Annotated in this window: 52 protein-coding genes, 1 tRNA gene and 2 pseudogenes (2 of these 55 running past the window's edge); 16 read left to right on the top strand and 39 right to left on the bottom strand. The window is 49.9% G+C overall.

Translation table 11 applies throughout. From position 1 onward, the window contains the following. On the bottom strand, positions 1 to 737 hold the 5' end (the start) of the coding sequence (locus AC8GE9_RS00825) for an NAD+ synthase (RefSeq protein ID WP_506675222.1). Its footprint begins 913 nt before the window's first position; 737 of the gene's 1,650 nt are visible here — the first part of the coding sequence; its start codon is at positions 735 to 737; the stop codon falls past the left edge of the window. An 85-nt stretch (positions 738 to 822) separates the two neighbouring features. Here AC8GE9_RS00825 and argH point away from each other — a divergent pair, with 85 nt between their 5' ends. Then, positions 823 to 2,250 (top strand): argininosuccinate lyase, encoded by a 1,428-nt coding sequence (gene argH, locus AC8GE9_RS00820; protein WP_506675221.1) that lies wholly within the window; start codon positions 823 to 825, stop codon positions 2,248 to 2,250. Here the strand turns inward: argH and rlmD are convergent. The 5 genes from rlmD to surE form a co-directional block, all read right to left on the bottom strand. After that, entirely contained in the window at positions 2,227 to 3,537 is a 1,311-nt protein-coding gene (gene rlmD, locus AC8GE9_RS00815) for a 23S rRNA (uracil(1939)-C(5))-methyltransferase RlmD (protein ID WP_506675220.1), read from the bottom strand. The two genes, argH and rlmD, sit on opposite strands and share 24 nt — an antisense overlap. A 2-nt stretch (positions 3,538 to 3,539) precedes the next feature. After that, complete coding sequence (locus tag AC8GE9_RS00810) at positions 3,540 to 4,316, bottom strand: 3'-5' exonuclease (RefSeq protein WP_506675219.1); 777 nt, start codon at positions 4,314 to 4,316, stop codon at positions 3,540 to 3,542. 9 nt (positions 4,317 to 4,325) lie between these two features. Continuing rightward, on the bottom strand, positions 4,326 to 5,093 hold the full coding sequence (locus tag AC8GE9_RS00805) for a peptidoglycan DD-metalloendopeptidase family protein (protein ID WP_506675218.1): 768 nt from the start codon (positions 5,091 to 5,093) through the stop codon (positions 4,326 to 4,328). 65 nt (positions 5,094 to 5,158) lie between these two features. Continuing rightward, the gene (locus tag AC8GE9_RS00800; RefSeq protein ID WP_506675217.1) at positions 5,159 to 5,971 is read right to left on the bottom strand and encodes a protein-L-isoaspartate(D-aspartate) O-methyltransferase; all 813 of its coding nucleotides are present in this window, start codon (positions 5,969 to 5,971) and stop codon (positions 5,159 to 5,161) included. Then, positions 5,959 to 6,714 carry a 5'/3'-nucleotidase SurE gene (gene surE, locus AC8GE9_RS00795; protein ID WP_506675216.1) on the bottom strand — a complete coding sequence of 252 codons (756 nt, stop codon included), beginning with the start codon at positions 6,712 to 6,714 and terminating at the stop codon, positions 5,959 to 5,961. Before surE ends, AC8GE9_RS00800 begins: the two co-directional genes overlap by 13 nt. A 142-nt stretch (positions 6,715 to 6,856) precedes the next feature. Between surE and plsY the strand changes: the two genes are divergently transcribed. After that, a complete protein-coding gene (gene plsY / locus AC8GE9_RS00790) occupies positions 6,857 to 7,489 on the top strand; it encodes a glycerol-3-phosphate 1-O-acyltransferase PlsY (protein WP_506675215.1) in 633 nt (210 codons plus the stop codon). 21 nt (positions 7,490 to 7,510) lie between these two features. Here the strand turns inward: plsY and tsaD are convergent, their stop codons facing one another. Continuing rightward, the gene (gene tsaD, locus AC8GE9_RS00785; RefSeq protein ID WP_506675214.1) at positions 7,511 to 8,539 is read right to left on the bottom strand and encodes a tRNA (adenosine(37)-N6)-threonylcarbamoyltransferase complex transferase subunit TsaD; all 1,029 of its coding nucleotides are present in this window, start codon (positions 8,537 to 8,539) and stop codon (positions 7,511 to 7,513) included. A gap of 7 nt (positions 8,540 to 8,546) precedes the next feature. Further along, positions 8,547 to 10,151 (bottom strand): ABC-F family ATPase, encoded by a 1,605-nt coding sequence (locus AC8GE9_RS00780; RefSeq protein ID WP_506675213.1) that lies wholly within the window; start codon positions 10,149 to 10,151, stop codon positions 8,547 to 8,549. Between the two features lie 157 nt (positions 10,152 to 10,308). On the opposite strand from AC8GE9_RS00780, the gene AC8GE9_RS00775 reads away from it, so the two are divergent. Further along, positions 10,309 to 11,658 (top strand): alanine/glycine:cation symporter family protein, encoded by a 1,350-nt coding sequence (locus tag AC8GE9_RS00775; RefSeq protein WP_506675212.1) that lies wholly within the window; start codon positions 10,309 to 10,311, stop codon positions 11,656 to 11,658. Here the strand turns inward: AC8GE9_RS00775 and AC8GE9_RS00770 are convergent. The 4 genes from AC8GE9_RS00770 to AC8GE9_RS00755 form a co-directional block, all read right to left on the bottom strand. After that, positions 11,655 to 12,608 carry an LD-carboxypeptidase gene (locus AC8GE9_RS00770; RefSeq protein WP_506675210.1) on the bottom strand — a complete coding sequence of 318 codons (954 nt, stop codon included), beginning with the start codon at positions 12,606 to 12,608 and terminating at the stop codon, positions 11,655 to 11,657. The two genes, AC8GE9_RS00775 and AC8GE9_RS00770, sit on opposite strands and share 4 nt — an antisense overlap. Further along, complete coding sequence (tadA, locus tag AC8GE9_RS00765) at positions 12,598 to 13,053, bottom strand: tRNA adenosine(34) deaminase TadA (RefSeq protein ID WP_506676286.1); 456 nt, start codon at positions 13,051 to 13,053, stop codon at positions 12,598 to 12,600. The genes AC8GE9_RS00770 and tadA overlap by 11 nt, the downstream gene beginning before the upstream one ends. A 7-nt stretch (positions 13,054 to 13,060) precedes the next feature. Continuing rightward, complete coding sequence (locus AC8GE9_RS00760; protein WP_506675209.1) at positions 13,061 to 13,906, bottom strand: HAD family hydrolase; 846 nt, start codon at positions 13,904 to 13,906, stop codon at positions 13,061 to 13,063. Between the two features lie 75 nt (positions 13,907 to 13,981). Next, on the bottom strand, positions 13,982 to 15,127 hold the full coding sequence (locus tag AC8GE9_RS00755; protein WP_506675208.1) for a TGL-type protein-glutamine gamma-glutamyltransferase: 1,146 nt from the start codon (positions 15,125 to 15,127) through the stop codon (positions 13,982 to 13,984). A gap of 62 nt (positions 15,128 to 15,189) precedes the next feature. On the opposite strand from AC8GE9_RS00755, the gene AC8GE9_RS00750 reads away from it, so the two are divergent. Continuing rightward, complete coding sequence (locus AC8GE9_RS00750; RefSeq protein WP_506675207.1) at positions 15,190 to 16,074, top strand: class I SAM-dependent methyltransferase; 885 nt, start codon at positions 15,190 to 15,192, stop codon at positions 16,072 to 16,074. Continuing rightward, positions 16,071 to 16,937, top strand: coding sequence for an SDR family oxidoreductase (locus tag AC8GE9_RS00745; RefSeq protein WP_506675206.1), 867 nt, complete (start codon positions 16,071 to 16,073; stop codon positions 16,935 to 16,937). The genes AC8GE9_RS00750 and AC8GE9_RS00745 overlap by 4 nt, the downstream gene beginning before the upstream one ends. Here the strand turns inward: AC8GE9_RS00745 and greB are convergent. From greB to AC8GE9_RS00705, 8 genes are all read right to left on the bottom strand, one after another. After that, entirely contained in the window at positions 16,925 to 17,476 is a 552-nt protein-coding gene (gene greB, locus AC8GE9_RS00740; RefSeq protein ID WP_506675205.1) for a transcription elongation factor GreB, read from the bottom strand. The two genes, AC8GE9_RS00745 and greB, sit on opposite strands and share 13 nt — an antisense overlap. 5 nt (positions 17,477 to 17,481) lie before the next feature. Next, a complete protein-coding gene (locus AC8GE9_RS00735; RefSeq protein ID WP_506675204.1) occupies positions 17,482 to 18,333 on the bottom strand; it encodes a PHP domain-containing protein in 852 nt (283 codons plus the stop codon). 4 nt (positions 18,334 to 18,337) lie between these two features. Beyond that, the gene (locus tag AC8GE9_RS00730; RefSeq protein WP_506675203.1) at positions 18,338 to 19,300 is read right to left on the bottom strand and encodes an alpha/beta fold hydrolase; all 963 of its coding nucleotides are present in this window, start codon (positions 19,298 to 19,300) and stop codon (positions 18,338 to 18,340) included. A gap of 141 nt (positions 19,301 to 19,441) precedes the next feature. Further along, the gene (locus AC8GE9_RS00725) at positions 19,442 to 20,404 is read right to left on the bottom strand and encodes a Bug family tripartite tricarboxylate transporter substrate binding protein (RefSeq protein WP_506675202.1); all 963 of its coding nucleotides are present in this window, start codon (positions 20,402 to 20,404) and stop codon (positions 19,442 to 19,444) included. 143 nt (positions 20,405 to 20,547) lie between these two features. After that, a complete protein-coding gene (locus AC8GE9_RS00720; RefSeq protein WP_506675201.1) occupies positions 20,548 to 23,097 on the bottom strand; it encodes a DNA internalization-related competence protein ComEC/Rec2 in 2,550 nt (849 codons plus the stop codon). A gap of 69 nt (positions 23,098 to 23,166) precedes the next feature. Further along, the gene (locus AC8GE9_RS00715; RefSeq protein WP_506676285.1) at positions 23,167 to 24,003 is read right to left on the bottom strand and encodes a TatD family hydrolase; all 837 of its coding nucleotides are present in this window, start codon (positions 24,001 to 24,003) and stop codon (positions 23,167 to 23,169) included. After that, the gene (locus AC8GE9_RS00710; RefSeq protein WP_506675200.1) at positions 23,993 to 24,676 is read right to left on the bottom strand and encodes an ABC transporter ATP-binding protein; all 684 of its coding nucleotides are present in this window, start codon (positions 24,674 to 24,676) and stop codon (positions 23,993 to 23,995) included. The genes AC8GE9_RS00715 and AC8GE9_RS00710 overlap by 11 nt, the downstream gene beginning before the upstream one ends. After that, positions 24,669 to 25,901, bottom strand: a complete 1,233-nt coding sequence (locus tag AC8GE9_RS00705) for a lipoprotein-releasing ABC transporter permease subunit (protein WP_506676284.1) — start codon at positions 25,899 to 25,901, stop codon at positions 24,669 to 24,671. The genes AC8GE9_RS00710 and AC8GE9_RS00705 overlap by 8 nt, the downstream gene beginning before the upstream one ends. A 105-nt stretch (positions 25,902 to 26,006) precedes the next feature. Between AC8GE9_RS00705 and AC8GE9_RS00700 the strand changes: the two genes are divergently transcribed. The 5 genes from AC8GE9_RS00700 to lysS all read left to right on the top strand — a co-directional run bounded on the left by AC8GE9_RS00700 (position 26,007) and on the right by lysS (position 32,086). After that, complete coding sequence (locus AC8GE9_RS00700) at positions 26,007 to 26,927, top strand: hypothetical protein (RefSeq protein ID WP_506675199.1); 921 nt, start codon at positions 26,007 to 26,009, stop codon at positions 26,925 to 26,927. Then, on the top strand, positions 26,906 to 28,618 hold the full coding sequence (recJ, locus tag AC8GE9_RS00695; RefSeq protein WP_506676283.1) for a single-stranded-DNA-specific exonuclease RecJ: 1,713 nt from the start codon (positions 26,906 to 26,908) through the stop codon (positions 28,616 to 28,618). Before AC8GE9_RS00700 ends, recJ begins: the two co-directional genes overlap by 22 nt. A gap of 96 nt (positions 28,619 to 28,714) precedes the next feature. Beyond that, positions 28,715 to 29,819 (top strand): peptide chain release factor 2 gene (gene prfB, locus AC8GE9_RS00690; RefSeq protein WP_506675198.1). Its coding sequence is split into 2 segments (ribosomal slippage): positions 28,715 to 28,795 and positions 28,797 to 29,819, totalling 1,104 coding nucleotides; the frame shifts between segments, so codons are not numbered across the junction. A gap of 3 nt (positions 29,820 to 29,822) precedes the next feature. Beyond that, on the top strand, positions 29,823 to 30,569 hold the full coding sequence (locus AC8GE9_RS00685; RefSeq protein ID WP_506675197.1) for an SDR family NAD(P)-dependent oxidoreductase: 747 nt from the start codon (positions 29,823 to 29,825) through the stop codon (positions 30,567 to 30,569). Positions 30,570 to 30,571: 2 nt separating this feature from the next. Next, positions 30,572 to 32,086, top strand: a complete 1,515-nt coding sequence (lysS, locus tag AC8GE9_RS00680; RefSeq protein WP_506675196.1) for a lysine--tRNA ligase — start codon at positions 30,572 to 30,574, stop codon at positions 32,084 to 32,086. A gap of 62 nt (positions 32,087 to 32,148) precedes the next feature. On the opposite strand, the gene AC8GE9_RS00675 is transcribed toward lysS, so the two are convergent. The 11 genes from AC8GE9_RS00675 to uvrB form a co-directional block, all read right to left on the bottom strand. Next, complete coding sequence (locus tag AC8GE9_RS00675) at positions 32,149 to 32,925, bottom strand: hydroxypyruvate isomerase family protein (RefSeq protein WP_506675195.1); 777 nt, start codon at positions 32,923 to 32,925, stop codon at positions 32,149 to 32,151. A gap of 28 nt (positions 32,926 to 32,953) precedes the next feature. Further along, positions 32,954 to 33,745 (bottom strand): HpcH/HpaI aldolase family protein, encoded by a 792-nt coding sequence (locus tag AC8GE9_RS00670; RefSeq protein ID WP_506675194.1) that lies wholly within the window; start codon positions 33,743 to 33,745, stop codon positions 32,954 to 32,956. A gap of 58 nt (positions 33,746 to 33,803) precedes the next feature. Next, positions 33,804 to 34,145: an ISC system 2Fe-2S type ferredoxin gene (gene fdx, locus AC8GE9_RS00665; protein WP_506675193.1), complete on the bottom strand. Its 342-nt coding sequence runs from the start codon at positions 34,143 to 34,145 to the stop codon at positions 33,804 to 33,806. A gap of 8 nt (positions 34,146 to 34,153) precedes the next feature. After that, positions 34,154 to 36,010 carry a Fe-S protein assembly chaperone HscA gene (gene hscA, locus AC8GE9_RS00660; protein ID WP_506675192.1) on the bottom strand — a complete coding sequence of 619 codons (1,857 nt, stop codon included), beginning with the start codon at positions 36,008 to 36,010 and terminating at the stop codon, positions 34,154 to 34,156. 47 nt (positions 36,011 to 36,057) lie between these two features. After that, positions 36,058 to 36,579 (bottom strand): Fe-S protein assembly co-chaperone HscB, encoded by a 522-nt coding sequence (gene hscB / locus AC8GE9_RS00655; protein WP_506676282.1) that lies wholly within the window; start codon positions 36,577 to 36,579, stop codon positions 36,058 to 36,060. Between the two features lie 30 nt (positions 36,580 to 36,609). After that, on the bottom strand, positions 36,610 to 36,933 hold the full coding sequence (gene iscA / locus AC8GE9_RS00650; RefSeq protein ID WP_506675191.1) for an iron-sulfur cluster assembly protein IscA: 324 nt from the start codon (positions 36,931 to 36,933) through the stop codon (positions 36,610 to 36,612). Between the two features lie 2 nt (positions 36,934 to 36,935). Next, positions 36,936 to 37,319, bottom strand: a complete 384-nt coding sequence (gene iscU, locus AC8GE9_RS00645; RefSeq protein ID WP_506675190.1) for a Fe-S cluster assembly scaffold IscU — start codon at positions 37,317 to 37,319, stop codon at positions 36,936 to 36,938. Between the two features lie 21 nt (positions 37,320 to 37,340). Next, complete coding sequence (locus tag AC8GE9_RS00640; RefSeq protein ID WP_506675189.1) at positions 37,341 to 38,552, bottom strand: IscS subfamily cysteine desulfurase; 1,212 nt, start codon at positions 38,550 to 38,552, stop codon at positions 37,341 to 37,343. Positions 38,553 to 38,571: 19 nt separating this feature from the next. Next, on the bottom strand, positions 38,572 to 39,099 hold the full coding sequence (locus AC8GE9_RS00635; RefSeq protein ID WP_506675188.1) for a Fe-S cluster assembly transcription factor: 528 nt from the start codon (positions 39,097 to 39,099) through the stop codon (positions 38,572 to 38,574). 173 nt (positions 39,100 to 39,272) lie between these two features. Further along, on the bottom strand, positions 39,273 to 39,764 hold the full coding sequence (locus AC8GE9_RS00630; RefSeq protein WP_506676281.1) for a low molecular weight protein-tyrosine-phosphatase: 492 nt from the start codon (positions 39,762 to 39,764) through the stop codon (positions 39,273 to 39,275). A gap of 216 nt (positions 39,765 to 39,980) precedes the next feature. Further along, complete coding sequence (gene uvrB, locus AC8GE9_RS00625) at positions 39,981 to 42,137, bottom strand: excinuclease ABC subunit UvrB (RefSeq protein ID WP_506675187.1); 2,157 nt, start codon at positions 42,135 to 42,137, stop codon at positions 39,981 to 39,983. A gap of 153 nt (positions 42,138 to 42,290) precedes the next feature. Between uvrB and AC8GE9_RS00620 the strand changes: the two genes are divergently transcribed. Both AC8GE9_RS00620 and lexA read left to right on the top strand, forming a co-directional pair. Beyond that, the gene (locus AC8GE9_RS00620; protein ID WP_506675186.1) at positions 42,291 to 43,496 is read left to right on the top strand and encodes an amino acid aminotransferase; all 1,206 of its coding nucleotides are present in this window, start codon (positions 42,291 to 42,293) and stop codon (positions 43,494 to 43,496) included. A 151-nt stretch (positions 43,497 to 43,647) separates the two neighbouring features. Continuing rightward, positions 43,648 to 44,355 (top strand): transcriptional repressor LexA, encoded by a 708-nt coding sequence (gene lexA, locus AC8GE9_RS00615; RefSeq protein ID WP_506675185.1) that lies wholly within the window; start codon positions 43,648 to 43,650, stop codon positions 44,353 to 44,355. A 54-nt stretch (positions 44,356 to 44,409) separates the two neighbouring features. On the opposite strand, the gene AC8GE9_RS00610 is transcribed toward lexA, so the two are convergent. The 6 genes from AC8GE9_RS00610 to AC8GE9_RS00585 all read right to left on the bottom strand — a co-directional run bounded on the left by AC8GE9_RS00610 (position 44,410) and on the right by AC8GE9_RS00585 (position 50,887). Continuing rightward, complete coding sequence (locus AC8GE9_RS00610; RefSeq protein WP_506675184.1) at positions 44,410 to 44,799, bottom strand: RNA-binding S4 domain-containing protein; 390 nt, start codon at positions 44,797 to 44,799, stop codon at positions 44,410 to 44,412. A 10-nt stretch (positions 44,800 to 44,809) separates the two neighbouring features. Beyond that, a complete protein-coding gene (gene lon / locus AC8GE9_RS00605) occupies positions 44,810 to 47,260 on the bottom strand; it encodes an endopeptidase La (RefSeq protein ID WP_506675183.1) in 2,451 nt (816 codons plus the stop codon). A gap of 172 nt (positions 47,261 to 47,432) precedes the next feature. Next, positions 47,433 to 48,731: an ATP-dependent Clp protease ATP-binding subunit ClpX gene (gene clpX / locus AC8GE9_RS00600; RefSeq protein ID WP_506675182.1), complete on the bottom strand. Its 1,299-nt coding sequence runs from the start codon at positions 48,729 to 48,731 to the stop codon at positions 47,433 to 47,435. 34 nt (positions 48,732 to 48,765) lie between these two features. Further along, on the bottom strand, positions 48,766 to 49,422 hold the full coding sequence (gene clpP / locus AC8GE9_RS00595; RefSeq protein ID WP_506675181.1) for an ATP-dependent Clp endopeptidase proteolytic subunit ClpP: 657 nt from the start codon (positions 49,420 to 49,422) through the stop codon (positions 48,766 to 48,768). After that, the gene (tig, locus tag AC8GE9_RS00590) at positions 49,423 to 50,733 is read right to left on the bottom strand and encodes a trigger factor (RefSeq protein ID WP_506675180.1); all 1,311 of its coding nucleotides are present in this window, start codon (positions 50,731 to 50,733) and stop codon (positions 49,423 to 49,425) included. It lies immediately after the preceding gene. 67 nt (positions 50,734 to 50,800) lie between these two features. Continuing rightward, positions 50,801 to 50,887, bottom strand: a tRNA-Leu gene (locus AC8GE9_RS00585). A 75-nt stretch (positions 50,888 to 50,962) separates the two neighbouring features. Here AC8GE9_RS00585 and dapC point away from each other — a divergent pair. From dapC to AC8GE9_RS00565, 4 genes are read left to right on the top strand one after another with little or no spacing between them, the layout of a single operon-like run. Further along, entirely contained in the window at positions 50,963 to 52,174 is a 1,212-nt protein-coding gene (gene dapC, locus AC8GE9_RS00580) for a succinyldiaminopimelate transaminase (protein ID WP_506675179.1), read from the top strand. Between the two features lie 54 nt (positions 52,175 to 52,228). Continuing rightward, a complete protein-coding gene (gene dapD / locus AC8GE9_RS00575; RefSeq protein WP_506675178.1) occupies positions 52,229 to 53,050 on the top strand; it encodes a 2,3,4,5-tetrahydropyridine-2,6-dicarboxylate N-succinyltransferase in 822 nt (273 codons plus the stop codon). Further along, on the top strand, positions 53,050 to 53,958 hold the full coding sequence (prmB, locus tag AC8GE9_RS00570; RefSeq protein WP_506675177.1) for a 50S ribosomal protein L3 N(5)-glutamine methyltransferase: 909 nt from the start codon (positions 53,050 to 53,052) through the stop codon (positions 53,956 to 53,958). Before dapD ends, prmB begins: the two co-directional genes overlap by 1 nt. Continuing rightward, the gene (locus AC8GE9_RS00565) at positions 53,955 to 55,982 is read left to right on the top strand and encodes an ABC-F family ATP-binding cassette domain-containing protein (protein WP_506675176.1); all 2,028 of its coding nucleotides are present in this window, start codon (positions 53,955 to 53,957) and stop codon (positions 55,980 to 55,982) included. Before prmB ends, AC8GE9_RS00565 begins: the two co-directional genes overlap by 4 nt. Here the strand turns inward: AC8GE9_RS00565 and AC8GE9_RS00560 are convergent. Next, positions 55,979 to 56,170, bottom strand: a pseudogene (locus AC8GE9_RS00560) (hypothetical protein); the annotation flags it as partial. The gene AC8GE9_RS00565 and the pseudogene AC8GE9_RS00560 sit on opposite strands and share 4 nt — an antisense overlap. A gap of 99 nt (positions 56,171 to 56,269) precedes the next feature. Then, positions 56,270 to 57,671: pseudogene (locus tag AC8GE9_RS00555) on the bottom strand (UvrD-helicase domain-containing protein); its annotated part runs 572 nt beyond the window's last position; the annotation flags it as partial.

Below are 57,671 nucleotides of genomic sequence, written 5' to 3'. Positions count from 1 at the left end.
GAAGATACCTCAATATAACTTAGTGATGACTCGAAATCCGACGCACGCAAAACGAGCTTTCCCTCCCGCGACAAGACAAAAGACGCACCATCAAACACCAACTCATCCTGAGCACCCACGAGGTTGGCATAAACCAACGCGCAATGCGTCCGCTCAATGCAACGCAAAGCAATACGCACGCGTTGAGCTTGCTTTTCAAGACTATAAGGTGAGGCGTTCAGCACTAACAAAGCCTGTATGTCAAGCGCGGATGCGGCTTCTGGGGCTGTCTCACCCCAAATATCTTCGCAAATATTGATACCGAAGCGAACCCCTTCCACACTAAAAGCGAAAGCTTCGGTGCCAGAGGTGAAATAGCGTTTTTCGTCGAAAACTGAGTAATTAGGCAGTTCTTTTTTGAAATAAGTCCCCAACACAGCACCGTCAGCAAGGACAGTGGCCGCATTGCGCAAACCCTCCTGGGTGTTGCTGACATGCCCTAAAACAACGTGCATGCCTTTAAGCGTCGAGAGATCCTGGCAAAGCGCACGTAAAGTAGCTTCGCAGCGCTCGACAAAGTCAGGCCTGAGTAATAAGTCCTCGGGGGGATACCCCGTGAGCATGAGTTCGGGCGTGATCAACACACGAGCGCCCTGCCTATAAGCCTCCTGGGCGGCCTCAAACACCAGACGAGCGTTACCCGTCAAGTCACCCACGAGGGCGTTCAATTGTGCAATGCCGACCCTGACCGCAGACATAATGATTCCGGTTTAAACAAGTTGTCGTGAGTAAAAATTATCTCATGTCTACCAAGGCTGCGCTGCGTTCTATAATTTGCTCATCATGAAAAATACACCCAAACCAAATCAGAGCCAATTCGACAAAAAAGCCCAAGCGTGGTCCGCCCGCTTTTCGGAACCCGTTTCGGAGCTCGTCAAACGCTACACAGCCTCTGTTGACTTTGATAAACGCCTAGCACATTTCGATATCCAAGGCTCCTTGGCGCATGCCCAAATGCTCGAAGCCGTCAAAGTCATCACACCTCAAGATCGCAGCGATATCGAACGCGGCATGATGCAGATTTTGACTGAAATCGATGAAGGGCGCTTTCAGTGGCTATTAGACCTCGAAGATGTCCACCTAAATATTGAAAAGCGGCTCGTTGAGCTTGTGGGAGATGCTGGCAAGCGTCTTCATACTGGCCGCTCGCGCAATGATCAGGTCGCGACCGATATCCGCCTCTGGCTCCGCCATGAAATCGATGGGCTGATCATATTGCTCGGGCAACTTCGTCATGCACTTGCGCTTGTCGCCTTGGAGCATTCAAGCACGATTTTGCCTGGATTCACGCATATGCAGGTCGCGCAACCGGTCACCTTTGGTCATCATTTGCTGGCATATGCCGAAATGTTTGGACGCGACGCAGAACGCTTGGCGGACTGTCGCAAACGCGTCAATATTTTGCCCCTAGGCGCTGCTGCCTTAGCCGGCACCAGCTTTCCAATCGATCGTCCTTTAGTCGCCAAACTGCTGGACTTTGATGATGTCTGCCAAAACTCGCTCGATGCAGTATCCGACCGTGATTTTGCGATTGAGTTTTGTAGTGCGTGCGCCCTGATCATGACGCACATTTCAAGATTTTCAGAAGAAATCGTGATTTGGATGAGTCCAAGGGTGGGATTCATTGATCTGGCAGATCGTTTTTGCACAGGCAGTTCGATCATGCCGCAAAAGAAAAACCCGGATGTGCCTGAGCTTGCACGAGGCAAAACGGGACGTGTCAATGGTCACCTCGTCGCGTTGTTGACGCTCATGAAAGGCCAACCTCTCGCTTACAACAAGGATAATCAAGAAGACAAGGAAGGACTCTTCGATACAGCTGATACGGTCCGCGATACGCTCACGATTTTTGTTGATCTTGTCGCTGGCATTCGGGTTAAAGCAGACGCAATGCGTGCGGCTGCATTACAAGGTTTTGCAACAGCCACTGATTTAGCGGACTACCTTGTCAAGCGCGGTGTTCCCTTTCGCGATGCGCACGAGGCCGTCGCGCATGCAGTACGTGAATGTGAACAAAAAGGCTGTGATCTTGCAGATTTGAGTGTTGCTGAACTCAGGAAATTTCATCTCTCAATCGGTGACGATGTACACAGCGTACTGACCCTCGAAGGCTCTGTTGCAGCACGCAATCACATTGGAGGAACAGCGCCTGAGCGCGTGCGCCAGGCAGCACAAAAAATTATTGACTTAGGAATCAAAAACGGCAATTGATTCAACATGGCTGGTGTGGGGAAACATGTTCACCACACCAGCCGCTTTGAGCTTGTAGCCCCCTGCATGTAACAAAATAGCGGTGTCTCGCGCAAGAGTTGCAGGATTGCATGACACATACACAATGCGAACAGGTCGATACGATTTTGGTAGGTTGATCAGTGCCTGGGAAAGTGCTTGGGCGCCCTCACGAGGTGGGTCGATCAGCATCCTGTCAAAGTAACCAAGCTCTGCTAACCACTCTGCCGTCACATCGAACAAATTTAGAGTTTCAAATTTTGCGTGGCGAATCCCAGCACGTTTTGCTGCCTCCTGAGCGCGCGCAGTCAAAGTTTCGCTACCTTCGACACCTACCACCTCTCGACAACGTGTTGCCAGAGGAAGCGTGAAATTCCCAAGACCACAAAACATATCCACAATGCGATCTTGTGCCTGTGGTTCAAGCAGGGTCATCGCGCGAGAAACAAGCACTCTATTGATTTGATGGTTGACTTGAGTAAAGTCAGTCGGTTTGAATGGCATTTCCAAACCGAACTCTGGCAAGGTGTAATGCAAGAAGTGCGCTTGGTCTGGGTCTAAAGGGGCGACTGTTTCTGGACCATGCGGCTGAAGCCACCATTGAATGGCATGACGGGCAGCAAAGTCACGCAGCACAACGAGATCTTGCGCAGTCAGTGGAACGAGATGCCTCAACACCAGCGCAGTGGCGCCCTCTCCAACCGAGGCTTCGATTTGGGGAAAGCGATCAGGGGCAGACAAATTCCTCACGAGTTCGCGCAATGGCATCAATAAAGCAGCGACGTGGGGTGGTAAAACGTGACAAGTTTTAATGTCGGCAACAAAACGGCTTTTACGCTCATGAAAGCCAACTAAAACAGTCCCCTTTTTGGCGACCCAACGTACCGCGAATCTGGCACGATAGCGATAGCCCCAATAAGGGCCATGCAATGCCGGCAATACGTGCTCAGGGCGTGTTTTGCCGATATGGTGAAGTGCGTCTTCGAGGGCGCGCTGCTTGACAGCGACCTGGGCGCTCGGCTCAAGATGTTGCATCACGCAACCACCACAGACACCAAAATGTTCACAGCGCGGCTTGACGCGCACTGATGATTCTCGTCGAATCTGAATAACGTGACCTACATCATAGGAAGGCTTACGTCGAAACGTGTTGACGGTGACATGCTCGCTTGGAAGCGCGCCCTCAATAAATACAACTTTCCCATCACGGCGAGATATGCCGCGTGCTTCTAGGTCGAGAGACTCGACCTGCAATACATCAACAGACATGTTTAACGACCCCAGGCCTCTAAATACTGCTTCCAATGCGGTTCGGTGCTTTGCTCCAGCGTTTCGCGTACTAAAGCCACCTCTGCCTCATAAGAGGCCGCGTCAAGTTCACCACGCAAGAGACGAAAACGACAATACACAAGCCAAGTATTCACCACATCAGTTTCGCAGTAAGCCCGCACTTCTTGTGCCTGCCCCTGGGTCCATGCATGCCATACTTGGCTTCCATCCATGCCTAATTTTCCCGGGAAGCCACAGAGCTTGGCAAGATCATCGAGCGGCGCATTACCACGACCATTGTGCTTGGCCAAAACATCCATCAAATCGACATGTCGCGTATGGTAGCGACTGAGATAGTTGTTGTAGCGAAACTCTCGATCATCATCGCCAGTGTCCCAATACCTGGGCGCAACCACACCATGGATCAAACTCCGGTAGTGGAGCACTGGCAAATCAAAGCCATTACCATTCCAGCTCACGAGCTTAGGCGTGTAGCGTTCGATGGTTTTAAAAAAACCAGCGAGCAGAACATGTTCGGGATCATCCGCCTGGCCAAGGCAGCGAACACGAAAACCTTGATCATCACGAAAAACACAGCCTACAACAGCGACACGTTGTAAGTGCAAAGGCAAAAAATCACTGCCCGTCAGTTCCTTTCTCGCAGCAAAGGCGCGTTGAGCGACTTCGGTGTCAGGCACCTCGCTGCCCCAGCCATGAAGTCGTCGCAAGCCTTCGACATCAGGAATTGTTTCCAAATCAAAGACAAGTGTAGGCGTCATCGTAAGAGGCTATCGAGCAGGTAAATACTGGAGTGGATCAACCGGTGTGCCGCGCCGACGCACTTCGAAATGCAAACGGACTGAAGTCGTATCAGACTGTCCCATTTCAGCGATTTTAGTACCGCGCTTAACCGCCTGACCTTCTTTGACTAGCAGGGTTTTGTTGTGTGCATAAGCTGTAATAAAGCCATCGCTGTGCTCCACAATCACTAAATTGCCAAGGCCTCTGGGGCCATCACCAGCAAAAATGACTTTCCCATTTGCAGCAGATTCGATCGGATCACCTGAGTTGCCAGCAATATCAATACCCTTGGTTGCAGGCGTGAATCCTTGAATGATCTTGCCTTTGGCAGGCCAGCCCCAACTAATCAACGCCGCGTCAGAGGCCCGAGTGCTTTCAGAGTCTGTGTTGTTAGCAGCCGCTTCCGATTGGGCGGATAGAGAATTTTGTGTTGCTTGAGAAGCTGAAGGACTGCCTGGGCGCACGACTGGCGCAGCAGTATTTCCCTCTGCTAAGCGTAAGGTTTGACCCACAATCAATAGGTTAGGATTGCTGATTTTATTCATGCGAGCAAGGGTGCCTTCGGGCACACCTGTAGCACGCGAAATTTTATTCAGCGTATCGCCCGGTTTAACAACATACGTGGATGCACTGGGCGTGCCTGAAGACAAATTTGAGACAGGAGCGCTTTTATTCGACGTGCAGCCTCCTAAAGCGAGCGCAAACACAATAAAGGCTGTGCTAGAAAATGTTTTAAGCAGAGTATTTGATTTCACGCTGACCTCATTGTTTAGCTTGATGCATGTTTGGGCATCACCACGCATACTTTTCTCCTGAATGTTCAAGGTTGCAATCCAGACTTGAGCGGAACAAATCGAACCACTTCCAGTTCTTCTCTAGACCAATTCGTTTCACTTTTACGTTGAATTCGTATCAATTTTTGAGCACTTGCGCCTTCAGGCGCGATCAACACACCTCCAATACTGAGTTGCGTCATCAGGGCTTGTGGAATTTTCAAGCCGGCAGCCGCAACAATAATCGCATCAAAGGGTGCTGAACTCACTAATCCAGCCATCCCATCGCCATAACTTAATCTGACTTTTGTCAGTTGCAGAACACGAAGATTTTCCTTTGCCATATCGTACAACGCGCGGATACGCTCTACAGAATAGACCTGAGGAAAAACATAGGACATCACTGCAGCCTGATAGCCACAACCCGTCCCGACCTCGAGAACACGTGTTGGTAGCCCTGTCTCGCAAACCGCAGCAATCATTCTCGCAACAACCCAAGGCTGAGAAATAGTTTGTCCGTGTCCGATTGGAAGTGCAGCATCATCGTAGGCACGGCTCGCCAACGCTTCGTCTACAAAAGCATGCCTTGGCACGCGTTGCATCGCGCTCAAGACCCGCTCATCCGTGATGCCTTGTGTGTGCAAACGCTCAACCATCGCAATACGCAAGCGTTCAGAGTTCAGGCCAAGATTTTCAAAGGTTCTGAGAGATGCAATGGGTGTTGGATGTGCGCTCGACAAACGAGAGATCGAAATTTTTGTGTTGCTATTGGCTGGGGTAATACCCTGGAGGCCTCTCGCACCGAGAGATTTGATGTCCTTTGCCGAAGCAGACAAGCACGGATGCTTTAGCCATTGCATAGTGGTTCGACCCAAGTCGCGACATCGGCCAGTTGTGCATGTTGTGTCAGGTCAAGCCGCAAAGGCGTGATAGACACGAAACCTCGAGCAATCGCATCAAAATCAGTACCCTGCGTCGCATCGTTTGCCGCGCCAGCAGGCCCGATCCAATATACGGTCTCGCCGTAGGGCGTACTGGAACGAACGACCGGCTGCGAAGGATGACGTTTACCTAAACGGGTGGCGAGGATCCCTTTGGTTTGATGCAATGCTAAGTCGGGAAAATTGACGTTGAGCAGTGCAGCGCCACCCAGCGGATTTTTAAGCTGCCGGGCCACGATATTGCGCGCATGTGCAGCAGCAGCGTCAAGATTGGACCAGCCTTTGGCAACTAAAGAAAAAGCAACGGAAGGGATACCAAACAAATACCCTTCGGCGGCCGCTGCAACCGTCCCCGAATACAAGGTGTCATCACCCATGTTGGCGCCATTATTGATGCCAGAAACGACGAGGTCGGGAAGACGGTCGAGTAACCCCGTAAGCGCAACGTGCACACAATCTGAAGGCGTTCCGTTCACATAGGTAAAACCATTGGGCGCCTGCCGCACTGCTAAAGGTCGACTCAATGTCAGGGAGTTTGAGGCGCCGCTATGATTGACCTCGGGTGCGACAACGGTAATGTCAGCTAAATCACGTAGGGCAGAGACTAGAGCCTCAAGTCCCGGTGCGTTATAACCATCGTCATTTGAAACAAGAATATGCATAGATCGGCGCTAAATTATCTTTTATATAAATTGTTATACATTGTACTCGCTGCATGCCTCGTAAAAAAACAAGAAACCTCTTAAAAAGAACCTTCGCGCTAGAATGAGAGCTTGACTCCCCGCTACATACCGGAACTGCGTGATGGACTATTCGGATAACGTATTAACGTCTCTCGGTATGCTTGTCGCTGCATATCTTTTAGGCTCTGTTCCATTTGCAGTGATATTTAGCCGCTTATTTGGCCTACAAGACCCTAGAACCTATGGCTCGGGCAATCCAGGTGCGACGAATGTCCTGCGTTCAGGTAACAAAGCAGCTGCAGCACTCACCTTAATCGGTGATGCGGCCAAAGGTTGGCTCGCTGTATGGCTTGCCATTCACTTTAAGACAAGCCCTCTCTTGGTAGCAGGCGTTGCAATCGCAGTGTTTCTGGGCCACCTTTATCCCATTTTCTTAAAATTTAAGGGTGGTAAAGGTGTCGCGACAGCTTTTGGCATCATGGTTGCCATTGAACCCTTCCTCGCCTTAGCCACGATGGCAACTTGGATCATCATGGCCGTGTTCTTCAGGTTTTCGTCACTCGCTGCGCTGACGTGTGCGGTATTTGCGCCCGTTTACTATTTTTTCGGGGGCATGCTGGTTTGGAAATCCTATCTCCCAATTGGCACAGCATTAATTGTAATCGCACTCTTTTTACTCTACCGACACAAAGCAAATATTCAACGCCTGATCGCAGGGACTGAACCGCGCATTGGAAGTCGCAAAAAAAACTAGGGCCTTTCTACTGAGAATTTCTTAGATCGAGGCAAGATCCCAACGTGGACGGACATCAAAGCCATGCTGATGATCCGTCAAATCAACTAGTCCTCGAACAATGCGTTGTGCGGCAGCAAAGGCGATCATGGCTCCATTGTCCGTACACAACTCAAGGGGTGGAAAAAAGGCCTCCGCCTGGCGTTTAATCAATGCATGCGCAAGTTTCGCTCTGAGCAGTCGGTTCGCGCCGACGCCACCTGCGACAACGAGACGTTTTAAACCTGTTTGATCAAGTGCTTTGATGGATTTAGCCACCAAGACCTCGACGATCGCCTGCTGGGTGGCTGCAGCAAGATCAGCCGCTAAGGTGTCACTCACGACGGCTAGCGCCTGCGCGTCTTTTAATCGAGTCAGTACGGCTGTCTTGAGGCCACTAAAGCTAAAGTCTAAATTGCCGCTATGGAGCATCGGCCGAGGTAAGCTGATCGCGTCCGGATTCCCTTGCTCAGCAAGACGCGCCAAGGCGGGGCCACCCGGATAGCCTAAGCCAAGAAGTTTGGCAGTCTTGTCAAAGGCTTCTCCGGCTGCGTCATCCATGGTTTCACCCAACAAGGTGTAAAGACCGACATCATCGACCCGCATCAACTGGGTATGACCGCCCGACACAAGCAACGCCACAAAAGGAAATTCTGGGCAAGGATCCGCCAACCGTGGTGAAAGCAAGTGCCCTTCGAGGTGATGAATGGGAATCGCCGGAAGAGAGAGCGACCATGCGAGGGACTGCGCGACACTTGCCCCAACGAGTAAAGCACCCGCCAACCCAGGACCTGCTGTATAGGCTACGGCTGAAACTTCACTGAGAGACAAGCCAGCGTCCTGAAGCACCGTGCGCGTCAGAGGAATGATTCTACGCACATGGTCTCTCGAGGCCAGTTCGGGCACGACACCACCATAGGCGGCATGCATCGCGACCTGCGTATGTAGAGCGTGAGATAGCAGACCTTTCTCGGTGCAAACGAGCGCGACGCCGGTTTCATCGCACGAACTTTCAAAGCCGAGAACGATCATAAGTACCTCAGTCCTCAATGCCTTTTGAGGCCAAAAATTCCTCATAGGGACCGCGATAATCAAGGACATGGCCAGTGGGCTGAATTTCCCAAATACGTGTCGCGAGGGCAGAGACAAATTCGCGATCATGAGAAACAAAAAACAAGGTGCCTGGATACTTATCAAGCGCAAGCTGAAGTGATTCGATTGATTCCATATCAAGGTGGTTCGTGGGTTCGTCAAGCAACATGACATTGTGCTTCTTGAGCATCAAGCGACCAAAGGTCATGCGGTTTTTCTCACCCCCTGATAAAACATGAGGAGCTTTAGGAAGATCATCTGCCGAAAAAAGTAAACGACCTAACACTGAGCGAATGGACTGATCATCATCTGAAGGTTGACGATAGTGTGTCATCCATTCAAACAAGTTGCTATCTTTATCCATGAAAAGCTCAGAGACGTCTTGAGCCATATACCCAAGGTCCGCATTTTCTGACCATTTGACCGTACCGCGATCCGGGGCTAGATCGAGTGCGAGCATGCGCAGCAGCGTGGTTTTACCCGCGCCGTTCGCACCAATAATGGCGATCTTTTCACCCGCCTCGACCATCCCTGAAAAAGGGCGTATGACAGGCGCGTCAAAACTCTTTTCTGTCAATTCAAGTGTCACGGCCTGACGATGCAACATTTTTAATTGCTCAAACCGAATAAAGGGATTTTGACGCGATGAGGGTTTGACTTCGATTTGAGCAGACTTAATCCGATCAATTTGCTTGAGTCGGGAAGTGGCTTGTCTAGCCTTTGATTTGTTGGCGGAGAAGCGACGGACAAAATCCTGCAATTCGCTGACACGCTCTTTGGCTTTGGCATTGGCATTAGAGACACGTTCGCGCGCTTGAGTCGATGCCAACATATAGTCGTCGTAATTACCCGGATAAACCCGTAACTCACCAAAATCCAAGTCGGCCATATGTGTACATACTTGGTTGAGAAAGTGACGATCGTGACTGATGATGATCATCGTGCTTTGATAACCATTTAAAACATTTTCCAACCAGCGGATCGTATTGATATCCAAGTTGTTAGTGGGTTCATCCAAAAGCAAGACATCAGGATTGGAAAAGAGTGCTTGTGCCAACAAAACCCTTAGCTTCCAACCCGGGGCGATCTCACGCATGGGGAGTTGATGCTGTTCAACAGGAAACTCAAGCCCCAAGAGGAGTTCGCCAGCTCGCGCTTCAGCCGTGTAACCATCGTACTCGGCAAACTTGGCCTCGAGGTCGGCCGCTTGCATATAGTCTTCGTCAGTCGCCTCTGGATTGGCGTAAATGGCATCACGCTGTGACATCGCCTCCCACATCTCAGTGTGGCCCATTAATACGACATCCAGCACTCTGGAGTCTTCGAATGCAAATTGATCCTGTCTGAGCTTGCCCAATCGCAGACCTGGCTCGAGATGAACGTTGCCTGCGGTCGACTCAAGATCACCACCGATTATTTTGATCAGTGTGGACTTGCCTGAACCGTTGGCGCCAATCAAACCATAACGATTGCCCTCCCCGAATTTGACATTGACGTTTTCAAAGAGAGGTTTGGGTCCAAATTGAATGGCGAGGTTTGATGCTGTTATCACGGTAGGCTACTTTAGTAAATAATTGAGTTACATCTTGATAGATATGTTTTCAGTGTAACAAGACGGGCAAAACTGACCTTTTTAAATTCTCCATCCCTATCATGCGCAGGGTCAGCAAACCATGCTGAACTCATTGATACAAAACGAGGAGAAAAAATTGGATCAACTTACTATTTTATTTCACACCCTGGGTGGATACGTTTGGGGACCGGTCTTGTTGGTATTGCTCGTTGGAACGGGGCTTTATCTCACCCTACGTCTAGGCGCCTTACAGATTCGACTTTTGCCTGTCGCGCTCCATATGGCATTTTCCAAAGGCAAAAATCCAAACTTGCCTGGCGATATTTCACAATTTCAGTCATTGATGACGGCGCTGGCCGCTACGATCGGGACCGGCAATATCGCAGGCGTCGCAACGGCCGTGGTGCTTGGCGGTCCGGGCGCCTTGTTTTGGATGTGGGTCAGCGCCTTCTTTGGCATGGCGACGAAATATGCCGAAGGTCTGTTGGCAGTGAAATACAGAATAAAAGAAGCAGACGGATCGATGTCTGGCGGGCCGATGTATTACATCTCAATTGGACTCAAGATGAAATGGCTCGGCATGGCGTTTGCCGTATTCGGAATGATCGCCGCAATCGGTACAGGCGCCTCGGTGCAGTCCAACTCTATGGCGCAGTCCATTCAATCAAGCTTCGGTATCTCCGGATGGCTAACAGGAACGGTGCTGACTGCCATCACAGCGCTTGTCATCCTTGGAGGCATTAAAAGTATCGGCCGCGTCACGGCCGTGATCGTTCCCTTTATGGCCGCGGTCTATCTTTTAGGTGGCTTGGCGGTGATTGTCTCTAATATTGAGGGACTTTGGCCCGCCTTGCGCTTGATCATGACGGATGCCTTGTCGGGATCAGCCGTTGCAGGTGGTGCGATCGGCACCATGATCCGCTACGGAGTCGCGCGCGGCGTGTTCTCAAACGAGGCAGGACTCGGTACTGCTCCTATTGCCGCTGCGGCAGCCAAAACTGACCAGCCTGTCAAACAGGCACTTGTTTCGATGACCGGCACCTTTATCGACACCATTATCGTGTGCTCAATTACCGGTATCGTTCTTGTTATGGGTGGTCAATTCAAGTCGGGTGTAACCGGAGCCGCCCTCACCGCCCAAACGTTTGACACGATGTTGCCAGGGCCTGGGGGCTGGATCGTGACGATCGGTTTGATCTTTTTTGCCTTTTCAACCATTCTTGGCTGGAGTTATTACGGTGAAAAATGCGCGCAGTACGCATTGGGCAAACGGATTGTCTGGCCTTATCGCTGCCTCTATACCGCTTTTGTCATGATCGGTACGGTTGTTTCCCTAGATCTTGTTTGGGCCGTCTCAGACGTCGTGAATGGTCTCATGGCATTCCCCAACCTCATAGGCATCGTGTTACTTTCAGGCGTCGTCATCAAGGAAACACAAGTCTATCTGGCCGCCGAGCGCGCACTCAAACTAAACAATAAAGATTAAAAATCCTCAGGATGCTCCTCGAGGACCAAGTGGGCGATGCCATCCTCCGTCGCAACGCCCACTTTGGCTCCAATCGGCAAGGTCGCTTTCATCGGGGTATGTCCGAACGGTAAACCAGGAATCACTGGGATCTTGACCGACTGCCTAATGAACGCGACGGCCGCGTTTAGATCGTATCCGCGGTCGTGCTCTGCCAATCGATAATCAGTAAACCCACCAAGCAATAATGCTTTTTGTTTACCTAAAATACCTGCTTGCGCAAGCTGATTCAGCATACGTTCTATCCGATAAGGATGCTCGCCCACATCCTCAACGAACAGAATGCCGCCTTTAATTTTGGGCATAAAAGGGGTGCCCAGCAAAGACGTGATCATCGCAAGATTGCCACCCCACAAGACACCTCTGCAATCAACCGCATCGGCCTGTTCAGACTCAAAGCTTAGGATTTCAAGCTCACCGCGCATGACTTCGCCAAAAATCTCGGTGGTCAGTATTTCAGGCTTGGGTGCGCCAAAGTCATAGCAAGCGGTCGGGCCGGCATAACTGATTAAGCCAGTTTTGGCGAGTAGTGCCAAATTGAAAGCAGTGAAGTCACTTTGCCCTACAAATCTTTTACCAGACTGAGATAACGCAGACCAATTGAGATGGGGCAACAGTCTAGTGACACCATAGCCACCGCGTGAAGCCATCACAATAGGAAGTTTTTGTTTAACCGCTCGCTCAAACGCAGCGATACGTTGAGCATCCGAACCAGCAAAACGTTGATCACACGCTAACGCCGTAGGATCCAACGCAACCTTAAAGCCCATTTTCTCTAAACGCTTTACACCCCTGGCCAATATTTTTGCGTCGGCAACGGCGCTCGAGGGGCTCATAATATAAATGCCCTTGTGGGCAGCGGACGATATACGCGCGACAGGACTATTCACGGCGGCTTGACTACGACTCAATGTGGCTCTCCTTGGAGCGACGACGTTTGAAAAAATCACGCAATGTCTCGCCGCATTCATGCGCGAGTACGCCACCCTCCACGCGTGTGTGATGGTTTAAACGCGACTCTGACGGCAAGTTAATCACACTTCCACACGCACCTGTTTTGGGGTCTGAGGCACCAAACACTACACGCGCAAGACGTGCGTGCATGATGGCACCCATACACATGACACAAGGCTCAAGCGTGACGTAAAGCGTAGCGCCAGGCAATCTGTAATTACCGATGTTTCTTGCCGCGTTTCTTAAAGCAATGACTTCGGCATGACCCGTGGGATCATGGTCTTGAATCGTACGGTTAAAACCCGTGGATAACAGCAGACCATTGGCGTCAATGATGACCGCTCCTACAGGAACCTCGTCTGCCTCTTGCGCAAGGCAAGCTTGCTCAAGCGCAAGACGCATGAATGAATCATCCACGATAGACACGAGATTTCAGGGCAATTCGGCCTGCGAGGCTTGTTAAAGCTTCTTCGAGCCACTGATACAGTTCTGCATCATCGTCGTAGCGGGCTTGATTCAGATTTGAAACGCGTCCATCCTCGATAAAACCCCATGCACGGCTGCGTTTGTCACGGTGTTTAGGATCCCACACACCAAACGCAAATCCGCCAGAGCTACGGATTAATGAAAAACACGGAATATCCGTATAGCCATCACCAACAAAAACCATTTGGTCAAAAGGTATACGCAAACGATCTTCGGGAATTTTACGGTTGACCTCGAAAGGTTTACCGATATAGCTCGGTCCGACAATGCCTTTTTGGATATGAAATAGATATCGGGTTTTGTCTGTAAAACTGACAATGCGGCGTGGAAAAGTAATCCCGCCTTGCTCGTCATAAATAAACTCTGAAGCCCAAATGCCGGTGAACTCATGGGCAATGCGTGTGTGGCGCACAACATCTCCGATACCGCTTGAGATCAAATAAAACTCAAGTTGCACCTGAGGATGAACGACTTTGACTTGTTCGCGCAAGCGGCGAAAAAGTGTCTCGACTCCTGCATGCAACGGCAGAGAATGCCCCCAGTGTTGAAGGCGCTCTTGCGTGATGGTGCCGTATTTGCCTTCTTTGGAAAGCGCAATCATCTCGTGCAAATAGGCTGGGACAGGATCCCAGTCGCGCGCCAATAAAGGATCGACTCTACCTGACCAAAATTGTTGGGTGTCCACACCTAGGCTCTCTAGAAAGCCTGAAGTGCTGTCTGGAGCAAGCGTATCGTCAAAATCAAAAATCAGCGCAATGACATCAGACATCGTCTCTATCCGGCGGTTCTGAACAGCGCTATTGTAACGACCTTCATCTCAAGTCAACATTGAAAACGTTAAATATCAAGTCCCTAAGACCAAATCTGTGGTGCCGGGGCAGACCCAGCGCACGACGTCTCTAGTGGCATCGATACAACCGCCCTCAGCATAAACGCCTCTGGCATCTCGGTAGCGCGTCATACGTTCAATAATCCTCTTGAACTGCTCGGGAGACTGTTTCGTGTGCAATACTTTGTCTCGTACGATGTCCTCATTCATCCTAATCTCACCCGAGTCATCAAAGTACACACCATCACGCCAATGGTAAATCTCCAAACACTTATCCGTAAAGCTAAACGGTTTGGCGCGCTCCCACAGGTTGCAAAATTCTCCACCGCCGAGATAAATCACCCAAGAGCCCTCAAACCCTTCGACATCCGCAGAGTGACTGTCAGGATTGCGAAACCATAAGCGACAACCCGGAACATAAAATCGCATAGGCAAAGGTTGATTCAGACTACCAATTTCATAAATAAAAGCATCGTTAAAGTCATCGGCAAGCAAGGCGCGATTTTGCCACTGTGTTTCTAAAGCTTTGTATAAAGTCTGGTTATGACCCTTAAGCTCTTGGGCAATGGCCAACAACATAATATATTCGGCTGCACGTCCACAGGAAAAAGTATAAAGTTGCTCACCGGAACTCTGAGGCTGGGTTGTTTTGATCAATGCCTCCACCATATCGACGCCAGGTCGCAACAAAAAACCACTATTTTCGTCATAGGTCCAGCAATCTTGAGGGCGCTCGAAACCATCCGGATTAAAGGCTAATTCAGTACGACGCGCAGCAACCACAGCAAAATGCCGAACACGCACTGCAGCCTGCAGTTCCTCAACGGAAGGATAACAATAGGAAACAGGTGTACGCGCTAGGCATAGAAGAATTTCAAGATCAAGCTGCGTTGGATCGTTGACGGTATTTAAACCAAGTCGCTTGTTTAAGTTGAGCGTATCGTATTCGGGCGTCAAGGCCAACAAAGCTGGCGTTGCGGTCACTTGGACGAGATACTGATCTCTGTATGAATCGAGGTCGATATTGAGGTAAGCTTGTGCTCCAAGAGCTTGCCTCCAGCTAGAAATTTCAGAAGCTGCGGTTTTCGCTTGCTGCTCATGATCGAACAGCAAACAAATCCCTTCGAGCTCTTCTATCTTGTGTTTTGAATAATCAGCCATTGAGATAAAGAGTTCCTAAGTTAAACCTTTATTCGACATAAGTATGCCTGAATGCGCACTTTATGTCACACACGCTGCCCATGTCGATACCCGAAATTCGTCCAGAACAATCCATTGCTTTGCTCAAAGCGCTGCACATCCTCACAAGGGATGGCAAGCTCAACCAAGACAGCAGACGCAAACTGAAACAGGTCTACCATTTATTTCAGTTTATCGAGCCTTTGCTCAAGCAAATACTACTTAAACACGAGGACTTCTGTGTTGTCGACCATGGTGCGGGTAAATCCTACCTAGGATTTATACTCGTTGACCTCTTTTTACGACACCAGGCGCCCCGTGCGAGTATGGTTGGCATCGAAACGCGGCCAGAACTTGTCGCGCAAACACAAACACTTGCACATGAGCTCGGTTTCACACAGATGCGGTTTCTAAACGAATCTGTATCACAATCCATTCACTCCTCGTCCCTACCCGCTCAGGTCGACCTTGTCACCGCTTTACACGCCTGCAATACCGCCACAGACGATGCGATTCGCTTTGGATTGGCCAAGAATGCCGAGTTCATGGTGCTGGTGCCCTGTTGTCAAGCAGAGGTAGCCGGTGTGCTGCGCAAAAACAAAGCGGAGCAGCTCAAAGACCCCTTGGCAGAAATCTGGCGCCACCCACTACATACAAGAGAGTTCGGCAGTCAGGTTACCAATACGCTGCGCTGCCTCCAACTTGAAGCGCATGGTTATCAAGTCACCGTGACTGAGCTAGTGGGTTGGGAACACTCCATGAAAAATGAATTATTGATTGCTCAACGCAAGGGCCCTCCGAAACCGCACACCATCGCCAGACTCGAAGCGCTTTTGGAACGTCTTGGTTTAGACGAGCTAAAAGAACGCTTTTTTACCCCTCCCTTGGAAGGTATTAAACAAAATACGCAACAAGAAAAAACATCATGATGACTACGCCGATCCGTTTATTGATTGCTGGCTATGGGGATTTAGGTATGCGTGTCGCTCAACGAGTATTGCAAAACCCAACCAATATCGTTTGGGGATTAAAGCGAACGCGTCCTGATGATCAAGAGAACACACCCGGGTTTACATGGTTTAAAGCAGACTTGTCTAACCCAGAAAGCATGAAGGACTTACCTGCTGGCATCTCTCATATTCTGTTTAGTGCTGCCCCGCATGTGCGAACAGAGTCCGATTATCGAGCGGTGTATTTCGATGGTTTACGCAATGTGGTGCAGAATGCATACAGTTCAGCGTTAAAGCGCGTTCTGTTCATCTCCTCAACGGCGGTCTATGGGGACCATGGGGATGAGTGGGTCTACGAAGACACTCCGGTAAACCCAAAGAACTTTAATGGTCGAGTGCTCCTCGAGGCCGAGCAATGGCTTTCCACGTTTGGCCGCGAACATGCATTGACCACACTCAGTCTTAGACTTTCAGGTATTTATGGGCCAGGACGGATTGCGTTGCTTGAAAAGCTCAAGCTTGGACAGGTTGGCGCACCCTCCTCTGCCGCACACTGGTCCAATCGTATTCATATCGACGATGCGGCTGCCGCCGTTGTGCATTTGATGGGATTCGAACATCCTCAATCCATGTATTTAATCACCGACAGTACACCGCTTCCCATGCGCACTCTCTATGAAGCACTAGCGCAGCAAGTCGGGGGGCCAGCACCCCCGGTCTCAGAGTCACCTGCCTTCGTTGGAAGTAAACGTCTCAGTAATGCAAGGATTCGTGAAACGGGCTTTGTCTTTCAATGGCCGGATAGTCGCGATGGCTACAGAGATATTATTCAAGCCGGATAGGATATTTCAAGAATATCGAGTTCTTCGATGCCACCAGGCGTTCTGAAGCTGACGGTATCACCAAGCTTGGCCTTTGTGAGCGCGCGTGCCACTGGCGAAATCCAACTAATGCGCCCTTGTAAAGGCTCCGCCTCATCCACGCCCACGATGGTGATACGTTGCTCTTGCCCTTCTTGATTGGCATACAGCACTGTCGCACCAAAGAATACTTGTTCGCGATTGGTTTGCAGCGCAGGGTCAACGACTTCGGCAAGTTCTAAGCGTTTAGTTAAAAACCGCATGCGGCGATCAATTTCTCTTAAACGTTTTTTACCGTAAAGATAATCGCCGTTTTCAGAGCGATCTCCATTGGACGCCGCCCAAGAAACGATTTGGACCATTGCAGGCCGTTCTTCGTTCATTAAGTGCGCAAGTTCGTCACGTAGCGCAGTGTATCCACCAGGTGTCAGATAATTTTTTGTTCCCACCGGCAGCGCTTTAGCTTCGGGAAGGTCATCATCTTCAACATCATCTTGCTCTTTGACAAAGGCCTTGTTCATCTTTTTTACACCAAGTCTTTCCAAACGGGCTTCAAATCTGAGGGTAACGGAGGCAAGCTGCCCAGCTGAATCCGACTTTCATGAGGGCTATGAAAATCTGAACCACATGAAGCCTGAAAACCATAATGACGCGCGACTTGCGCATATTCTTGAAACTGAGGAACGCTATGACTGCCAGTGATCACCTCGATGGCGTTGCCCCCAAGGTCTTTGAAAGAATCAAAGAGTGCACCAAATTGTGTCGTTGTATATTTATAGCGACCGGGGTGGGCGATCACCGAAGCTCCACCCGCAGCTCCGATCCAACCCAACGCCGACTCCAAAGAAGCCCATTGCATGGGTTCATGCGCAGGACCGTCATCTTTGAGTAGCCGATCAAATACCGCCTGCACCTGCGGAAAGTATCCGGCTTGAACTAGGAAACGCGCGAAATGCGTGCGACTGATGAGTTCTGGATTGCCCGCGAAAGTCAGAGCACCTTCGAATGCCCCTGGCATACCCAGTCCAGCCAAGCGATCGCCAATACGCTTCGCACGCTCCGCACGACCCGCGCGCGTTTGGCGCAAGCCCTCAATGAGAGTGTCATTATTTTGATCAATGCCCAAGCCAACAATATGCACCGTCTGGTTGGCCCAGGTGACTGAGATTTCAACGCCTGTTAAATAGGGTAGTCCGATTTCTCGTGCAGTGTCTATGGCGAGTGCTTGCCCAGAAAGCTCATCGTGATCCGTCAATGACCAAAGGTTCACGCCAGCGTCTTTTGCACGCAAAGCCAGCACATCGGGCGCAAAGACACCATCCGACACTGTAGAGTGACAATGCAAATCCGCACAAAAATTATCAATCAAAGCACTCATCACATTAACACCTTGAGTCACACGCGGTTGCAAGACGTTGGTTCTTTAAAAAATCAGTCACGATCGAGATTTGAACAGGATCCATGAGGGTCGGCGCATGACCCACACCTTGAATCTGTGAAAGTCGAGCGTGAGCTTGAACCTGCAGCATCTTGTGACACGTTTGTTCAGATAGTAAATCTGATTGGTGTCCACGTATGATTTGAATAGGTATATTTAATGAAGTGAAAGCCGCCCACAACATCGTTTCCGCCTGTGCAACTATTTCAGGGGAAACTTGTTTAAACGCTGCAGCAATGGCTAAATCATAGTGTTTAACCCATCGACCGGATTGTTCAATATAAACATGACGCGTTAGATCGTGCCATTGATCGGTTGTATGCTGTCCAAAAGATGCGCAGGTGGCTTGAACATAAGCCACAGCATCGTCAAAACAAGCAAAACTGACGGCCTCTCCGACATATTGACCAATGCGCGCAAGGGAAACTGGCTCGATATGCGGTCCGACATCATTTAACAAAAGCGAATCCAGGGGAAAGTACGTATCTGGAAGGGACGTATGACGTTGCGCAGGCGTGTGCAACGCATTTCTTATCTGTAACTGTGCATACGCACCCGCATATACCAAACCAATCAAGCCTCCCATCGATGTGCCGATCCAATGCAGGCGCTTTGGTTGAACACGCGCTATTAAGGTCACCATATCTGAAACATACTGTGGCAAGGCATAAAAAGCAGGATTCACCAACCAGTCGGATAGTCCGCGACCTACCACATCCGGGCATATCACGCGATAGCGAGTAGAAAGTTCGCTGGCTAATGAGTCGAAATCTCGACCGGTTCGAGTGAGTCCGTGCACGCACAGGATGACCTCATCGCACTCGGGGTCGCCCCACTCGCGATACGCCATACGGTGCAAACCAGCTGGACTGGTGCAGGTCACAGCATGTAAACGGGGTGACAGCATAGTCGGCCTCTCAAGACAAAACTCTGACGGTGCTCAATCTTGTTCTTATTGTAGTCCTTAGCACACAGCAACGCTGCAGTGCAGCATCATAAAAAAAGACCCGAGAATTTACTCTCGAGTCTTCATTGACAAAAAAGCCGATTATTTTTTGAGCATGCCCGCATTACGTGCATCTTCCATGACCAAAGGTTCTTTTTCTTTCATAAAGGCGGGGATTTTGTCGAGTGGGATGTCAACAATCACAAACCCTCCATCCTCAAGACGCTTTTTCGTTACAGGGTCTGCATTCAGCTTTGCCATGTAATCAGACATTTTCTTTTGAACGTCGAGGGGTGTGCTCTTGGGCATTGCAATGCCACGGTATGCGCCGTCGACCCAATTGAGCCCCAGCTCTTTAAACGTAGGAACATCAGGCAGAGCTGGGTGGCGTTGCTCAGTAGCGACTGCGAGAGTCCGTACACGACTTTTTTGTTGAATCGATAGCGGCAAGTAACCCATCGCACCATCAACGTGCATACCAATCAGGGATGCAATCAAATCACCGGTACCTTTGAAAGGCACATAGTTCACTTTGACATCAGCGAGTTTATTGAGTCGTTCTGTGGCCATATGATTGGCCGAATATTGCGCAGAACCAGCGAGTGTCATTTTGCCGGGATTTTTCTTGGCGGCGGCAATGAACTCTTGGTAGGTTTTATAAGGACTGTCAGCCGAGACCATCAATGCATCTGGGGTGAAGTGATAGTAATAGACCGAATTGATATCGTTGGTCTTGTACTGGGTGCCTTCTTGTAAAGGCTGCAACATAATGTGCGGGATATTGACACCAATAACATTAGTGCCATCATTTGGATAATTGTTGAGTTGGCTCCACACCAGCGCACCACCTGCACCTGCTCGGTTGATGACAACCATGGGCTGTTTATGCTGTTTTGCAGAGATATCAGCCTGCAAGCGTGCCACGACGTCTGATTCACCACCGGGTGGAAATGGAATGATGTATTGAATGGGTTTATCAGAAAAAACTTGTGCAGAAGCTTGTGAGGCGCCAAGCAAAGCCACCGACACCAAGCCTAAAATTGTGGCTATTTTTTTAACTTGCATTTTTATATCTCCATTTAGCTTTTATTGACACTAGCCCTTTTCAAAAATAAGAAGCTAGGCGGGTTGAGCACTACTTTACTCCGAGTTTGTTTTAATTATCCGAAAATTACTAAAATTTTTTTAAATTTCCCTTTAGGAAAGGCTTAATCCCTTTCATGCCAATAGCGCTTTCGACTAAATGATTCGGACTGAACTTTCAAGCCTTCTAAGCTTGATTGAACTGTGACAGCACCATGAATATCAGTACGCCAAAAACGCGCGCGCGCACTTAACCAACGCTGCTGCACTCCCTGCGCGGGATGAGAAAATCGATTGAGATATCCCACTTGAGCAATCGCGTGCGATGCGCCTGAAAAACGGACAAATGATTCCGATGATGATGTCAGCGACCCATGATGACCTACCAACACGACGTCGGCAAAAGAGCGACTTGCGTTGTTCGTCAGGGCCAAATCTGTAAGCGTCGCAAGCGGTATATTCAGTCGCTGCAATATTTCCTCTTCTTGCTTGCTGCCAATATCCCCAGTCAGCAAAGCTGAATGATGATTTCCGTGTATGTGCAAAACACAACTTTGCGTATTGGTACGCACTTTTTTCTTTTGTTGTGATGAGTTGTGGCTTTGAAACGTATTAGAGGTGTCGTCTTGGGGGTGGAGAAAGCTAAATCTAACACCATCCCATTCCCAGACATAGCCAGCAACACATGAGGATATCGCGTTGGGTCGGGGTTGGGGGGGGACAGTTGATGCGTTCTGCTTGAACTTTGAAAGCCAACTCTCCAAATTAAAGCTGGAAAATACTTTTTGAATCGAAACCTCGTTCAAAAGCCCGTGCAAGCCACCCGCATGATCAATGTCTGAATGAGAGACCACCAACGCATCAAGTTTCCTGACACCCAAAGCACGCATCACAGGGATCACAACACGTTGCCCTGCATCAGTCGACCCCACTTTAGGCCCTGTATCGAACAACAACGCGTGATGGCGAGTTTGCAACAAGATGGCGCTACCTTGTCCAACATCTAACGCGGACAACCACCATCCTCCATAGGGCATTTGCTTTGGCTGCCAAGATAAAGCGGGCAATAGCAACGTCCACCCCACCCATCTCAATGGGACGCCAGGAGGTTGTAAGGCCCAACATATACCCAAGACACTGAGTACTAAAGACCATAAAGGCATCGCTGCCACCGCAAAAGATGACCAAGCAGCATGCGCAAGCCAACTGACAGGAATCATGCATCCATCAAAGGCGACGTGTGCGATCCATGCAGTCATAGACGCTACCGCCGACAGGCCAGGCACACACGAAATCAGCGCCGTCAAAAGCGCTAACGGTGTCACGATAAATGTGACTACAGGAATGGCAACCGCGTTGGCGAGCGGAGATGAAATTGAAACCTGTTGAAATAGAAAAGCCAAGGCAGGCAACATGGCTAGCGTGATGAGCCATTGCAATCGTGCTGACTCTTTGAGTATTTGCCATATCCGAATACCCGGTGACACCAGCCCTGTCGGAACAGACTCCGCCTGAGATCCCACAAAGAACAATATGGCGACAGCACCAAATGAAAGCCAGAATCCTGATGAAACGGGCGACCAAGGATCAATCACCGTGACCACTGCAGCAGCTAAACACAAAACGCCTGAAGCATTGATCGGCAGTCGCGCCATCATTGCAAGCCCTGAAACTAGCAACATAAAAAATGTTCTTCGTGCAGGCACGCCCCAACCCGCAAGTAAACAATAGAGCCAGGCGACACCGAGCGCTGCAGCACCCGCCATGACTTTTGCGGGAATATGCTCGCCAAGCGCCCTATCGCGCCAGCGCAGTCGTTTCCAAAGCCACAGCATTGAAAGACCACCAAAGGCAGCCAGCATGGTCACATGAGAACCACTGATTGATACAAGATGGGTAATGCCCGTTTTATTAAAAATATTCCAGTGTTCGGTCCTGACGCTATCCTGATCCCCGATCGCCAAGGCAATCAATACCGCGCCATAGGTCATGTCCCCCACGTGTCGACGCATTGCACCTCGAAGCTTTTGACGCGCCAGAGAAACGATCACTTGCATTGAGTGAAAGCCATTCTCACTTAACAAGACAGGACGACCTCGTACGCGTCCGATCGCTCTTATATTTCGACTTAATAAATGTGCCTCATAATCAAAGCCATGAGGATTTAAGGCACCGCGGGGACGTTTAAAAATCAGTGCGGCTCGCCATTGTTGACCGGGCCTAACCTCCGAAGCTTGTTGCTCAGGAAGTGATTTTCGCCAAACAACTTGAATATGCCTTGGGATGCCTGAAGGAATCAGATCCTTATTCACCTCTGTCTGCACGATTGCCTCAAAGCGCAGACTATCACCTTGATCTTGCACCAAACCGTTAACGAGAAACGTCACTCGACTCACAACATTTTCTTGTTCAGCAGAGAGACGGTCGCTCAAACGGAGCTCAGCGCGCCAGCATGACCATGTCAGAGACAATATGAAGGCACAGAGCAGAACTGAAACACGAGCAAAGAGTACAAACCATTTGTTTGAGCAAACACGAAACAATATAAATAGTATGACGCCCCATACAACACACAAGGCAGACAAAACCAAAAGAATTAACCTTTCAGGAAGTACCGGTAAGGTCTGTAAATATACGGCCGCCGCGACGATTGAGAGCGCAATCAGTCTGCCCATCTGATCTCCGGTGAAACACTATATAGTGCAACACTTTTAGATTTAGATAGCTTCGTTTAAATATAAAGATCAGTGCGTAGAGGTACGTATTACTGTGGTGCCATGCTGCAATACTCTTGCCAATCTTGGCAAGACTCGCATTGCTGTGCTGGCAGTTTCTTGGAGCACAAGTTGCTCCGATACCCCTATAAGTTGAGCGAGCGTTTGGGCAATCTGTACAACCTGATGAGGCTCGTTGCGCCGATTGACATGTAACCAGGCTGGCGCAATGTCTGGTGAGTCCGTTTCTAAAACAATCGCGCTGAGCGGTAACTCAACCGCTAAACGACGAATTTGCAACGCACGTGGATAGGTCATCGCCCCTCCAAAACCCATTGCAAAACCTTGCTCAACAAACTGATTAGCTTGTTGCAGGCTGCCATTAAAGGCATGCGCAATTCCTCCTCGAACTGCGCTACGACGCAAATACTTGAGAATGACATCCTGCGAGCGTCTGACATGCAAAATCACAGGCAAATTAAATTCGCATGCGAGTGAAAGTTGTGCCTCGTAAAAATATTCTTGTTTTACGCGCTCTGCACCTGTTGAGATTTCAGAAACAAAAAAATCGAGACCGATCTCCCCAACGGCCAACAGCTTTGGATCATCCTTATATTTGCTCAGCGCATCGTGGAGATGATCCAAATCCTGCATGGTGGCGTGCTGCACATACAGAGGATGAATCCCAAGCGCAAAAAAACCTTGGGGGAAATGATGCGCCAGGTCTCTGACCTGTTCAAAATTCGCATACTCGACTGAGGGGATGACAATCGCAGAGATATTCGCTTGTTGAGCGCGATCGATAACGTCTTGTCGATCTAAGTCGAACTCTTTGGCATCAAGATGACAATGTGTGTCAAAGCGCATCGACCAGTCGCCCAGCATCCATATGTAAACGTCGATCTGCGAGCGCAGCCAACTCGGGGTCATGCGTCACGATTAAAAATGCCGTGTTTGACTCAGTATTCACCTGCTTTAAAAGTTTGAACATCTGATGGGCCGTGTGACGATCCAGATTGCCAGTTGGTTCATCAGCAAGAACACAAGCGGGCCGCGTAACCAACGCTCGTGCAAGAGCGACGCGCTGGCGTTCGCCACCAGATAACTGACCGGGATAATGCGTGGTGCGCGCTGATAAACCCACCATTTCTAAAACCTTGAGCGCCTCAGTGCGCGCGAAATCTCTCGTTTCACGACGCACAATAAGTGGCATGGCTACATTATCGAGGGCAGTAAATTCAGGTAAAAGGTGATGAAACTGGTAAACAAAACCAAGTTCGCGATTCCGTAAACGGCTACGTGCAGACTCGCTCAACCCTTCGGAGGTCTGACCAGCGACCATAATGGAACCTGAACTCGGCATGTCTAACAAGCCAAGCGCGTGCAACAGCGTACTTTTTCCTGAACCCGAGGCGCCGATCACGGCCACCAACTCTCCTCTGGCGATGCCCAAGCTCACGTCACACAACACATCGATTCTGGTGTTTCCATCATCGTAATGTTTGGATATATGTTTTGCTTGTAGTGCAACATCAGTCATGACGTAAGACCTCCGCAGGCTGGAGTCGCGAAGCGCGCCAACTTGGATATAAGGTCGCAAGCAAAGACATGATCAATGAGGTCACACCAATGGTGGTGATGTCGGAAAGCTGTGGATCCGAGGGCAAGGCGTTGATGAAATAAATTTCACGAGGTAAAAATTGAGCACCGATCATGCGCTCAATCGCGGGCACAAGGACGTCAACATTAAAGGCGATCGCCGTTCCGCCCATCACACCCAACAGCGTACCGATCATGCCGATTAACGCCCCTTGGACAAGAAATATACGCGCAATTTCACCGGGGGTAGAGCCAAAACTTCGCAAAATAGCAATGTCCGACTGTTTGTCCTTGACGGCCATTACAAGTGAAGACAATAAATTGAAAGCGGCCACCGCCACGATCAATGTCAAAATCAAAAACATCATGCGTTTTTCTGTCTGAACAGCAGCAAACCAAGTCCTATTGTTGCGAGACCAGTCAGCAATCGCAACGTTTTGAGGAAGGAAGGAAATGAGAGACTGTGCGATTTCGGGTGCGCGATGCATGTCCGTGACACGCAATCGGACCCCCGCCATACCACCATCTCTAAACATGTTGGCAGCATCCGTGGCATCGACGAAAGCAAGCGAAGAGTCATACTCATAATGACCCGAGCGAAAAGTACCTACCAAGGTAAATTGACGCATTCTCGGCGTAAAGCCCGCGGGACTGATATTGGCGGCAGGGGCAAGCATCATGACGGTCTGCCCGATCCTGACCTGTAATAAATCAGCGAGCTCTTGACCTAGAACGATGCCAAACGAACCAGGCTTGAGGTCCGACATTTTGCCTCTGACCATTTGACTCCCCGCATCCGAGACTTGTTTTTCAGCGAGGGGGTCGATGCCCCTCACCTGAATCCCGCGCAATTCTTGCCCACGCATCAGCATCGCCTGCGCAGCAACGAAAGGAGCGGCACCGGTCACTTGGGGTGATTGACGCGCCTGTTTAGCCAGCTCGGACCATTCATCAAGTACCTTGAGAGGTTCGACGCCAGGAACATAAATTTCGATGTGTGGCAAAACCGACAACATACGGTCTCGCACTTCTTTTTGAAAACCGTTCATGACCGACAACACAACGATCAATGCCGCGACGCCCAGCGCGATTCCAACCATCGAAGTCCCTGCGACAAACGAAACAAAGCCGTCACGTTTTCCGCCTCGGGCACGAGAACGCGTCAAGCCCGCGTAGCGGGCGCCAATCCAGAGTTCGTAGGGTAGTTTAAACACCTAGGCATTATCGCATCAAACCCCCATCACGGCACTCCTCCCACTACAATTCGATCTATGCATCTGATTATCAACGGCGCATTGCCGCCCCAAAACGTCGCCCCAGATCTTGCTCCCCACTTGCGTGAGCATTGTCCTGCTTTGATTGAACGCCTAAACCGAAACATCGCGGCCGAGGTGAAGTGTCCGCCAGAGGAAACAGGCTGCACAGCGCAAGAGTTTCTAGCGCTTTCCGCGCTTGGATTTGTCGCGTCTCCCGGGCAGACCCTGAGCAGCGGTTTTGGACCGCTCAGGGCTGGCATCTCAGCACCAAACGAGCAGGTCTGGGTGGCTGATCTCTGTTCTGTCGCAATCGGTCGCGAGGGTGCCAAACTAGCCTTTCCTGAGTCACTTCATTTAAATGCCGAACACGCTAACGCGTTATTCGAGGCAGTCAAGCCTCTTTGGACCGATACTGCGATATCAGCCTTGCCTATTGCTGATGGTCGCTGGCGGGTTTGGCTTGCCCAAGATGCACGTTTAACCTCAATCACACCGGCTGCAGTTTCTCTCTTGTCTGTATCGGATTGGTGGCCACAAGACGACTCAATGAAAGCTTGGCGAAAACTGCTTAATGAAATACAAATGGTTTGGCATCTCCACCCCGTTAATGAGCAAAGAGCCGAACTAGGACTCGAGCCAATAAATAGTTTGTGGCTTTATGGAGGGTCAAGGGGTTGGAAAGCGCTTGATCAAGATTCGACACAGATCCATTATGACAAGCTAACTAAGTCATTTTTAGAGTCGGATTGGGCGAACTGGATCGCACAACTCCAAACTCTTTCTCATTATCTGGCAGCCTTACCGGCGCAAGCAACCATCACACTCGTGGGTGAACGCAGAACAGTCAGCCTAACGGCCCCTCAACAGCGCTGGTGGCATACCCTGTTGCCCCGACGCAATCAAGACTGGATGACATGGTGGACACGCCAAAACTAACCGTACGCCCCTCAGAGCAAGCTTCCACCCAGCACCTCGAGTCTGCCGGAATCCACCCCCTACTCGCTCGTCTCTGGGCGTCTCGAGGCGTCAAAAGGCATGAAGATGTGCTGCTTGACTGGCCAGCCTTGCTCGCGCCAAGTACGTTAACGCAAGCGATGAAAGCCGCCTCTTTATTGGCTGACGCGATTACATCGGGTCAACGCATGTTAATTGTGGCTGATTACGATTGTGACGGAGCAACAGCCTGCGCTGTTGCAATACGTGCACTGACTGAAATGGGCGCGATCGTCGATTTTCTCGTGCCCAACCGCTTTGAAACAGGCTATGGACTCTCGCCGGCTGTGGTTGAACTTGCCGTGAAACACGTATCTGGTCGTCCAGACCTGCTAATCACGGTTGATAACGGAATTGCGAGTGTCGAGGGTGTTGCGGCCGCCAATGCGCTGGGTATTGGCGTGATCGTGACGGACCACCACCTGCCGGGCGATGAATTGCCAAACGCATTAGCGATTGTCAATCCTAATCAACCTGGTTGCTCGTTTCCCTCAAAAAATTTAGCGGGCGTTGGGGTGATTTTTTATCTCATGCTCGCCTTACGTGCCGAGTTCCGAACACGAGGTCATTATCCTGCGAACGGCGGCCCACGACTCGATGCGCTGGCTGATCTGGTGGCTCTTGGCACGGTCGCTGACGTGGTCAAGCTCGACGCAAACAATCGGCTGCTTGTGACGCGAGGCCTAGAGCGGATGCGTCGCGGACTGATGCAACCTGGAATACGCGCATTGTTTGCGGTTGCCGCCAGAGACCCTCAAAAGGCGAGTGGATTCGATCTGGGGTTTGCCTTAGGACCTCGTATTAATGCTGCAGGCCGACTCGCAGACATGGGGCTTGGAATACGGTGCCTGATTACAAACGATGAGATGCAAGCACTTGAACTCGCCCGCGAGCTTGACACCATCAACCGCGAACGTCGTCAAATCGAAAACGTCATGAAAGAACAAGCCTTGGCGGCCACCGAGTCCATACAAACAGGGCAATTAGGCGCTTCGGTCTGTGTATATCATCCTGAATGGCATCAAGGTGTCGTGGGTCTTGTGGCATCACGTCTGAAAGAAAAATATTTCCGACCCACCCTAGCTTTCGCGCCTGCTGGAGAGGATGAGCTCAGAGGTTCTGGGCGCTCTATTCCTGACGTCCACTTACGCGACGTCTTGGACCTTGTTTCCAAACGCAATCCCGGATTGATCAGAAAGTTTGGCGGACATGCCATGGCGGCTGGCCTGACCCTAGGTCGTCACGATTTCGACCATTTTGTACCTGCGTTTGATCTGGCTGTCGTAGAACTAACGGGGCGCACAAGCTTTGAGCCCATCATCGAAACCGACGGCTCCCTTGAGGTCGGCTACGCCAACGCCCAAGTCGCGCATATTTTGGAGCAACAAGTCTGGGGCGCAGGATTTACAGCCCCCCTCTTTTTGGACGAATTTCAAATTCGAAGTCAAAAACTCGTTGGAGAAAAGCACTTAAAACTCTCTGTCCAGCGTGGTCACCAAAGATTTGATGCGATCTGGTTTAACCATACCGAGCGACTCCCTGAATTTGTCAAGATGGCCTATCGACTGGATCAAAACGTTTGGAACGGCGTGATTTCAGTGCAATTGATCATTGAGTATGCTCAAGGGATTTAAGCCTTGTTTACGCAATATTGTCGATCTCCCCCGTTGGCTCGGGCGAGAGTCCGTTAAAATACGGGGTTACATGCATTTTTAGCGGAAATAAAGCTCATGGAAGCAGAACGTCAAAATCAAATTTCAGCGCGTCTCCTCGACTACGAAGCGCGCGAGGCTGCGCTTCGGGGGTATCTTTGACTACGAAGTCAAAACTGAGCGCCTGCATGTTGTTAATGCTGAACTCGAAGATCCTAACGTCTGGAATGATCCTAAACATGCTCAAGACCTTGGTCGCGAGAAAAAGAGCATCGAAGATGTTGTTGTCACACTGACGGCCCTGGCGCAGTCTATCGCTGACTCGCGCGAACTCTTCGAACTGGCAGCCGCAGACAACGACGCCGCAACCTTAGAAGCGATTGAAAGCGACGCTGAACAGTTTCAAGCGACGTTGGAGGGGATGGAATTTAGACGCATGTTTTCCAATCCCGCCGATCCTCTCAATTGTTTTTTAGATATTCAAGCTGGCGCGGGTGGAACTGAGGCTCAAGACTGGGCCTCCATGCTGCTGAGACAGTACCTGCGGTATGCAGAGCGCAAAGGTTTTAAAGCTGAGCTTCTAGAGGAATCAGAGGGTGAGGTCGCAGGCATTAAGTCCGCCACAATCAAAATCGAAGGTGAATACGCGTTTGGATTTCTTCGGACGGAAAGTGGTGTTCATCGTCTCGTTCGAAAAAGTCCGTTTGACTCCTCAGGTGGTCGTCACACGTCATTTGCCAGCGTTTTCGTCTATCCTGAAGTCGATGACTCAATAGAAATCGATATCAATCCGGCTGACTTGCGCATTGATACCTATCGCGCGAGCGGCGCAGGTGGTCAGCACATCAACAAAACCGACTCTGCGGTTCGCATCACCCACATCCCGACTAACATCGTCGTGCAATGCCAAAATGATCGCTCACAGCACCGAAACCGTGCTGAGGCCATGCAAATGCTGAAATCACGTTTGTTCGAACTTGAAATGCGCAATCGAATGGCTGAGCAACAAAAAATGGAAGATGCCAAAACGGATGTAGGCTGGGGGCATCAGATTCGTTCCTATGTCCTTGACCAAAGTCGAATCAAAGATTTGCGTACCAATGTCGAAATTTCAAATACTCAAAAAGTGTTAGATGGCGACTTGGATCCATTTATTCAAGCTAGTCTGAAGCAAGGGGTATAGGCGATGACAACATTGACAATCTTGACAGGCACGACACGCGGTCTGGGCGCTGCGATGGCCGAGGAGCTTGCTACCGGCGGAGAGCATCTTGTGACACTTTCGCGTCAATCATCTCCTTCACTTGCTGCATTGTCCTCTAAGCACGGTACAACGCTGACCCAAATCGAAGTTGATTTAGCGCAGTCCGCAGCTGTAAAAAATGCAGTCTCTGTTTTGCTCCCCCTACTTAAACATCACACACATATCCGTTTTATTCATAACGCGGGTGTCGTCAAGCCGATTGCACAAGCACAGAATTTGACCGATTTAGATGCCATTAACGACGCTTTTCACGTCAACATCACTTCCGCCATATTTCTGACAGCGCAAATTCTTCACAACACGACTCACGCCCTCGATCGTCGCGTGATGCTTATTTCCTCTGGTGCAGGACGAAGTGCAAGTTCAGGCTGGGCTGTTTACTGTTCAACCAAGGCAGCGATGGATCGTTTTGCCGAGGCTGCCCAACTCGATCAAGGAACGAAAGCGCGTGTTGTTTCCATGGCGCCCGGTATTATCGATACGCCCATGCAAGAAACCATCCGCGCGACGTCAAAGGATGACCTCCCGACCTTGGAGCGTTATATTGGGTTCAAAGAAAGTAAACAACTGGCGGCTCCCCTAGCCGTCGCGCAACGACTGCTCATCGTTCTCGAAAGCGAAGCCTTCGGCTCTAAAACCATCGACGACATTCGTCAACATAACGTCTAATCATGACTGATACGAACATTCCACAGCACGACGAAAATCATCTCATCGCTGAGCGCCGTCATAAACTCGCTAGTTTGCGCGCTCAAGGCATCGCTTTTCCAAATGACTTTGTCCCCGAGCATCGAGCCTCATCGCTCCACGCCCGCTTTGGTGAGCAAGACCAAGCAACACTGGCCTCTTTAGCACAACCCGCTTCCGTAGCCGGACGGATGATGCTTAAGCGAGTCATGGGAAAAGCTAGCTTTGCGACGCTTCAAGATAGTACGGGTCGCATTCAGATATACCTTGAGCGCAACAGTCTTGGAGAGGACATTTATGACTCTTTCAAGCAGTGGGATATTGGCGACATCATTGCCATACAAGGTCATATTTTCAAGACAAATAAAGGCGAGCTTTCCATCCATGCGACCCAGGCCCGGGTTCTAGCAAAGTCCTTGCGTCCCCTGCCCGACAAATTTCACGGCATTTCTGACCAAGAGTTACGCTACCGTCAGCGCTATGTTGATCTCATCATGACAGAGCAGACACGCGACACCTTCATGGCGCGGAGCAAAGCGATTAGTGCGATACGTCAAACAATGGTCGAGGCTGGATTTTTAGAGGTCGAAACCCCAATGTTGCACGGCATCCCTGGTGGTGCTGCGGCAAAACCGTTTACTACGCACCACAATGCACTCGACATGGAAATGTTTTTACGTATTGCGCCTGAGCTATACCTCAAGCGACTGATCGTAGGCGGATTCGAGCGGGTCTTTGAAATCAATCGAAACTTCCGTAATGAAGGTGTGAGTCCGCGTCATAATCCTGAGTTCACGATGATGGAGTTTTACGCAGCCTATACAGACTACCAATGGCTGATGGACTTCACCGAGCACATTATTCGGGCGGCAGCGATTCATGCTTGCGGGACCGCCACACTCACCTACCAAGGACGCGAGCTGGACTTATCCAAGCCTTTTCATCGTTTAACGATTGTAGATGCGATTCTCCAGCATGTGCCCGATTTCACAGAAGCGCAACTCACTGATATTGATTTCGTCAAAAACCAACTCAAAAAACGTGGTGTTGATGTCAATGCGCCCAATCTGGCTCATGTCGGTCTTGGCGCGCTCCAGCTGGCTCTGTTTGAAGAAACCGCCGAGTCGCAACTCTGGCACCCGACCTATATTATCGACTATCCGATTGAGGTCTCACCACTCGCTCGAGAGTCTGATACACGCCCAGGGATTACTGAGCGTTACGAGTTGTTCATCACAGGAAGAGAAATTGCGAATGGTTTTTCTGAGCTAAACGATCCAGAGGATCAAGCTGCACGATTTCATGCTCAAGTCAAAGCGAAAGACGCTGGCGACGAAGAAGCCATGTTTTATGATGCCGACTATATTCGTGCACTCGAATACGGCATGCCACCCACCGGTGGCTGTGGAATCGGTATTGATCGCCTTGTGATGCTCTTGACGGATAGTCCAAGCATCAGGGATGTCATCTTGTTTCCGCATCTGCGCAAAGAAGACTAAAGGCGATATCGCTACAGGCGATATAGTGTGAGGACATGTCGTAGGACTTGCCTCACACACACCTACACCATAAAAGGTGCACGCCACGCTAGACCGGCTTCGACGCTTGAACGGGGTTTGTATTCGCACCCAATCCAACCTTGGTAACCCAAGGACTCGATACGACGCAATACCACTGAATAATCCACCTCTCCTTCATCAGGTTCGGCACGCGAAGGCACAGCAGCGATCTGGATGTGACCGATATGCGGAAGATAATATTCGAGCTTGGTAAGGATATCCCCTTCGGCAACGCCTACGTGATAGACATCAAACATGAGCTTGATATTATCGCGTTCACATTGTTCACGAATCGCATTAGATTCGACTTGAGTTGAGTAAAAATACCCAGGCTTATCTCGTTGGTTAATCGCTTCTAGCAAGATCGTAAAATCACAGCGAGCGGCAAGATCTGCCGCCCACTGCAGATTATTGACCAAGGTCTTGGTGGCTAGGACGCGTTGCTCTAACGGGACAATTCCGGGCAACACATGAATCGCTTTCGCACCGGCCTGTTGGCACCACACCAAACTAGCTTCAAAAGACTCTTTGAAATCAGCCTCACGTCCAGGCAAGGCCGCTAAGCCCGACTCACCTAAGGAGGCGTTTCCTATCGGTGCGTTTGCTGCCAGTAGTTTCAAGCCATTGCGTTGACAGGCATCACGAACTTCGGTGGGCGAAGTGTCATAAGGCCAGTGCAATTCAACGGCCGTAAATTCACTGGCCGCCGCACGTTTAATGCGCTCAAGCAAAGGCAACTGCGACCATAAAAAACCAAGATTTGCGGAGAAACGCAGCATTGAACGCCCTAAATGAATACCCGGTTTTTTAATACCCTGTTTTAGAGGCACCAGTAGGTTGAGCACCACGCGCTGTTACGACCGCAGCTTTCGCCGCACTCGCCATCAGCGCCGCTTCATTACCAGGCGTCACCATCTGAAAACCTTGTTTGATTCTCATGGCGGCCGCTTCACCTGAAGAGCAAAAAATACCGGCTATTTTGCCATGCGCAAGAGCGCGTGTTCGAATATGCTCCACGGCCTTCATGACGACAGGATCATCCGACTCAGATTTAGGAACAGAACCAAGCGCTAACGCAAGATCGTTCGGACCGATATAAATACCGTCCAGCCCTTCAATCGCAAGGATCTTGTCCAAATTATCTAAACCCGCTTGGGTCTCAATCATGCCAAGCGCCAAGATCTCTTTGTCAGCATGCGGATAGTAATCAGCACCTCCATACAACGTGGCCCGCGCAGGTCCAAATGAACGTTGGCCGTGGGGTGGATAGCGGCAGGAGGCAACAAAACTTGCCGCATCATCCACAGTCGAAATCATGGGGCAGATGATTCCGTAGGCGCCACTATCAAGCAAACGCATAATCTGGGAAGGGTCATTCCATGGCACACGCGCCAAGGGAATGGCCGGCGTTGAGGATAGTGCCTGAAACATCGGCAGCGCAGCATCAATACCAATCATGCCATGCTGTAAATCTACCGTGACTGAATCAAAGCCTTGGTGCCCGATGATCTCTGCAGAATAAGAGGATGGGATGGCCAACCAGCCATTGATGACAGGTAGACCTGAAGCTATTTTTTGGCGAATACTATTGGCTCTCATGCTATCTCCACTGTTATTGATATGCGAGATACTTTACACGATTTAAATCCAAGCGTATTTAGTGATTCTCTTTGGCGTGATTAATCGTATAGCGCGGAATTTCGATCGTTAGATCAAGATTCGCGACTTTGGCCTGACAGGCTAGTCTAGAAGTGGTGGATAGCCCCCAAGCACGGTCTAAAAGATCCTCTTCGGAGTCAGAAGCCTCAGCAAGAGAATTAAAACCTACTTTGACAACGACATGGCACGTCGTACAGGCACAAGAAAGCTCGCACGCATGCTCAAGCTCGACATCGTTATCCAACAAGACGCGACAAATCGACACGCCAGTTGGAGCATCCTCGATCACTTTACCTTGCGGGCAAACTTCAGGATGAGGTAATACAGTAATTTTTGGCATGGTTAATCCTATAAATCCTCTAACGATCGGCCCGTTAGCGCTGCCCTAATGCTGCGATCCATACGTCGGGCCGCGAAATCATCGGTCACGGCCGAGAGCATTTTGACAGCGACTCGAATGACATCCACATCATCACCTGCCGCCGCTTCAGTCGTCATCTGTAATTGCTGGGCAATCCGTGTTTGCTCAACCGCGCTCAACAAGTCAGCATCTGCAGCAAGTGCGGCCTTGACAGACTCAATCAGTTGTTGGGCATCAACTTGCTGTTCACGCAACATGCGCATTTGAGCATCGAAGCCAGCCTTAGACATACCCTCGGTCAACATCCGAGAGATCTCATCGTCACTCAGACCAAAAGAAGGTTTTACGGTGACGGAGGCCTCAACGCCCGAACCTAGTTCTCTAGCAGAAACACTCAGCAATCCATCCGCATCCACTTGAAAAGTGACGCGTATTTTGGCAGCTCCAGCGACCATCGCAGGAATGCCTCTGAGCTCGAAACGCGCCAATGAACGGCAATCAGAAACTAAATCGCGCTCACCTTGAACAACATGCACAGCCAATGCGGTCTGTCCGTCTTTAAAAGTCGTGAACTCTTGAGCGCGGGCAACCGGAATTGTGCTGTTACGCGGAATAATATGTTCAACCAAGCCACCCATCGTTTCAAGACCGAGTGTCAACGGTGTGACATCAAGCAATAGCCAATCTTCACCGGGGTGACGGTTACCGGCCAAAAGATTCGCCTGTAAGGCCGCGCCAAGCGCCACCACTTGGTCTGGATCTAAGTCAGTCAGTGGTGTCGTACCAAAAACATCTCCCACGCGCTGACGCACGATCGGCATTCTTGTTGAACCACCCACCATCACAACGCCTTTAATATCTTGGATTGTCAGAGAGGCATCCTTGAGCGCTTGCTGAACACAAGAAATCGACCGCACTATTAAGGGCTCCGCAATCCGCTCAAAAGCCTCTCGTGTCAGTGTCAGGGTATCGGTCTGACCATCAATGACTACAGACTCAGCGTGCTCAGAAACATCCGTCAGAGATTCACGCAAGCGACGCGCTGCACTCAAGAGCGTCCGACGAGTCTGATGACTCACGGCTGTCAATTGCCGTGCTTTGATGAAATTGTCCGCAATCAAGGCGTCGAAGTCATCTCCGCCTAAGCGTGTATCGCCGCCCGTTGCAATGACCTCAAACACCCCACGTGCCAGTCTTAGCAGTGAAACATCAAAGGTGCCGCCGCCTAAGTCATAAACGGCGTAGACACCTTCGGAGCCATGATCAAGACCATATGCAATCGCTGCGGCAGTCGGTTCATTGAGCAAACGTAAAACATTTAAACCAGCCAGCCGAGCCGCGTCCCGAGTTGCTTGACGCTGGGCATCATCAAAATAAGCGGGAACCGTAATGACGGCACCCACTAATGCATCGCCCAAAGTCCCTTCGGCTAAAAGCTTTAACTTCTCTAAAATTTTGGCGGCAATCTCGACGGGAGACAAGGAGGCATGCCGAGTATGCACGCGGACACTCTGCCCGTCTTCGACAAACTCGTAAGGCATACCAGAGTTCAATGCTTCTACATAAGAACGGCCCATGAGACGCTTGATCGATACGAGCGTATCAAGCGGAAATAACTCTTGTTTGGAAAGCGCTTGAGCGCCTACCAACGCTTGACCGCATGCTTCAATAAAGACAGCGGAAGGAACAAGGGCTCTGCCTGCTTCATCGGCAAGGACTTCTGGCACGCTGCTGCGCACTGCGGCGACAAGGGAGTGCGTTGTACCTAAATCAATCCCGACCGCCAAGCGACGTTGGTGTGGTGCGGGTGATTCACCGGGCTCAGAAATTTGCAATAACGCCATATATTTGATTCAGTTGCGCACTCTGTGCAGCGTAGAGACCGCAAGGCCTAATCAATTGCACGCAATTGCGCAATCATCTTATTTAAAAACATCCATTCACGCACGCGTGGAGCCGCTTGATCATAGCGATCCTGATCAAGAAACTTACCAACCTCAATCATCAGCGCATTTTCTGCGAGTGACAGCTCTGCATTGAGGGATTGATAAGCAAGTTCGCGCGCAGGGGAGTCATGACTTTCTTCAAGCAACGCGTCTAACTGCTCATGCCACGTCATTTGACGGAATAAAAAATCGGGCGACATCGCCGTGTTGGTTTCAACTTGAAGATCAACGCCAGCGAGTTCACACAAATAGCGAGCTCTGAACATCGGGTCTTTTAAAATCCGATATGCCTCGTTTGCCTGTGAGCTCCACTGCATCGCAACGCGTTTTTCAGCAGCCGAACGCGTCGCGAATCGATCTGGATGAACCGCGAGCACCACCCTCTTCCAAGCAGCCTCTAGCGCTTGATGATCTAGACTAAAAATGCGAGGAAACCCAAGTAGGGCAAAATGATCCTGCGTAGCCAGAGAGCGATCCGTTGTAGCGTCCAAGTCTATTTAAACCGTGAAAGACTCACCACACCCACAAGTTGCCTTTTCATTCGGATTACGGAACTTAAAACCCTCGTTGAGTCCTTCGCGTGCGTAATCAAGCTCGGTACCTTCGAGATAGGTGAGGCTCTTTGGATCAATGAAGACTTTAACGCCGAAACTCTCGAATACTTGATCTTCGGCCACAGCCTCATCGACGTATTCAAGTTTATAGGCCATCCCAGAACAACCTGTTGTTCGAACACCCAAACGCAACCCAATACCGCTACCGCGTTTTTGGAGATATTTGCCGATATGGTCGGCAGCCTGAGAGGTAAGTGTGACGCCCATGATCATCCCGTATGCTTATTTTTGTAGTCCTCAACCGCAGCCTTGATCGCGTCTTCAGCAAGAATAGAACAGTGGATCTTGACAGGAGGCAATGCCAACTCTTCGGCGATCTGCGTATTGCGAATCGTCAATGCTTCATCTAGCGTTTTACCTTTGACCCACTCTGTCACGAGTGAGCTCGAGGCGATCGCCGAGCCACATCCATAAGTTTTAAAGCGCGCGTCCTCAATGATACCGGCTTCGTTGACACGAATTTGTAATTTCATCACATCGCCACAGGCTGGGGCGCCGACCATGCCGGTACCCACTTGCTCATCGCTCTTGTCGAACGTACCGACATTGCGGGGGTTTTCGTAGTGATCTAAGACTTTGTCGCTATATGCCATTTTATTCTCCAACCTATACGTTTAGTGGGCGGCCCACTGCACTGAATTTAAATCAATACCTTCTTTGGCCATTTCCCAAAGAGGTGACATATCGCGTAACTTGCCAACACGTGCCTTGAGCAACTCAACCGCAAAATCAATATCTTTTTCAGTCGTAAAACGTCCGATCGTAAAACGAATCGAACTATGCGCTAACTCATCATTACGGCCTAAGGCGCGCAACACATAAGACGGCTCAAGACTGGCAGAGGTACAAGCCGAACCACTCGAAACTGCAAGTTCTTTGATTGCCATAATCAGAGACTCACCTTCGACGTAGTTAAAGCTCACGTTCAAATTGTGTGGAACGCGATGCTCTAAGTCACCATTTAGGTAAACCTCTTCAATCTGAGACAAACCTGCCCAAAGGCGATCACGTAGCATACGAATACGTTCATTTTCTGTGCCCATTTCAAGCTGAGCGAGTGCAAAAGCTTCGCCCATCCCGACGATCTGATGGGTTGCGAGAGTACCTGAACGAAAACCACGCTCATGACCACCGCCATGCATCTGGGCCTCGATCCTAATACGGGGTTTACGACGCACGTAAAGTGCACCGATACCCTTGGGGCCATAGGTCTTGTGCGCACAAAAAGACATCAAATCGACTTTCAGTGTTTGTAAATCAATCGCAACTTTACCGGTCGCCTGTGCTGCATCCACATGAAAGATAATATTCTTTGAACGGCATAACTCTCCAATCGCAGCAACATCCTGAATCACGCCAATTTCGTTGTTCACTAACATCACAGAAATAAGAACCGTATCAGGACGAATAGCCGCGATGAGGGCCTCCATACTAATCAATCCATTTTCCTGAACATCGAGATATGTCACCTCAAAACCATGACGTTCTAATTCGCGACAAGGGTCAAGCACAGCCTTGTGTTCTGTTTTGGCTGTGATCACGTGCTTGCCACGTTCGGCATAAAACGTCGCAGCACCTTTGATCGCAAGGTTGTTCGACTCAGTCGCGCCTGAGGTCCAGATGATTTCGCGGGGATCCGCGTTGACCAAGGCTGCCACTTGATCGCGTGCGCGCTCAACGGCTTCTTCGGCTTCCCAGCCATAAGAATGACTGCGAGATGCGGGATTACCAGCATGCTCATAAAGCCAGGGAATCATTTTTTCAACGACGCGAGGATCAACGGGAGTCGTTGCCGAGTAGTCAAAATAAATAGGACGGGTGGACATACAAAAACTCCTGAGTATTTTAAAGACTAACCGATGCTTGTTCTGAGGTCAGTGCGGCACCACTTGTTCCAACTACATTGACACGCACGCCAGCACCAGAGGTTTTACTAGCCTCCTGAATCTGGCGGAGTCTTTGCTGATCGACGAGGTCTTGAAGTGAAACCGAATCAAGGAAATCGACCATTTTGCGATTGAGTGTAGACCAGAGCTCATGGGTCATACAGATACCAGGCTTGCCATCCGTGCCGCTATCACAGGAGGTCTTTCCTGCACAGTTAGTCGCGTCGATCGGCTCATCCACTGCGAAAATGATGTCCGCCACAGTAATATTGCGGGCAAGGCGGGAAAGCGTATAGCCACCGCCTGGACCACGCACACTTTCAACTAACTCGTGACGGCGCAACTTACCAAACAACTGTTCAAGGTATGACAAAGAAATGTTTTGACGTTGACTAATCGCAGAAAGCGTGACAGGACCACCTTGTTGGCGCAGAGCCAAATCGATCATTGCGGTGACGGCGAAGCGTCCTTTTGTAGTGAGCCTCATGACAGTATCCTTTTGAAGAAACCTTGCTTGTTTGATGACTTACCCGACTAAACAACTCAAGTATACATAATTCCCGAGTAATTTAGTTGGGTATACCCTTAAAACCTTGTAGGTATTCAGGATAAAAGCCGTAAAAAAACCGCGCTGAGCGCGGTTATTCTCATTTAAGGCGATTAGGCTGCCTGGTATTGAGTGGCACGTTTACGGACCAACTCAAGCACGCCTTGACAGGCGTCTTCGAGGTAGTCTAGTACTTTGCCAAAGCCTTCGGGGCCGCCGTAATAAGGATCTGGCACCGTAGCTTCTTCGAAATCATTGGCAAAACGCATCAGCAACATGAGCTTGTGCTGGTGAGGTTTAGGGCACTGTTGCTGCAATGCAGAAAGATTTTCCCAATCCATTGCAAGAATCAGGTCATATTCGAGAAAGTCCTCAGCCTCGACTTGTCGAGCTTCAGCGCGCGTAATTTCATAACCGCGTTTTCGAGCAGCGGTAATGGCGCGCGGATCAGGTGCTTCACCAACATGAAAGCTGTGGGTACCGGCAGAATCAATACCGACAACCTCTGAGAGGCCAGCGTCATTGATGAGGTGGCGGAATACGCCTTCTGCTGTGGGCGACCGGCAAGTATTGCCCATGCATACGAAGAGAACTTTTGTCATAATGTTTCGTATTGTGCGGGAAAACCCGTAACATGTCTACATATTTTTTTGATTTTTTTAAAGAAAAATAATATAGGTTTAAAATACAAATATATATTTAAAAACAATCACTTATAGATATTTTTTCATGTTAACTATTAATAAAAGGAATGAAATTATTACCTTTTATTAAAAAAAACAGACAAAAAAATGCACTGCAACAACGCGTTCGAACCGAAATCATGCACCAGACAGAAGCACACGCTCTTTGAGCGCCTTTAAAGCATCTCGCGCGGCAGCAGCTTGCTCAAACTCAAGATTGCGCGCATGGTCAAGCATCAACTTTTCCAAGCGTTTGAATTCTTTAGCCAAGGCCTTTTCATCAGTCAGCAAGGAAAGAGAAGCCTCGGCTGTTGCTTGATCTCTAAACGCAGGCGCAACAATCCCATCAATCAATTCGCGAACCGCTTTTCGAACGCTACGCGCTTCGATACCATGCTCTTTATTAAACGCAAGCTGTTTAAGCCTTCTGCGTTCTGTTTCTCCCATTGCACGGGTCATGGAATCTGTGATGCGATCCGCATACAAAATCGCTCGGCCGTTTAGATTGCGTGCTGCTCGACCAATCGTCTGAATCAAGCTGCGATCTGAGCGAAGAAAACCTTCTTTGTCGGCATCCAAAATCGCAACCAAAGAAACCTCTGGAATATCAAGGCCTTCGCGCAACAAGTTAATGCCAACAAGGACATCAAAAACTCCCAAACGAAGGTCGCGAATAATTTCAACACGCTCGACCGTATCGATATCGGAGTGGAGATATCTCACACGAATACCGTGCTCTGCTAAATAATCGGTTAAGTCCTCAGCCATCCTTTTTGTCAGAGTGGTGACAAGAACCCTTTCTTCGATCGCGACACGAATTTTAATCTCACCCAACAAATCATCGACCTGTGTTCTGGCGGGCCTCACCTCTACGACAGGATCTACCAGCCCCGTTGGTCGCACCACTTGCTCAACCACATTGTCAGTGTGCGCTTGTTCATATTTCCCAGGCGTAGCTGAAACAAAAACACATTGACGCATTCTGGTCTCGAACTCCTGCATTTTGAGCGGTCGATTATCCATCGCTGACGGCAAACGAAAACCATACGTCACGAGTGTTTCTTTACGTGAACGATCTCCAAGATACATGCCGCCTAACTGACCGATCGTGACGTGACTTTCATCGATGAACATCAGTGCATCGCTTGGTAAATAGTCAATCAGTGTTGGGGGGGGATCGCCTGGAGTCGCTCCGGAAAGATGACGAGAATAGTTCTCGATGCCCTTACAGAAACCCAATTCTGTGAGCATCTCAAGATCGAAGCGTGTTCTTTGTTCAATCCGTTGCGCCTCGACAAGATGACCGCCATCGACAAAAAATTTAACGCGCTCACGCAACTCTTGTTTAATGGTTTCAATCGCACGCAAGACGGTGTCTCGCGGCGTCACATAATGCGAACCCGGGTAAACAGTAAACCGCGGGACTTTTTGACGGACTTTACCTGTCAAGGGGTCAAAAAGCTCTAGGCTCTCAACCTCATCATCGAATAACGATAAACGCACTGCAAGTTCGGCACTTTCAGCTGGAAAAATATCAATCGTCTCCCCGCGCGCACGAAATGTACCTCGCGTAAATTCGGTATCGTTTCTTTCATATTGCATGGCGACAAGACGCGCGAGAATTTCGCGACGAGGGATCTTATCTCCGACACGCAGAATCAACACCATCGCATGGTAATCGGAGGGGTTGCCAATCCCGTAGATACAAGAAACTGTGCCTACGATGATCGTATCGCGTCGCTCGAGCAAGCTCTTGGTCGCGGACAACCGCATCTGCTCGATGTGCTCGTTGATCGAAGAATCTTTTTCAATGAATAAGTCACGCGTGGGTACGTAGGCTTCGGGTTGGTAGTAGTCATAATAGGAAACAAAGTACTCAACGGCATTCTTAGGAAAAAATTCGCGCATTTCTGCGTAAAGCTGAGCAGCGAGTGTCTTATTAGGTGCCAAGACGACCGCAGGCCGTCCGAGACGGGCAATCATATTTGCCATGGTGAACGTTTTACCCGAACCGGTTACACCCAAGAGCGTTTGCATCATCAGACCATCCCTGACACCTTGCTCAAGCTGATTAATGGCATTAGGTTGATCGCCGCCCGGTGGATAAGGCTGATACAAATGAAAAGGACTGTCCGGATAATCAACATAGCGAGGCTCTTCGTTTCCTGTGGAGATCGACGCGGGGACATGTGTGATTGAAGCGCGTGCGGACAACACGCCCTCATGTGCAATCGCAGCGGGTAAAGCAGGCGAGCCTTTTACGCTCATTTCGTCAGGTGGAATCTTTGAGGCCATGCTAGACTTATTGGGGAAACCCCTCGGATGTGGGTTAACCATCTATTATCTCCCCTGTTAGTCAGAGCGTCCACCCAAAACCAAGAGTGGTATTAAAATTCGAAATCTTTATTCAAGAATCGACCTTCTAGCCTCCATCTACTGAAACCTCAAATGAGCACCCTCTTTCAATCCCTAGAACTCGCCCCACGTGATCCAATCTTGGGTCTAAACGAACAATTCAACGCCGATACACGTGCGCACAAGGTCAATCTTGGCGTGGGTGTTTACTATGACGATCACGGCAAAATCCCTCTGCTTGCGGCAGTCCACAAAGCAGAGGTCGCGCGCGTCGAAGCCGCTGCAGCGCGTGGCTACCTACCTATCGAGGGTATTGCTGGCTATAACAAAGGTGCCCAAGAGTTAGTATTGGGTAAAAACTCTCCTTTAGTCGCCGCAGGTCGAGTTCTGACCATGCAGGCGCTCGGTGGTACCGGAGCACTCAAAATTGGTGCTGACTTTATTAAACAATTAGTACCGGGTGCAAAAGTCGCGATCAGCAACCCCAGTTGGGAAAACCATCGTGCATTGTTTGAACGCGCCGGTTTCGAGGTCGTTAACTATCCCTATTACGATGCCAACACGCACGGACTGGACTTTCAAGGCATGCTCAATGCATTGCGCGCACTGCCCGCACAAAGTGTTGTCGTACTCCATGCTTGCTGCCACAACCCGACCGGTGTGGACTTAACCACCGATCAGTGGCGTGAAGTCGCTCAGGTTGTCAAGCAAACCAACCTTATTCCATTTCTTGATATCGCGTATCAGGGCTTTGGTGACGGCCTCGAGCAAGATGCAGCAGCAGTGCGCCTTTTTGCTGAACTTGACATGACCATGTTCATCAGCTCCTCCTTCTCAAAATCATTCTCACTCTATGGTGAACGCGTAGGCGCATTGACAATCGTGACGGGCAGTCAGGATGAGTCGAGTCGTGTGTTGAGCCAAGTCAAACGTGTCATTCGGACTAATTACTCCAATCCCCCTACCCATGGTGGCACCATCGTTTCAGCCGTGCTCAATACGCCTGAGCTCTTCACGCTCTGGGACCAAGAGCTCGCAGGGATGCGTGAACGTATTCGCTTAATGCGCCGTCAACTTGTTGAAAAACTTGCCGAAAATGGCGTCAAAAAAGACTTTAGCTTTGTGATGAAACAACGCGGTATGTTCTCCTTTTCAGGGTTGACCGCATCACAAGTCGAAGCGCTTCGCACAGAGCACGCTATTTATGCTGTGAGCAGTGGTCGTATTTGCGTAGCCGCTCTAAATAGTCACAACATCGACGTTGTTGCCAAGGCGATCGCGAGTGTCATGAAAAACTAAGCATTACTGACTATTGAGTAGTTTTAACAGCTCCGCTTGTCGGAGCTGTTTTTTTATACAGATAATATTTGCTAAGTATTTGTAAATAGTGCAAAATATAAGCTGTATATAAAAACAGCACTGTACGTGCATTGACCTCCAGGATCCGATCATGACAATTAAACTGACTGAGCGCCAGCAGCAAATTTTGGATTTGATCAGGGAGGCAGTCGCCCATACGGGATTCCCACCCACTCGCGCCGAGATTGCCCAAAAGCTCGGATTTCGTTCTGCAAACGCCGCAGAGGATCACCTTAGGGCACTCGCTCGAAAAGGCGTCATCGAGCTTACAGCAGGGGCCTCGCGTGGCATCAGACTCACTGAAAGCGCTGCTGACTTCACCTCTGATGAAATCGACAGTACAGATGATCATGTGAGGTCTTCCGACACACAGGAACGCTTGCGCCTCAGAACTCCCCCAGAAATGGGTCGAATGCTTGTGCCACTCATTGGTCGTGTCGCAGCGGGTTATCCGATGTTGGCGGCAGAAAACATTGAAAAAGAAATATCCGTTGATCCTAACCTATTTGACCAGCTACCTGACTACCTACTCAAGGTAAAAGGTTTAAGTATGCGTGATGTGGGTATTTTGGATGGTGATTTGCTCGCGATCAAAAAAACCAACGAGGCTCGCAACGGACAAATCATCGTTGCACGTATTGATGATGAGGTCACGGTCAAACGCTTAAATAAAAAAGCAAATCTCATCGAACTCTTGCCAGAGAATTCTGATTTTGAACCGATCATCATTCAGCCTGGCCAGGACTTTAGCGTTGAGGGTATTGCCTTGGGCTTGATCCGGAACAGTCCCTTAAATTAATCACCTAAACACCTCAACACCCTACAGAACGAAATAGCTGAGTCTGACAAAATCTCAGCTCTCTTTCCAGCGGTCTAAAGCCCTTCGATGACGCTTTGTTGGACGACCTGCAATGTCTTGAGAGGGCTCGTTATAAAAACGTCTATTTTCGGCGAGGGTCTGACGAGCAAGAAGGCTTTCGGGCGTTTCCTCATAAAGCAACCTGGCTAGAGGCGCTGATTTACGAAGCTCCGTGATTCCGCGAATAACAAGTTCAAACTTTTCTTGCTCACGGGTAATTTTTAAGCGCTCACCAACCTTGATCAAACGCGCAGGTTTGGCCCGATCATCTGCAACTAAAACACGTCCTGCCTCGATCGCTGCAACAGCAAGCGTGCGCGACTTGAAAAACCGTGCGGCCCAAAGCCATTTATCAAGTCGCACGGAATCAACAAATACCTGCATCAAAGACTGCTTAGTGCTTAATCACAGGATCCGTAGAAGCTAAAGTCTCAGACTTAGCAACCACTTCCTTTGAAACCACCGACTCCTCAGGAAGAGGCTTCGTAGGTTCTGAAAGAGCAACTTCGAGTACTTTGTCAATCCAGCGAACTGGCACGATTTCCAGATGATTTTTTACATTATCCGGTATCTCGGCTAAGTCTTTGACGTTTTCTTCTGGAATCAAAACAGTTTTAATCCCGCCACGATGTGCGGCCAAAAGTTTTTCCTTTAGACCACCAATCGCAAGCACTTCGCCCCGCAGAGTAATCTCTCCGGTCATCGCAACATCTGAACGAACAGGGATGTGCGTGAGCGCCGAAACAATCGCTGTTGTAATGGCAATACCTGCGGAGGGACCGTCTTTGGGAGTAGCGCCCTCAGGAAAGTGCACGTGAATGTCACGTTTTTCGAATACGGTGTCTGCGATACCAAGGCGAGCAGAACGAGCACGCACGACACTTCTTGCGGCTTCGACGGACTCTTTCATCACGTCACCAATCGACCCTGTGCGTTGAATGACACCTTTGCCAGGCATATCAGCGACTTCGATGGTCAGTAAATCACCACCGACCTCCGTCCATGCCAAGCCAGTCACCTGGCCGATCTGATTTTCTTTTTCAGCCATGCCAAAGTTGAAACGTCGCACACCTAAATAGTCACTGAGATTTTCAGAAGTCACAATCACTTTAGCGATAGGCTCAGAAGATTTAGACGCTTTTTTAGCTTCGCTCTCTGCAAGCAATTTCTTGACGACTTTACGGCAAATCTTACCAACATCACGCTCAAGAGAACGCACGCCTGCTTCTCTCGTGTAATAGCGAACGATGTCACGAATCGCGGATTCTTCGACAATCAACTCTTCAGCTTTGACGCCGTTATTCTTCATGACCTTCGGAATCAGGTGATCCATTGCAATGTGGATTTTTTCATCCTCGGTGTAACCAGAAAGACGAATCACTTCCATCCGATCCAGCAATGCTGGTGGAATGTTAAGTGTGTTGCTTGTCGCCACAAACATGACATCCGAGAGATCGAAATCAACCTCAACATAGTGATCCTGAAAAGTATGATTTTGCTCGGGATCCAGAACTTCGAGCAAAGCCGAGGCTGGATCGCCTCGAAAATCCATCCCTAACTTGTCAATTTCATCGAGCAAGAAAAGAGGATTTCGTACGGCGACCTTAGACATGTTTTGCAAAATTTTCCCAGGCATCGAACCTATATAGGTACGACGATGTCCACGGATCTCAGCTTCATCGCGCACACCACCCAAGGCCATACGAATAAACTTGCGATTGGTGGCTTTGGCAATGGATTGACCTAACGAGGTTTTACCCACGCCTGGAGGGCCGACCAAACACAATATGGGGGCTTTAACCTTATCGACGCGCTGTTGAACAGCTAGATATTCAAGGATGCGCTCTTTGACCTTATCCAGACCATAATGATCGTTATCAAGCACACTCTCGGCATTTGGAATGGAATTATTGACCTTGCTCTTTTTGCGCCAAGGTAAAGCAATGACTGTGTCGATATAGTTACGGACAACGGTCGCCTCGGCTGACATAGGCGACATCAGTTTGAGTTTTTTAAGCTCACCATCCACTTTTTTACGTGCGTCTTTAGGCAGATGAGCGGCTTCGATTTTTTTCTCGAGCTCTTCGATATCAGCGCCCTCTTCACCCTCGCCCAGCTCCTTTTGAATGGCTTTGACCTGCTCATTTAAATAATAGTCGCGCTGGCTTTTTTCCATCTGCTTTTTGACGCGACCACGAATCCGCTTTTCAACTTGAAGAATATCAATTTCAGTCTCAAGTTGAGATAACAAAGCTTCGAGACGCTCAGAGGTTGAAATGATTTCAAGCATCTTTTGCTTTTGCTCGAGCTTGAGGGGTAAATGCGCTGCAATGGTGTCGGCGAGTCGACCCGCGTCATCGATCCCTGCAAGAGAAGTCAAAATCTCGGGAGGAATTTTTTTATTGAGCTTCACATACTGTTCGAACTGACTGACGATCGCGCGCCGAAGAGCCTCGATCTCCGCACCCGTCGTGGTGTCCGGTGCAATTGGCACTAATTCAGAAGTGAAATGCGTATCAGCGTCCTTGATGGTGGTGACACGCGCACGCTGAGCGCCTTCGACGAGGACTTTGACAGTACCGTCAGGCAGCTTGAGCATTTGAAGAATCGTGGCAACGCAGCCGATTTCATAGACATCCTCAGGGGTCGGATCGTCTTTACCAGCAGATTTTTGAGCCGCCAACATAATACTTTTACCTGCTTCCATCGCGGCCTCAAGGGCACGAATTGAGCGAGGACGACCCACAAAAAGTGGGATCACCATGTGAGGGAACACGACAACGTCGCGTAACGGCAGCAAAGGCAGATTAATGGGGTCAGAAGGCAAAGTCAGATGTCCGGACATGATGTCCTCCTAATAAAAACTCGGCGAATCCTAACTGGGCAGCCGATACAAAGCCCTTGTTTCTACGAATAGCTTCGTTATTGGGACAATAGCCTAAATTTCAAGTTAGATACTTCTAGAAAGGACAAAGCCCCTATGAGGGGCTGGGAAAACAAGCATTCACCGTTTGGGCTCAAGCCGCTGCATCGCGGACAGCAGGCTTTTTGACCGCCGGTTTAGGTTCGTTTTCATCCGCATAGACTAACAAAGGTTTACCTTCGCCAGTAATGGCAGCCTCATCAAGGACAACGCGTTTAATGTTACCTTGAGTTGGCAACTCATACATCGTATCTAGCAAAGCAGACTCTAAAATAGAGCGCAAACCACGCGCACCTGTTTTGCGCTTAATCGCCTTGCGAGCAATCGCTTTTAAAGCAGCCGGACGGATCTCGAGTTCTGCCTCTTCCATCGCAAATAACTTTTGAAATTGCTTGACTACGGCATTTTTTGGCTCGGTCAAGATTTGCATGAGCGTGTCTTCGTCGAGTTCCTGAAGCGTAGCGATCACGGGTAATCGTCCAACCAGCTCAGGGATCAAGCCAAATTTGACCAAATCCTCTGGCTCTACCTCTAAGAAAGTATCGCCCGTTGATCGCTCGGACTTTGACTCAACAGAGGCTCCAAAGCCAATTCCAGAACGCTCTGTACGGTTACGGATCACCTTTTCGAGTCCGTCAAAAGCACCTCCGACGATGAAAAGGATATTGGTGGTATCAACCTGAACAAAATCCTGATTAGGATGCTTTCGACCACCTTGGGGTGGCACAGAGGCGACAGTGCCCTCAATCAGTTTGAGCAAGGCTTGCTGAACACCCTCGCCAGAAACATCTCGCGTAATCGAGGGGTTGTCTGCTTTACGTGAAATTTTGTCAATTTCATCAATATAAACAATGGCGCGTTGGGCTTTGTCAACTTCGTAGTTACAGTTTTGGAGTAGCTTTTGAATAATGTTTTCGACATCCTCACCGACATAGCCCGCCTCGGTCAAGGTTGTGGCATCAGCCATCACAAAAGGAACATTCAACTGACGTGCCAACGTCTGGGCAAGCAAGGTTTTGCCAGACCCCGTGGGGCCAATCAATAAAATATTGCTTTTAGACAACTCGACGCCGTCACTTTTGAGTTCGCCGTGCTTTAACCGTTTGTAATGGTTGTAGACAGCAACCGCTAAGACGCGCTTGGGCGCCGTCTGACCGATGACATACTGATCCAGAAAAGCCTTAATTTCAGCGGGTGTCGGTAAATCTGTCTTGATGGACTCTTTGGCGCTCGCCTGAGCTTCTTCGCGAATGATGTCATTGCACAAGTCAATACACTCATCGCACACAAACACTGAAGGACCCGCGATCAGCTTGCGAACTTCGTGCTGTGCCTTGTTGCAAAATGAACAATGCAAGACTTTAGTCGTTGCAGATCCTTTTTTTTCGGACATAACGTTCCTATATATCTTGGGCAGGGCTCAATGATTAGACGGTGTCCGCGCGTGAGGTCAACACTTTGTCAATCAAACCATAAGCAACCGCATCTGGCGCAGACATAAAGTTGTCACGTTCCGTATCGATCTCAATGCGCTCTACAGTCTGACCCGTATGCTCAGCCAGCATCTGGTTTAAACGCGCACGCAAATCAAGAATCTCACGGGCCTGAATCTGTATATCAGAGGCTTGGCCTTGTGCACCACCCGAGGGCTGATGAATCATGATGCGTGAATTAGGCAAAGAGAAACGCTTGCCCTTTTGACCCGCCGCAAGTAAAAAAGCACCCATGCTCGCGGCCAAGCCTGTGCAAAGGGTCGAAACCTCTGGCTTGATAAAACGCATCGTGTCATAAATGGCCATACCCGCATAAACCGATCCGCCGGGGGAGTTGATATAGAGCGCGACATCCTTGTCTGGATTTTCTGACTCTAAAAACAACAATTGCGCGACGACGAGATTGGCAGATTGGTCATTGACCGGACCGACCAAAAAAATCACGCGTTCTTTGAGAAGACGTGAATAAATATCGTAGGAGCGTTCACCACGGCCCGATTGCTCAACCACCATCGGTATGTAACCAAGCCCGGTGGGTGTCACTGAAGAACCGCCGTGCATGGACGCATAGAAATCGGTAAAACGTTGCATTTAGGCTGTTCCCATGACTTGATCAAATGGAACCTGCTCGTCTTCGACCTGAGCCTGAGCTAGTGCATGTTGGACAACGTTGTCCTCAAGCACGATGCCCTCAACCTCAGAGCGGCGAGCGCGATCTGATAGATAATAGCTCACAACTTCAGCAGGCTTTTCGTAATTAGCGGCAAATTCTTCGATGCGCGCACGCACTTGCTCTGGCTTGGCCTGAAGCTGCGCTTTTTGAACGAGTTCAGAAACCAAAAGACCCAGGCGAACACGACGCTCGGCTTCGGCTGTAAACGCATCCGCGGGGATAGGCATTTTGTCCGCATTCGGAACACCACGCTGGGTAAGCTCGGCGCGCGCAGCTTGCACACGGGACTCGCACTCACTCTCAACGAGTGATTTTGGAACATCAAACGTAGCCGCACCGATCAGTGCATCCATCACGCTATTTTTAGTGCGCGCAAGTGTACGGGCTTTGACTTCACGCTCAATATTGCTGCGGATGTCCGCGAGTAGTTTTTCAACATCACCTTCGGGCTGGCCAAGGGACTTGGCAAACTCTGCATCGATGACAGGCAATACGGGCTCAGCCACTTCTTTGACCGTAATGGTGAATTCAGCCGTTTTACCTGCAACGTCTTTACCACCATAATCAGCAGGAAATGACAAAGGAAATACTTTGGACTCGCCGGCTTTCAAGCCGCGAACAGCGACTTCGAATTCGGGCAACATACGTCCCTGACCCAGCACAAAGGGGAAATCATCGCCTTTACCGCCGTCGAAAGGCACTCCGTCGATCGTTCCAACGAAGTCCAATGTGACGCGGTCCTCATCCGTCGCGGCGCGACCATCGCGTGCGGCATACTCAGCACGCTGTTTACGCAAAATATCAACCGTGCTCTGCACCTCAGCATCGCCAACAGTCGTCACGGCACGCTTGATTTTGAGGGTCGACAAATCAGGCAGTGTGACTTCGGGATACACCTCGAAAACGGCATAGAACGCCATACTACCCTCGAGCGTGCCTTCTGTTTTGGGTTCGAGCTTGGGAGAACCCGCGATGCGCAGGCCCGAGGCCTCGACCGCTTGTTCAAAAGCCTGGCCGACCTTGTTATTGATCGCATCGTAACGAATGCCAGAGGCATGCGAACGCTCAAGCATAGCCATAGGCACCTTTCCAGGACGGAAACCAGGTGCTTTGGCTGTCCGGGAGACGCGTTTAAGCTCAGACTGAACAGCTTTTTCTACATCGGCCAATAAGACCGAGATTTCGATGCGGCGCTCGAGGCCGGCGAGGGTTTCAACCACAGGTTGCATGAAAATCTACCAAACAAAGAGGACGGAAAGCGCAGCAAAAAGCACACGCCGAATCAAAGAGCAGTGTTGGTGCGAAGGGCGGGACTCGAACCCGCACACCTGTTACGGCGTCAGGACCTAAACCTGGTGCGTCTACCAATTTCGCCACCTTCGCAATAGCCAGACATTGTAGCGCACACTAAGCGTATTTTCCGCCCCACCCTGCCAGCCAACTGGTTAAAATGGCGGAATGAATCCTCGCCTCGATACTTTACAGCCCTATCCGTTTGAAAAACTTCGTGCCTTGTTGGCACAGTCAAACCCTGCCGCCTCGGGCTTGCGGCCTATTAATCTGTCCATTGGTGAGCCCAAACACCCGGCTCCCGAATGCGTAAAGTCAGCAATCACTGGGGGGCTGGACGGCTTATCTGTTTATCCCCCCACCAAAGGCGATCCAAAACTTCGCCAAACCATCAGTCAATGGATAGGGAAACGCTATGGCATTCCTTGTCCGGATCCAGAGACACAGATATTGCCCGCTCTAGGCTCACGCGAAGCACTTTTCGCATTTGGTCAGGTTGTTTTAGATAGCTCCAAAGACGGACTGGTTGTCTGCCCAAATCCTTTTTACCAAATTTATGAAGGTGCAGCGCTATTAGGGGGTGCGACCCCCTACTACGTCAACTCAGATTCTGCCAAAAACTTTCGTTGCGATTGGACCACTGTTCCTGCTAGCGTTTGGGCACGTACACAACTCCTTTTTGTCTGTTCACCAGGCAACCCGGCCGGTAACGTCATGCCCTTAGCCGACTGGAAAATTTTGTTTGATCTGTCCGACCAATATGGCTTTGTGATTGCTTCCGATGAGTGCTATTCGGAGATTTATCTCGATGAAAATAATCCCCCCTTAGGCGGGATGCAGGCCGCGTACCAACTCGGTCGAACGGATTATCGTCATTTGATCAGCTTTTCGAGTCTGTCCAAGCGTTCAAACGTACCCGGCATGCGCTCCGGTTTCGTCGCAGGCGATGCACACTTGATCGCAAAATTCTTGCTATACCGCACTTACCACGGCAGCGCCCTTTCTCCTGTCGTATCCACCGCGAGTATTGCCGCGTGGAATGATGAAGCGCACGTCATACAAAACCGTGAACAATACCGAGCAAAATTTGATGCGGTATTGCCGATTCTCAAACCCGTTCTAGAGGTCGAGCGTCCGGATGCCTCCTTTTACCTTTGGGCTGGCACGCCAGGCCCTGATGATGTCTTTGTTCGAGATCTGCTCACGCACACCAATGTGACCTTGTTGCCTGGAAGCTACGTTGGACGCACTGTCCAAGGTGTCAACCCCGGACTGAACCGTATCCGAATCGCCCTTGTTGCACCTCTTGAGGACTGCGTCGAAGGTGCGCAGCGTATCGCAGATTTTGTCCGTCAGCATTACACCCATATCAAACGCTAGTCAGATTATTCAACACTTATTTATTTCTTTTTCGATTTCTTATATAGGGCTCACATGACTCTCGATCTTCAAACCACCGTAGAACAAGGCTGGGAAAACCGCGCGAATCTTTCCGCCTCTGCCGCTGATGCAGGCGTTCGCGAAGCCGTAGAACACACTATTGATGCTTTGGACACTGGACATTTTCGCGTCGCTGAAAAGATCAACGGAAAATGGATCGTTCATCAGTGGATTAAAAAAGCGGTCTTACTCTCCTTCCGCTTGTATGACAATGCCATCATGGGCCAAGCACCCATGCAGTTTTATGACAAAGTCCCTCTCAAATTTGCTGAGTTTGGCGAAACCGCCTTTAAAACAGGTGGATACAGGGTGGTGCCACCCGCTGTAGCGCGCCGTGGGGCCTTTATCGGTCGCAATGTTGTATTGATGCCCTCCTATGTCAATATCGGCGCATATGTCGATGAAGGCACAATGGTTGACACGTGGGCGACGGTAGGTTCCTGCGCGCAAATCGGTAAAAATGTTCACTTGTCCGGTGGCGTAGGGATTGGTGGTGTACTCGAGCCCCTCCAAGCGAACCCCACCATTATTGAGGACAATTGCTTTATTGGTGCGCGCTCCGAAGTTGTTGAAGGCGTCATAGTCGAAGAAAATTCCGTTCTGGCCATGGGTGTATTTCTTTCACAAAGCACACGTATTTATGATCGTGAAACCAAAGAAATTCACTACGGTCGCGTCCCGTCCGGCTCTGTCGTTGTGCCTGGTTCCCTGCCCTGCGCAGATGGCTCGCACAGTTTGAACTGCGCCATTATCGTCAAGCGCGTGGATGCGCAGACACGTGCAAAAACAAGCATCAACGATTTGTTGAGAGCCTAATGACCAAATTAACAGACGTTTCACGCGAAGCGTTACTCAGCGTCCGCGATTTAATTCGATACGCTGTGTCGCGCTTTAATGAGCACAAGCTTTTCTTTGGCCATGGCTCAGATAATGCTTGGGACGAAGCTGTTTATTTGGTTTTACATGCACTGCACTTACCTCCCGATCAACTCGAGCCCTTCATGGACGCACGCGTTCTTCCGTCTGAACGTGAAAAGGCCCTGAGCTTGATCGACTTACGTTGTGAGCACCGATTGCCCGCTCCTTATTTGACGCATGAAGCATGGTTACAAGGCTATGCTTTTCATGTGGATCAGCGGGTCATCGTGCCACGCTCACCGATCGCCGAATTACTGATGAATCAGCTAAGTCCTTGGATCCCTGATCCTTACGAAGTCATGAGCATTCTTGATTTGTGTACTGGCTCCGGCTGCTTAGCAATCATCGCCGCGCATCAGTTTCCTGAAGCTTTTGTCGATGCAACAGATATCTCTAAAGATGCACTCGATGTTGCCCTCATCAATGTGGCGCAACACGGACTGAAAGATCGCCTCAATCTGCACCATGGGAGTCTTTACGATCCACTCCCTGTTTCGGCGCAATACGATCTCATTATTAGCAACCCGCCCTATGTCAACGCTGCATCAATGCAGACCTTACCTCCAGAATATCGCCATGAGCCTTCCCTAGCGCTCGCGGGTGGAGATGACGGTATGGACGTGGTGAGAACGATTATTGAACAGGCACCCGCACACTTGCGTGACGATGGTCTATTAATCATTGAAATCGGTCATGAACGGACCTTTTTCGAACTGGCCTTCCCTGAGCTTGAGCCCGTGTGGCTTGATACAGCAGAGGCTTCAGATCAAATTCTTCTCCTTACAAAAGAGCAATTAACACCGTGATTCGTGCGTCTGGCTTGACGGTTCGTCGTGGCACCAAAGTATTGCTCGATCAAACTGATTTCGTTGTGCATCCTGGCGAACGTGTTGGTTTCGTTGGTAAAAATGGTGCTGGCAAATCTACTCTATTCGCGCTGCTTCAACACGAAATCGATGCTGACGCTGGAACACTGGAGGTTCCGCAAGGCTGGCGCATGGCAAGTGTTAAACAAGAAATTGCCTCAAGCGACAACAGTGCACGTGACTTTGTGATCGACGGTGATACACATTTGCGCGAACTTCAACGTGAACGTCATACCCTTTCATTCGAGCTTGAAAATAATCCAAATCAAGCAGAAATACTTGGCGCACGTATCGCAGAGCTCGAAGCCGAACTCATCGAGGTTGGCGCATGGACCTCAGCCTCGCGCGCGGAACAACTGCTGGCAGGCTTAGGATTTACACCTGCACAGTGGGATCACTCTGTAAATAGTTTTTCTGGCGGCTGGCGTATGAGACTCGCACTGGCCAGAGCCTTGATGGCCCCTTCTGAGTTGCTATTGCTGGACGAGCCGACCAATCACTTAGACCTTGATGCCATGCTTTGGTTAGAATGCTGGTTAGGTGCCTATGCAGGGACTGTCTTGCTGATTTCTCACGACACTGAGTTTTTGGATTCTGTCGCGCAAACGATTCTTCACTTTGATCAAGGGAAACTCAATCGCTACAAAGGCGGATATCAAGACTTTATCATCCAGCGGTCAGAACGGCTTCGTCAAACCAAAATCGCTTGGGAGCGTCAGACGAGAGAAACGGCTAGGCTGCAAGGATTTATTGATCGTTTCAAAGCCAAAGCATCAAAGGCCAAACAAGCTCAAAGTCGTGTCAAAGCATTGGCGCGTATGGAATTGCTTGCACCCATTCATGCCGAGTCAGGGGTTGACATCCGCATTCCCTCACCCGAAGAAATGCCCGATCCTCTCTTGGTTTTAGAGGATATGCAGGCTGGCTATACCAACGAGCAAGGCAACGTCATTCCTATTTTGAGTAAAGTGCGTTTAATGGTTCGAGGTGGGGATCGGATCGGCATCTTAGGTGTCAATGGAGCTGGTAAAAGTACGCTTGTCAAAACACTCGCGGGAGAGCTTGAAGTTCAAGCCGGTAGTCGTAAAGCATCACGTGGTCTAGAGGTTGGATATTTCGCTCAACATCAGCTGGATATGCTGGATCTCGATAGCAGTCCTTTGCAACACCTTGCGCGTCTTGCTCCTCAAACGCGTGAACAAGAACTGCGAAACTACCTTGGAGGCTTTGGTTTCGGCGGAGACCGCGTGATGGACAAGGTCGAGCCTATGTCAGGGGGTGAAAAAGCAAGACTCGCGCTCTCACTCATCGTTTGGCAAAAACCCAATCTTTTGCTGCTCGACGAACCAAGCAACCACTTAGACGTAGAAACACGCGAAGCCCTAACAAGAGCCTTGGCTGAATTCGGAGGCAGCATGTTATTGGTATCGCATGACCGGCACCTGCTGCGCACGACTGTCGATCGCTTTTGGATTGTCGCTGATGGTGGCGTGCAAGAATTTGACGGCGATCTCGAAGACTATCGAGATTGGTTGGCACAACATCAGTCCAACGCGCGCAAACAAGAGCAGGCGAGTAAACAGCCTGCTGACTCGGTCACGCTGACTCCATCATCAAATACAACAATAGGCACAGAGTCTAATAGTGCGGATCGTAAACAACAAAAGCGTGATGAAGCGCAAGAGCGTCAACGCACCGCGGTCTTACGAAAACCCATCGAAACCAAGCTTATAAAAATTGAGAAAGAGCTCGAGTCCGCTCAAAGCAAGCTTAAAGCACTTGATGCGTTGATTGCAGATGCAGATCTGTATTCAGAGTCAAGGCGTCAAGAGCGCGTGCAGACGCTCGCCCTGCATGGAGAGCTCACCAAAAAACATGGGGAGCTTGAGGAAATATGGCTTGAATTGCAAAGTCAACTGGAATCGATCAGTGCTCATTCAATCGATGGACAAACAACGCTCTAGCTATGAGTGATTTCAAGCTTGGCTATGCCAAGTGCCAGGGTTTTTGCGCCTACATCACGAAATTGAATCTGAGCCTGTGCGTCCAAACCGCTTCCGGACAAAGCAAAAATTGTCCCTTCGCCAAAACGACCATGACGCACACCTTGACCAACGCGAAAGTGTTGGCTGCCGACGGTCACGCCCAAGGTCGAGCTTCGATTGACCGAAGCAACAGTTTGTGCCTTACCTTGCCTTGCATATTGGTCAAAGCCCGCGCCACTGGACCTCCAGCGAGGCTCTGAGTCTGCAAGACCCTGCTTGGGCGTCAACCATTTCAAATGCTCCTCGGGCACTTCGGATAAAAACCGCGAGCGCATTGCGTAGCGTGTCTGTCCATGGAGCATGCGACTTTGAGCAAGGCTAAAGTAAAGTCTCTCACGGGCGCGGGTGATCGCGACATACATCAGACGTCGTTCTTCTTCGAGTCCCGCTTGTTCGAGAATGCTATTTTCATGTGGAAAAAGTCCTTCTTCGATGCCAGTAATAAACACAGCATCAAACTCTAGACCTTTGGCTGCATGCACGGTCATCAGCTGTACCGCATCTTGACCTGCTTGCGCTTGATTGTCCCCAGCCTCAAGCGCAGCGTGGGACAGAAATGCCATGAGTGGTGAGAGACCATCAAAGCCCTCTTGCATGGCATCTTGCGCGCCCATCGTCTGTACGACTTCGCCTGCGGGCAAGCCCCCCATGTCAGACTCCGCAACAAAAGCCGCAGCCGCAGTAATCAGCTCGCGTAGGTTTTCGATTCGATCAGCACCTTCACGATCTAACTGGTATTGTCCGATCAAACCACTATGTTCGATCACGTGTTCCACGAGTTCAGGCAAAGGCAAACTGTGCGTCTCGTGCGCCAAGCGCTGAATCAAGAGAGAAAACTGAGCAAGATTAGAGCCACCCTTGCCGGGTACTCTTGCAACTGCCGCACTCAAGCTCGTATCGTAGGCTTTTGATTGATCACCTAAAAGCTCAAGCGTGCGTGCCCCAATGCCACGGGGAGGGAAATTGACGACGCGCATCCAGGATGTATCGTCATCAAGGTTTGCCATCAGACGTAAATAGGCTAAAGCGTGTTTAATTTCTTGGCGCTCAAAAAACCGCAAACCACCATATACCTTGTAAGGCACTCCCGCAGAGAATAAAGCATGTTCAATCACGCGGGATTGCGCATTACTGCGATACAAAATTGCGATTTGACTTCGGTCACGGCCGTCAGAGATTAAGCCTCGGACTTCTTCGACCAACCACTGCGCTTCGAGTAAGTCAGTGGGTTGTTCAACAACACGTATTTGCTCCCCTTCGCCTTGCTCGGTCCAGAGGTTTTTACCAAGGCGACCGGTATTGTGGCTGATTAGCGCATTCGCCGAGTCAAGAATATGACCAAAAGAACGATAGTTTTGTTCTAGGCGGATGACCGTACCATGGGCGTAATCACGCTCAAAGTCCGCCATATTGCCAACATTAGCGCCTCGAAAAGCGTAGATGGATTGATCGTCATCGCCAACGGCGAACAGATGTGCCCCCCCACCCGCGAGTAACGTGAGCCATTTATATTGAAGTGTATTTGTGTCCTGAAACTCATCGACCAAGATATGTTTGAACCGTCGCTGATAATGCTCACGAATCGGTGCATGTCTCGACAATAACTCA

Source organism: Zwartia lucis, from assembly GCF_965234455.1.
Taxonomy (GTDB): Bacteria; Pseudomonadota; Gammaproteobacteria; order Burkholderiales; family Burkholderiaceae_B; genus Zwartia; species Zwartia lucis.
Note: the sequence above shows the minus strand (reverse complement) of the source record. Positions and strands in the feature narration are given on the sequence as shown.

Coding starts and splice junctions, on each gene's coding strand:
- AC8GE9_RS00610 (WP_506675184.1), bottom strand. CDS start 44,799: ATGCAGGTATTTGTTGATTCCGTGCGACTTGATAAATGGCTTTGGGCC.
- dapC (WP_506675179.1), top strand. CDS start 50,963: ATGAATCCTCGCCTCGATACTTTACAGCCCTATCCGTTTGAAAAACTT.
- uvrB (WP_506675187.1), bottom strand. CDS start 42,137: ATGGCCTCAAAGATTCCACCTGACGAAATGAGCGTAAAAGGCTCGCCT.
- AC8GE9_RS00640 (WP_506675189.1), bottom strand. CDS start 38,552: ATGTCCACCCGTCCTATTTATTTTGACTACTCGGCAACGACTCCCGTT.
- AC8GE9_RS00735 (WP_506675204.1), bottom strand. CDS start 18,333: ATGAGTGCTTTGATTGATAATTTTTGTGCGGATTTGCATTGTCACTCT.
- iscA (WP_506675191.1), bottom strand. CDS start 36,933: ATGGGCGTCACACTTACCTCTCAGGCTGCCGACCATATCGGCAAATAT.
- AC8GE9_RS00635 (WP_506675188.1), bottom strand. CDS start 39,099: ATGAGGCTCACTACAAAAGGACGCTTCGCCGTCACCGCAATGATCGAT.
- AC8GE9_RS00810 (WP_506675219.1), bottom strand. CDS start 4,316: ATGACGCCTACACTTGTCTTTGATTTGGAAACAATTCCTGATGTCGAA.
- AC8GE9_RS00685 (WP_506675197.1), top strand. CDS start 29,823: ATGACAACATTGACAATCTTGACAGGCACGACACGCGGTCTGGGCGCT.
- greB (WP_506675205.1), bottom strand. CDS start 17,476: ATGAACAAGGCCTTTGTCAAAGAGCAAGATGATGTTGAAGATGATGAC.
- AC8GE9_RS00755 (WP_506675208.1), bottom strand. CDS start 15,127: ATGGCTGATTATTCAAAACACAAGATAGAAGAGCTCGAAGGGATTTGT.
- AC8GE9_RS00720 (WP_506675201.1), bottom strand. CDS start 23,097: ATGGGCAGACTGATTGCGCTCTCAATCGTCGCGGCGGCCGTATATTTA.
- clpP (WP_506675181.1), bottom strand. CDS start 49,422: ATGCAACGTTTTACCGATTTCTATGCGTCCATGCACGGCGGTTCTTCA.
- lexA (WP_506675185.1), top strand. CDS start 43,648: ATGACAATTAAACTGACTGAGCGCCAGCAGCAAATTTTGGATTTGATC.
- lon (WP_506675183.1), bottom strand. CDS start 47,260: ATGTCCGGACATCTGACTTTGCCTTCTGACCCCATTAATCTGCCTTTG.
- AC8GE9_RS00745 (WP_506675206.1), top strand. CDS start 16,071: ATGATGACTACGCCGATCCGTTTATTGATTGCTGGCTATGGGGATTTA.
- lysS (WP_506675196.1), top strand. CDS start 30,572: ATGACTGATACGAACATTCCACAGCACGACGAAAATCATCTCATCGCT.
- fdx (WP_506675193.1), bottom strand. CDS start 34,145: ATGCCAAAAATTACTGTATTACCTCATCCTGAAGTTTGCCCGCAAGGT.
- AC8GE9_RS00800 (WP_506675217.1), bottom strand. CDS start 5,971: ATGCAATGGCTAAAGCATCCGTGCTTGTCTGCTTCGGCAAAGGACATC.
- AC8GE9_RS00760 (WP_506675209.1), bottom strand. CDS start 13,906: ATGTCTGATGTCATTGCGCTGATTTTTGATTTTGACGATACGCTTGCT.
- argH (WP_506675221.1), top strand. CDS start 823: ATGAAAAATACACCCAAACCAAATCAGAGCCAATTCGACAAAAAAGCC.
- AC8GE9_RS00730 (WP_506675203.1), bottom strand. CDS start 19,300: ATGCTGTCACCCCGTTTACATGCTGTGACCTGCACCAGTCCAGCTGGT.
- dapD (WP_506675178.1), top strand. CDS start 52,229: ATGACTCTCGATCTTCAAACCACCGTAGAACAAGGCTGGGAAAACCGC.
- prmB (WP_506675177.1), top strand. CDS start 53,050: ATGACCAAATTAACAGACGTTTCACGCGAAGCGTTACTCAGCGTCCGC.
- hscA (WP_506675192.1), bottom strand. CDS start 36,010: ATGGCGTTATTGCAAATTTCTGAGCCCGGTGAATCACCCGCACCACAC.
- rlmD (WP_506675220.1), bottom strand. CDS start 3,537: ATGTCTGTTGATGTATTGCAGGTCGAGTCTCTCGACCTAGAAGCACGC.
- clpX (WP_506675182.1), bottom strand. CDS start 48,731: ATGTCCGAAAAAAAAGGATCTGCAACGACTAAAGTCTTGCATTGTTCA.
- tig (WP_506675180.1), bottom strand. CDS start 50,733: ATGCAACCTGTGGTTGAAACCCTCGCCGGCCTCGAGCGCCGCATCGAA.
- AC8GE9_RS00700 (WP_506675199.1), top strand. CDS start 26,007: ATGCATCTGATTATCAACGGCGCATTGCCGCCCCAAAACGTCGCCCCA.
- iscU (WP_506675190.1), bottom strand. CDS start 37,319: ATGGCATATAGCGACAAAGTCTTAGATCACTACGAAAACCCCCGCAAT.
- AC8GE9_RS00675 (WP_506675195.1), bottom strand. CDS start 32,925: ATGCTGCGTTTCTCCGCAAATCTTGGTTTTTTATGGTCGCAGTTGCCT.
- plsY (WP_506675215.1), top strand. CDS start 6,857: ATGGACTATTCGGATAACGTATTAACGTCTCTCGGTATGCTTGTCGCT.
- tadA (WP_506676286.1), bottom strand. CDS start 13,053: ATGCGTCTTGCGCTTGAGCAAGCTTGCCTTGCGCAAGAGGCAGACGAG.
- AC8GE9_RS00750 (WP_506675207.1), top strand. CDS start 15,190: ATGTCACACACGCTGCCCATGTCGATACCCGAAATTCGTCCAGAACAA.
- tsaD (WP_506675214.1), bottom strand. CDS start 8,539: ATGATCGTTCTCGGCTTTGAAAGTTCGTGCGATGAAACCGGCGTCGCG.
- AC8GE9_RS00710 (WP_506675200.1), bottom strand. CDS start 24,676: ATGACTGATGTTGCACTACAAGCAAAACATATATCCAAACATTACGAT.
- AC8GE9_RS00725 (WP_506675202.1), bottom strand. CDS start 20,404: ATGCAAGTTAAAAAAATAGCCACAATTTTAGGCTTGGTGTCGGTGGCT.
- AC8GE9_RS00715 (WP_506676285.1), bottom strand. CDS start 24,003: ATGCGCTTTGACACACATTGTCATCTTGATGCCAAAGAGTTCGACTTA.
- AC8GE9_RS00620 (WP_506675186.1), top strand. CDS start 42,291: ATGAGCACCCTCTTTCAATCCCTAGAACTCGCCCCACGTGATCCAATC.
- recJ (WP_506676283.1), top strand. CDS start 26,906: ATGGTGGACACGCCAAAACTAACCGTACGCCCCTCAGAGCAAGCTTCC.
- AC8GE9_RS00670 (WP_506675194.1), bottom strand. CDS start 33,745: ATGAGAGCCAATAGTATTCGCCAAAAAATAGCTTCAGGTCTACCTGTC.
- surE (WP_506675216.1), bottom strand. CDS start 6,714: ATGCATATTCTTGTTTCAAATGACGATGGTTATAACGCACCGGGACTT.